Annotated in this window: 55 protein-coding genes (2 of these 55 only partly in view); 41 read left to right on the plus strand and 14 right to left on the minus strand. The window is 72.0% G+C overall.

From position 1 onward, the window contains the following. The 5 genes from AC3X7R_RS07190 to AC3X7R_RS07210 all read left to right on the plus strand — a co-directional run. Window positions 1-166, plus strand: partial view of a hemerythrin domain-containing protein gene (locus AC3X7R_RS07190; protein WP_489964892.1) — the end only. The gene continues 395 nt to the left of window position 1, outside the view; the window shows 166 of its 561 coding nt (coding positions 396-561); its start codon lies off the left edge, out of view; it ends in the stop codon at window positions 164-166. An 82-nt stretch (window positions 167-248) separates the two neighbouring features. After that, entirely contained in the window at window positions 249-1007 is a 759-nt protein-coding gene (locus tag AC3X7R_RS07195) for a hypothetical protein (RefSeq protein ID WP_489964893.1), read from the plus strand. A gap of 86 nt (window positions 1008-1093) precedes the next feature. Continuing rightward, on the plus strand, window positions 1094-1750 hold the full coding sequence (locus AC3X7R_RS07200; RefSeq protein WP_489964894.1) for a copper chaperone PCu(A)C: 657 nt from the start codon (window positions 1094-1096) through the stop codon (window positions 1748-1750). Continuing rightward, complete coding sequence (locus AC3X7R_RS07205; RefSeq protein WP_489964895.1) at window positions 1747-2958, plus strand: Dyp-type peroxidase; 1212 nt, start codon at window positions 1747-1749, stop codon at window positions 2956-2958. The genes AC3X7R_RS07200 and AC3X7R_RS07205 overlap by 4 nt, the downstream gene beginning before the upstream one ends. A 41-nt stretch (window positions 2959-2999) precedes the next feature. Next, on the plus strand, window positions 3000-3998 hold the full coding sequence (locus tag AC3X7R_RS07210; RefSeq protein WP_489964896.1) for an alpha/beta hydrolase: 999 nt from the start codon (window positions 3000-3002) through the stop codon (window positions 3996-3998). A gap of 42 nt (window positions 3999-4040) precedes the next feature. Here the strand turns inward: AC3X7R_RS07210 and AC3X7R_RS07215 are convergent, their stop codons facing one another. Continuing rightward, window positions 4041-4589, minus strand: a complete 549-nt coding sequence (locus tag AC3X7R_RS07215) for a GrpB family protein (RefSeq protein ID WP_489964897.1) — start codon at window positions 4587-4589, stop codon at window positions 4041-4043. Window positions 4590-5495: 906 nt separating this feature from the next. Between AC3X7R_RS07215 and AC3X7R_RS07220 the strand changes: the two genes are divergently transcribed. From AC3X7R_RS07220 to AC3X7R_RS07230, 3 genes are all read left to right on the plus strand, one after another. Then, entirely contained in the window at window positions 5496-7910 is a 2415-nt protein-coding gene (locus AC3X7R_RS07220) for a hypothetical protein (protein WP_489964898.1), read from the plus strand. 153 nt (window positions 7911-8063) lie between these two features. Next, window positions 8064-8726: a hypothetical protein gene (locus AC3X7R_RS07225; RefSeq protein WP_489964899.1), complete on the plus strand. Its 663-nt coding sequence runs from the start codon at window positions 8064-8066 to the stop codon at window positions 8724-8726. A 140-nt stretch (window positions 8727-8866) separates the two neighbouring features. After that, entirely contained in the window at window positions 8867-9202 is a 336-nt protein-coding gene (locus tag AC3X7R_RS07230) for a DUF6966 domain-containing protein (RefSeq protein ID WP_489964900.1), read from the plus strand. 143 nt (window positions 9203-9345) lie between these two features. Here AC3X7R_RS07230 and AC3X7R_RS07235 read toward each other — a convergent pair whose 3' ends face one another. Beyond that, window positions 9346-9696 (minus strand): ABC transporter ATP-binding protein, encoded by a 351-nt coding sequence (locus AC3X7R_RS07235; RefSeq protein ID WP_489964901.1) that lies wholly within the window; start codon window positions 9694-9696, stop codon window positions 9346-9348. Between the two features lie 139 nt (window positions 9697-9835). Here AC3X7R_RS07235 and AC3X7R_RS07240 point away from each other — a divergent pair, with 139 nt between their 5' ends. Continuing rightward, the gene (locus AC3X7R_RS07240) at window positions 9836-10297 is read left to right on the plus strand and encodes a GNAT family N-acetyltransferase (protein WP_489964902.1); all 462 of its coding nucleotides are present in this window, start codon (window positions 9836-9838) and stop codon (window positions 10295-10297) included. 452 nt (window positions 10298-10749) lie between these two features. Next, window positions 10750-12006: an HNH endonuclease signature motif containing protein gene (locus tag AC3X7R_RS07245; protein WP_489964903.1), complete on the plus strand. Its 1257-nt coding sequence runs from the start codon at window positions 10750-10752 to the stop codon at window positions 12004-12006. A gap of 77 nt (window positions 12007-12083) precedes the next feature. On the opposite strand, the gene AC3X7R_RS07250 is transcribed toward AC3X7R_RS07245, so the two are convergent. Further along, window positions 12084-12476, minus strand: a complete 393-nt coding sequence (locus tag AC3X7R_RS07250; RefSeq protein WP_489964904.1) for an SDR family NAD(P)-dependent oxidoreductase — start codon at window positions 12474-12476, stop codon at window positions 12084-12086. A gap of 26 nt (window positions 12477-12502) precedes the next feature. Here AC3X7R_RS07250 and AC3X7R_RS07255 point away from each other — a divergent pair, with 26 nt between their 5' ends. The 7 genes from AC3X7R_RS07255 to AC3X7R_RS07285 all read left to right on the plus strand — a co-directional run bounded on the left by AC3X7R_RS07255 (window position 12503) and on the right by AC3X7R_RS07285 (window position 16986). Next, a complete protein-coding gene (locus AC3X7R_RS07255; protein WP_489964905.1) occupies window positions 12503-12646 on the plus strand; it encodes a hypothetical protein in 144 nt (47 codons plus the stop codon). Between the two features lie 280 nt (window positions 12647-12926). Then, the gene (locus AC3X7R_RS07260) at window positions 12927-13484 is read left to right on the plus strand and encodes a hypothetical protein (protein ID WP_489964906.1); all 558 of its coding nucleotides are present in this window, start codon (window positions 12927-12929) and stop codon (window positions 13482-13484) included. A 166-nt stretch (window positions 13485-13650) separates the two neighbouring features. Next, window positions 13651-14076: a hypothetical protein gene (locus tag AC3X7R_RS07265; protein ID WP_489964907.1), complete on the plus strand. Its 426-nt coding sequence runs from the start codon at window positions 13651-13653 to the stop codon at window positions 14074-14076. Further along, complete coding sequence (locus AC3X7R_RS07270) at window positions 14070-14300, plus strand: helix-turn-helix transcriptional regulator (RefSeq protein ID WP_489964908.1); 231 nt, start codon at window positions 14070-14072, stop codon at window positions 14298-14300. The genes AC3X7R_RS07265 and AC3X7R_RS07270 overlap by 7 nt, the downstream gene beginning before the upstream one ends. Then, entirely contained in the window at window positions 14297-15271 is a 975-nt protein-coding gene (locus AC3X7R_RS07275) for an NAD(P)-dependent alcohol dehydrogenase (protein ID WP_489964909.1), read from the plus strand. Before AC3X7R_RS07270 ends, AC3X7R_RS07275 begins: the two co-directional genes overlap by 4 nt. Before the next feature lie 65 nt (window positions 15272-15336). Next, complete coding sequence (locus tag AC3X7R_RS07280) at window positions 15337-16551, plus strand: MFS transporter (RefSeq protein ID WP_489964910.1); 1215 nt, start codon at window positions 15337-15339, stop codon at window positions 16549-16551. 21 nt (window positions 16552-16572) lie between these two features. Continuing rightward, complete coding sequence (locus tag AC3X7R_RS07285; protein WP_489964911.1) at window positions 16573-16986, plus strand: YccF domain-containing protein; 414 nt, start codon at window positions 16573-16575, stop codon at window positions 16984-16986. Here the strand turns inward: AC3X7R_RS07285 and AC3X7R_RS07290 are convergent. The 6 genes from AC3X7R_RS07290 to AC3X7R_RS07315 all read right to left on the minus strand — a co-directional run bounded on the left by AC3X7R_RS07290 (window position 16980) and on the right by AC3X7R_RS07315 (window position 23148). Beyond that, on the minus strand, window positions 16980-17666 hold the full coding sequence (locus AC3X7R_RS07290) for an HAD family hydrolase (RefSeq protein ID WP_489964912.1): 687 nt from the start codon (window positions 17664-17666) through the stop codon (window positions 16980-16982). The genes AC3X7R_RS07285 and AC3X7R_RS07290 overlap by 7 nt on opposite strands. A gap of 41 nt (window positions 17667-17707) precedes the next feature. Further along, window positions 17708-18781 carry an NAD-dependent epimerase/dehydratase family protein gene (locus AC3X7R_RS07295; protein ID WP_489964913.1) on the minus strand — a complete coding sequence of 358 codons (1074 nt, stop codon included), beginning with the start codon at window positions 18779-18781 and terminating at the stop codon, window positions 17708-17710. Continuing rightward, window positions 18721-19701, minus strand: coding sequence for a TIGR03557 family F420-dependent LLM class oxidoreductase (locus AC3X7R_RS07300; protein ID WP_489964914.1), 981 nt, complete (start codon window positions 19699-19701; stop codon window positions 18721-18723). The genes AC3X7R_RS07295 and AC3X7R_RS07300 overlap by 61 nt, the downstream gene beginning before the upstream one ends. A 55-nt stretch (window positions 19702-19756) precedes the next feature. Next, on the minus strand, window positions 19757-20938 hold the full coding sequence (locus AC3X7R_RS07305; protein WP_489964915.1) for an alcohol dehydrogenase catalytic domain-containing protein: 1182 nt from the start codon (window positions 20936-20938) through the stop codon (window positions 19757-19759). A 96-nt stretch (window positions 20939-21034) separates the two neighbouring features. Then, entirely contained in the window at window positions 21035-21931 is an 897-nt protein-coding gene (locus AC3X7R_RS07310) for a crotonase/enoyl-CoA hydratase family protein (RefSeq protein ID WP_489964916.1), read from the minus strand. Next, window positions 21928-23148: an LCP family protein gene (locus AC3X7R_RS07315; RefSeq protein ID WP_489964917.1), complete on the minus strand. Its 1221-nt coding sequence runs from the start codon at window positions 23146-23148 to the stop codon at window positions 21928-21930. The genes AC3X7R_RS07310 and AC3X7R_RS07315 overlap by 4 nt, the downstream gene beginning before the upstream one ends. Window positions 23149-23298: 150 nt before the next feature. Here AC3X7R_RS07315 and AC3X7R_RS07320 point away from each other — a divergent pair, with 150 nt between their 5' ends. The 8 genes from AC3X7R_RS07320 to AC3X7R_RS07355 all read left to right on the plus strand — a co-directional run bounded on the left by AC3X7R_RS07320 (window position 23299) and on the right by AC3X7R_RS07355 (window position 34626). Further along, a complete protein-coding gene (locus AC3X7R_RS07320) occupies window positions 23299-24792 on the plus strand; it encodes an LCP family protein (protein ID WP_489964918.1) in 1494 nt (497 codons plus the stop codon). Window positions 24793-24840: 48 nt separating this feature from the next. Continuing rightward, a complete protein-coding gene (locus AC3X7R_RS07325; RefSeq protein ID WP_489964919.1) occupies window positions 24841-25791 on the plus strand; it encodes a glycosyltransferase in 951 nt (316 codons plus the stop codon). Then, the gene (locus AC3X7R_RS07330; protein WP_489964920.1) at window positions 25784-26710 is read left to right on the plus strand and encodes a glycosyltransferase family 2 protein; all 927 of its coding nucleotides are present in this window, start codon (window positions 25784-25786) and stop codon (window positions 26708-26710) included. The genes AC3X7R_RS07325 and AC3X7R_RS07330 overlap by 8 nt, the downstream gene beginning before the upstream one ends. A 37-nt stretch (window positions 26711-26747) precedes the next feature. Beyond that, the gene (glf, locus tag AC3X7R_RS07335; RefSeq protein WP_489964921.1) at window positions 26748-27968 is read left to right on the plus strand and encodes a UDP-galactopyranose mutase; all 1221 of its coding nucleotides are present in this window, start codon (window positions 26748-26750) and stop codon (window positions 27966-27968) included. Then, complete coding sequence (locus AC3X7R_RS07340; RefSeq protein WP_489964922.1) at window positions 27965-29983, plus strand: glycosyltransferase; 2019 nt, start codon at window positions 27965-27967, stop codon at window positions 29981-29983. Before glf ends, AC3X7R_RS07340 begins: the two co-directional genes overlap by 4 nt. Beyond that, on the plus strand, window positions 29980-30876 hold the full coding sequence (locus AC3X7R_RS07345; protein WP_489964923.1) for an ABC transporter permease: 897 nt from the start codon (window positions 29980-29982) through the stop codon (window positions 30874-30876). The genes AC3X7R_RS07340 and AC3X7R_RS07345 overlap by 4 nt, the downstream gene beginning before the upstream one ends. Further along, complete coding sequence (locus tag AC3X7R_RS07350) at window positions 30876-31655, plus strand: ABC transporter ATP-binding protein (RefSeq protein ID WP_489964924.1); 780 nt, start codon at window positions 30876-30878, stop codon at window positions 31653-31655. Before AC3X7R_RS07345 ends, AC3X7R_RS07350 begins: the two co-directional genes overlap by 1 nt. A gap of 199 nt (window positions 31656-31854) precedes the next feature. Next, entirely contained in the window at window positions 31855-34626 is a 2772-nt protein-coding gene (locus AC3X7R_RS07355; protein ID WP_489964925.1) for an FG-GAP-like repeat-containing protein, read from the plus strand. A 4-nt stretch (window positions 34627-34630) separates the two neighbouring features. Here the strand turns inward: AC3X7R_RS07355 and AC3X7R_RS07360 are convergent, their stop codons facing one another. Further along, window positions 34631-35347, minus strand: a complete 717-nt coding sequence (locus tag AC3X7R_RS07360; protein WP_489964926.1) for a TIGR03089 family protein — start codon at window positions 35345-35347, stop codon at window positions 34631-34633. Between the two features lie 39 nt (window positions 35348-35386). On the opposite strand from AC3X7R_RS07360, the gene AC3X7R_RS07365 reads away from it, so the two are divergent. Further along, complete coding sequence (locus tag AC3X7R_RS07365; protein ID WP_489964927.1) at window positions 35387-36511, plus strand: mannose-1-phosphate guanylyltransferase; 1125 nt, start codon at window positions 35387-35389, stop codon at window positions 36509-36511. Between the two features lie 29 nt (window positions 36512-36540). On the opposite strand, the gene AC3X7R_RS07370 is transcribed toward AC3X7R_RS07365, so the two are convergent. From AC3X7R_RS07370 to cofD, 3 genes are read right to left on the minus strand one after another with little or no spacing between them, the layout of a single operon-like run. Continuing rightward, window positions 36541-37275, minus strand: coding sequence for a DUF3105 domain-containing protein (locus AC3X7R_RS07370; RefSeq protein WP_489964928.1), 735 nt, complete (start codon window positions 37273-37275; stop codon window positions 36541-36543). Between the two features lie 59 nt (window positions 37276-37334). Continuing rightward, window positions 37335-38354 (minus strand): coenzyme F420-0:L-glutamate ligase, encoded by a 1020-nt coding sequence (gene cofE, locus AC3X7R_RS07375; RefSeq protein WP_489964929.1) that lies wholly within the window; start codon window positions 38352-38354, stop codon window positions 37335-37337. Continuing rightward, entirely contained in the window at window positions 38354-39349 is a 996-nt protein-coding gene (cofD, locus tag AC3X7R_RS07380) for a 2-phospho-L-lactate transferase (RefSeq protein WP_489964930.1), read from the minus strand. Before cofD ends, cofE begins: the two co-directional genes overlap by 1 nt. Before the next feature lie 231 nt (window positions 39350-39580). Between cofD and AC3X7R_RS07385 the strand changes: the two genes are divergently transcribed. Genes AC3X7R_RS07385 through AC3X7R_RS07395 form a run of 3 tightly spaced genes read left to right on the plus strand, consistent with a single transcriptional unit; the run spans window position 39581 to window position 44214 of the window. After that, window positions 39581-39835, plus strand: a complete 255-nt coding sequence (locus AC3X7R_RS07385) for a WhiB family transcriptional regulator (RefSeq protein ID WP_295662002.1) — start codon at window positions 39581-39583, stop codon at window positions 39833-39835. 42 nt (window positions 39836-39877) lie between these two features. After that, window positions 39878-42799: a glycosyltransferase family 2 protein gene (locus AC3X7R_RS07390; protein ID WP_489964931.1), complete on the plus strand. Its 2922-nt coding sequence runs from the start codon at window positions 39878-39880 to the stop codon at window positions 42797-42799. Next, complete coding sequence (locus AC3X7R_RS07395) at window positions 42796-44214, plus strand: DUF5719 family protein (RefSeq protein WP_489964932.1); 1419 nt, start codon at window positions 42796-42798, stop codon at window positions 44212-44214. Before AC3X7R_RS07390 ends, AC3X7R_RS07395 begins: the two co-directional genes overlap by 4 nt. Before the next feature lie 31 nt (window positions 44215-44245). On the opposite strand, the gene AC3X7R_RS07400 is transcribed toward AC3X7R_RS07395, so the two are convergent. Next, window positions 44246-44695, minus strand: a complete 450-nt coding sequence (locus AC3X7R_RS07400) for a metallopeptidase family protein (RefSeq protein ID WP_489964933.1) — start codon at window positions 44693-44695, stop codon at window positions 44246-44248. 49 nt (window positions 44696-44744) lie between these two features. Here AC3X7R_RS07400 and AC3X7R_RS07405 point away from each other — a divergent pair, with 49 nt between their 5' ends. From AC3X7R_RS07405 to AC3X7R_RS07460, 12 genes are all read left to right on the plus strand, one after another. After that, a complete protein-coding gene (locus tag AC3X7R_RS07405; protein WP_489964934.1) occupies window positions 44745-45104 on the plus strand; it encodes a DUF3499 domain-containing protein in 360 nt (119 codons plus the stop codon). A gap of 32 nt (window positions 45105-45136) precedes the next feature. After that, the gene (locus tag AC3X7R_RS07410; protein ID WP_489964935.1) at window positions 45137-46531 is read left to right on the plus strand and encodes a phosphomannomutase/phosphoglucomutase; all 1395 of its coding nucleotides are present in this window, start codon (window positions 45137-45139) and stop codon (window positions 46529-46531) included. After that, window positions 46531-46695, plus strand: a complete 165-nt coding sequence (locus tag AC3X7R_RS07415; RefSeq protein ID WP_489964936.1) for a Trm112 family protein — start codon at window positions 46531-46533, stop codon at window positions 46693-46695. Before AC3X7R_RS07410 ends, AC3X7R_RS07415 begins: the two co-directional genes overlap by 1 nt. A 15-nt stretch (window positions 46696-46710) precedes the next feature. Continuing rightward, on the plus strand, window positions 46711-47748 hold the full coding sequence (locus AC3X7R_RS07420) for an SIS domain-containing protein (RefSeq protein ID WP_489964937.1): 1038 nt from the start codon (window positions 46711-46713) through the stop codon (window positions 47746-47748). Window positions 47749-47868: 120 nt separating this feature from the next. Further along, window positions 47869-48819 (plus strand): DUF808 domain-containing protein, encoded by a 951-nt coding sequence (locus AC3X7R_RS07425; protein ID WP_489964938.1) that lies wholly within the window; start codon window positions 47869-47871, stop codon window positions 48817-48819. Between the two features lie 92 nt (window positions 48820-48911). Further along, entirely contained in the window at window positions 48912-50342 is a 1431-nt protein-coding gene (ahcY, locus tag AC3X7R_RS07430; RefSeq protein ID WP_489964939.1) for an adenosylhomocysteinase, read from the plus strand. Window positions 50343-50440: 98 nt separating this feature from the next. Further along, window positions 50441-51145 (plus strand): MtrAB system response regulator MtrA, encoded by a 705-nt coding sequence (gene mtrA / locus AC3X7R_RS07435; protein ID WP_489964940.1) that lies wholly within the window; start codon window positions 50441-50443, stop codon window positions 51143-51145. Window positions 51146-51155: 10 nt separating this feature from the next. Then, a complete protein-coding gene (gene mtrB / locus AC3X7R_RS07440; RefSeq protein ID WP_489964941.1) occupies window positions 51156-52766 on the plus strand; it encodes an MtrAB system histidine kinase MtrB in 1611 nt (536 codons plus the stop codon). After that, the gene (locus AC3X7R_RS07445) at window positions 52763-54520 is read left to right on the plus strand and encodes an LpqB family beta-propeller domain-containing protein (protein WP_489964942.1); all 1758 of its coding nucleotides are present in this window, start codon (window positions 52763-52765) and stop codon (window positions 54518-54520) included. Before mtrB ends, AC3X7R_RS07445 begins: the two co-directional genes overlap by 4 nt. 100 nt (window positions 54521-54620) lie before the next feature. Then, window positions 54621-55406 (plus strand): ComF family protein, encoded by a 786-nt coding sequence (locus tag AC3X7R_RS07450; RefSeq protein WP_489964943.1) that lies wholly within the window; start codon window positions 54621-54623, stop codon window positions 55404-55406. Window positions 55407-55765: 359 nt separating this feature from the next. Further along, window positions 55766-56383 carry a ribosome hibernation-promoting factor, HPF/YfiA family gene (gene hpf, locus AC3X7R_RS07455; RefSeq protein ID WP_489964944.1) on the plus strand — a complete coding sequence of 206 codons (618 nt, stop codon included), beginning with the start codon at window positions 55766-55768 and terminating at the stop codon, window positions 56381-56383. Window positions 56384-56461: 78 nt separating this feature from the next. Next, window positions 56462-56672, plus strand: partial view of a response regulator gene (locus AC3X7R_RS07460; protein WP_489964945.1) — the beginning only. Its footprint extends 467 nt past the window's final position; the window shows 211 of its 678 coding nt (coding positions 1-211); its start codon is at window positions 56462-56464; the stop codon falls past the right edge of the window.

Raw genomic sequence — 56672 nt, forward strand, 5'->3', positions numbered from 1 at the left:
GCAGCTGCAACGGATGGCCACGGCGGTGAAGGTCGCGTCGGCGCTCGCTCCGACCCACCCCCACCCGTCGGTCGGCAGCTCCATGACCACCAACCTGATGGCCGGGCCGATCGCGTCGCTGATCGACCGGACCCGGGACGCGGTCACCGAGGTGCTCAAGCGCTGACGCCGGCGGCCCCCGTGTGACCCTCGGCACGGGTCTCCCGGCGGGACCCTTCGAGGTCGACGGCGCCGCTACGCTGACCTCCGTGGAGGCCACCGCGCTCGTGCCGGCCCCGAGCCGCTCGGCGCTCTGGGGCAGGTCCGCGGTGCTCGGCGGCGCCGTCTTCGCGACCGGCACCGTCTCCCACCTCGCCGGGGGTGGTCGGCTGCCGCATCCGGCGGTGCTCGTGCTGCTGCTCACCGGCGCCGTGCTCGCCGCCTCCCGACTCCTGCGCGTCCGGCGTACCGCAGGGCCGCTGGTGCTGATGGTGGTCGCCGGGCAGACGCTGGCGCACGGGCTCCTCTCCGCGCTCGCCGGGCACCGAGGGGACGGCCCCGCCGCCGGCCCCGCCGAGGTCCTGGCCCCGGTCGTGGCCCCGGTCGTGGCTCCGGCCGGGACGGCCCGCACCGGCAACCTCTTCGACCACTACACCGCCACCTACGCCGCGCCGGCCGCGGACGCGCCAGGCCTCGGCGCGCCCACCGGCTGGCTGACCCACCAGCTCGACCACCTGGTCGCGCAGGGCCCGCTGATGCTCCTGGCCCACCTGGGCGGAGCGGTCGTGCTGGGCCTCTTCCTCGCGGTCGGGGAGGGCGCCCTGTGGCGCCTCCTGCTGGTGCTCGCGGCCGGGGCGCGGGTGACGGTCGCGGCGGCCGGCCTGGTGCTCGTCGCCGACGGCGTGCGTCGTGGCATCCGGCTGGCCCGGGCCGCGCTCCGCTCCGAGGCCCCCCAGGTCTGCGGACCGCAGGTCGTCCACCTGGAGTCCAGGCGCCGGCGCGGTCCACCGCTGCTCCTCGCCGCCTGACCCCCCACCGTGGTCGGGCACGCACGCCCCGACCCCTCTCGGTCGGGAGCCCCCGTCCGCCCGCAGTCGCGAGGAGAAGCACCCCGATGAAGCACCTGTCCACCCGCACCACCCGCCGTACCACGTCCCGTTCCCTCGTCCCGGCCGTCGCCCTGGCCCTGCTGCTCGGCACCGGGCTGGCGGCCTGCGGTGAGGACTCCGCAGACTCTGCGGACTCCGGGACCACCGCCGAGGCCGCGGAGGCGGCGGACTCCCTCGTCGTGGCCGACCCGTGGGTCCGGGCCACCACCGGCAGCAAGGACGCCACGATGACCGCGGCGTTCATGACGCTCGACAACGAGGGCGACGCCGCGATCACCGTCACCGGCGCCTCCGCGGGGTTCGCCGGCCGTGGCGAGCTCCACGAGATGGCCGCGGTCGACGGCGAGATGGGGATGCGCAAGATCGACGAGCTGACCCTCGAGCCCGGCCGCGGGCAGCTGCTCCAGCCCGGTGGCCACCACGTGATGCTGATGGAGCTGAGCGAGGAGCTCGCCCCCGGCGACGAGGTCGAGCTGGTGCTCGAGCTCTCCGACGGCTCGCAGGTGAGCGTGACCGCTCCGGTGAAGGCCTTCACCGAGGAGGACGGCAACTACCACGACCACGGCGACCACGAGCACGGCGACGAGCACGGCGATGACGACGGCGACGGGCACGGCGACGGGCACGGCGACGAGCACGACTCGGGGGAGGAGCAGTCGTGAGTCCGTCGCTCGGCCGGCGTCGCCTGCTGGGCTACGTCGGGACGGCCGTGGCCGGCGCGGCGGCCGGCGCAGGGGCCGGGGTCGTGGGCGCGCAGGCGCTGGAGGAGACCCCGGCCAAGCCCGCCCGCCCCGAGGGGCTGCCGCGGGTGGTCTCGCCGTACGGCGTGCACCAGCCGGGGGTCGCCGCGCACCCGACCGCGGTCACCGAGCTGGTCGCCCTCGACCTGCGCCCCGAGCTGCGGCGCAGCCGGGACCGGAGCGCGCTGGCCAGGCTGATGCGGGTCTGGACCGGAGACGTCGAGTCGCTGACGGCGGGCCGGGGCACCCCCGGCGACACCGCCCCCTGGTTGGCGGCGGTCGCCGACCTCACCATCACCGTCGGGCTGGGCCCGGGCGTGGTGGGTGAGGAGTGGGGGATCGCGGCGCCCGAGGGGTTCGCCCGGGTGCCCGCGATGAAGCACGACCGGCTCCAGGAGGAGTGGTCCGGCGGCGACCTGCTGCTGCTGGTGTCGGGCGCCGACGCGACCACCGTGGGTCACGCCGTACGCCGGCTGGTCGCCGACGCCGGCCCCTTCGCCACCCTGCGGTGGCGACAGCAGGGCGCCTGGCGCGGCCGGGACGAGCAGGGGCGCCCGATCACCGGCCGCAACCTCTTCGGCCAGGTCGACGGCTCGGCCAACCCCAAGCCGGGCAGCGACCTCTTCGACACCACCGTGTGGATCGACCGTGGTCCGTGGGCCGGTGGCACCACCCTGGTGGTCCGGCGGATCCGGATGGACCTGCCCACCTGGGACGAGCTGACCCGGGGCGAGCAGGAGGAGTCGGTGGGTCGGCGGCTCGACGACGGCGCTCCGCTGAGCGGGGGCGCCGAGCTCACCGACGTCGACCTCGTGGCGCGGCGGGACGGTCGCTGGGTGATCGCCGAGCAGGCGCACGCCCGGCGCGCCCACCCGTCGACCAACGGCGGGCGACGCCTCTTCCGCAAGGGGGCGAACTACGAGCTGGTGGGCGCCGGCGGCACGTCGGAGACCGGACTGATCTTCCAGAGCTTCCAGCGCGACCTGTCCGGCCAGTTCGTGCCGATCCAGCAGATGATGGACGCCGGTGACGCGCTCAACGAGTGGACGACGGCGGTCGGGTCGGCGGAGTTCGCGATCCCGCCCGGGTTCGCCGCGGGGGAGTGGCTGGGCCACCAGCTCCTCGCCTGAGCTCGCGCCTCGTCCTTGCCCGCCCCCGGCAGCATGGAGAGGTGACCGCCACCCTCCCGCGTTCCCCGCACCCGCCCCGGATGCCGCTCGGGGTCCGGCTGGTCGGGGCGGTGATGCGGCGGGGCCGGGCCTTCTCCGTCGCCCACATGGACGAGGCCACGCTGGCCCGGGTGCAGCAGGTGGTGCTCCCCGAGTACGGCCCCGCCGACCTCGTGCTGGGCCGACGGCCGCGCAGCGTCCAGGTGGAGAGCGCGTCCCTGCCCGGGCCGCAGGGCGACCTGCCGCTGCGGATCTACCGGCCGCGCGGCGCCACCGGGACGCTGCCGGTGGTGGTGGCCTTCCACGGCGGCGGGTTCTCCCTCGGCAGCGCCCGGCAGGGCGACTGGCTGCACGGCCGGGTCAGCGCCGGCGTGGGTGCCGTCGTGGTGGCCGTCGACTACCGGCTCGCGCCGACCCACCGGTTCCCGGCCGCGGTGGAGGACTGCTGGGCGGCGCTGGAGTGGACCCACGCGCAGGCCGGCGAGCTCGGCGCGGACCCCGGTCGGCTGGCCGTGATGGGCGACAGCGCCGGCGGCAACCTGACCGCGGTCACCACCCTGATGGCCCGGGACGCCGGGGGGCCGCCGATCAGGCACCAGACGCTGATCTACCCGGCCACCGACCTGACCGAGGCGCTGACGGAGGACCGCTCCTACCAGGAGAACACCCGTGCCGTGGTGCTGAGCAACGAGGACCTCGAAGTCTTCCACGGCCACTACGTCGACGACGGTGCCGACGCCGACGACTGGCGGCTCTCGCCGATCCTGGCGCCCGACCACTCCGGGCTGCCGCCCGCACTGGTGGTGCTGGCCGGGCGGGACCCGCTGCGCGACAGCGGCCTGCGGTACGCCGAGCGGCTGGCCGCCGCGGGCGTACCCGTGCGGGTCGAGGAGTTCCACCGGATGCCGCACGGCTTCCTCGGGATTCCGTATCTCGCGCGGGACTCCCGGGCGGCGGCGGCCGCGATCGTCGCTGCCCAGCGGGAGGCGCTGACGGACTGACCGGCGCGCGCCGCTCGTCCGCCCCCTGGTCGCGATCGCCGGCTAGCGCGCCCGGGACATGATCTCGGTGATCACCTGGGTCTTGGCGTCGGAGTAGGCGTTCATGTCGGGCCAGTCCTGAGCGGCCAGCGTTCGCTTGGTCTCCTCGTAGAGCGCCCGGTCGCCCTCGTCTCGGCGCATGCGGTCGCGGAGCATGAGGTAGTCGTCGATGGCGCCGTCGCCGACCTCCAGGACGTGCACGTGGACGTCCCGTCCGGGTGTCCGCACCAGCCGGTGGCCCGGCTCTCGGGTCCGCAGCTCGTAGCCGGTCGCGAGCAGCGGGTCGAGGTAGTCCTCCTCGGCGGTGATGTCGGGCACCACCAGGAGGATGTCGATGATCGGCTTGGCGGCCAGCCCCGGCACCGAGGTGGAGCCGATGTGCTCCACCTGCACGGCGTGGTCGCCGACGGCCGCTCGGATCCGGGCCCGATGCTCGTCGAAGGTCACCGGCCAGCTGTCGTCGTACGGCGTCAGCACGATCTCACGCTTCTCCACTCCGCCGACGAGCTCGAGCTGGGTGACGTCGGGACGTCGCTGCTGGGCGGGAGGCATCCGGCGAACCCTAGACGGATCGAAACGGGCGGTCAACGCGCGGCTCGTCCGCGCCCCCCGGCTGGGGAGGTAGCGGTATCGGGACTGTCCCGAGCCCCGACTCGCCACGGCAGGAGCGCGGTTGCCGCCTCGGAGCCCGACGTGGCGAAGCTGGCAGATGACCTGGAGAAGGGGACCGTCGAGCACTCGCTGGGGCGGCCCCGAAGCGGCGGAAGCTGTCGCCGCTGCCGGACAACGGGCGAGAGCCAAGGGGAGTCGGGATGCCGGAACTGTCATCAGCGCTCGCACCGGTCTGCACCATGCGCAACTGTGCCACCGTCACGAAGGTGCTCGATCAGCTGAACGCTGACCGTGCGGCCGTGCGATCATCGCGGCGCAGCGCGAGGTGTTGAGGCCCTGACCGACGGAACGCCGCTGTTTCGAGCCCGTGGGGGGTCGAAGTGGCCGCTTCTTTCCGCCCAGAATGCAGCGCCTCCATATGCGTCGAAGAACCGCTACGCCGCGAACTACACGAACCAACGCGCCTGCGCCTCGTGTCCATGCACACCGAGATCCCCAACGCCCTGTGGATGCCTCCAGACTTAGACCCGTCCGACGACGGGGTGAGAAGTGCGATATCGACGCACCTCGAGCCCTGTGCCTCGCGTGCGTTCCGTTGTCGGTGGTCCACCGCGCTCCATCCGTTGGAGGCACGTCCCTGGGCGCGATCGAACGGGATCCAAGCATGGTCGCGCCGTGAGGCCCTTCATCCGGACATGCGAGACGCCGTCGCCCCGATCGGGGGATTCCTGGCGCGAAGGGGCGATGTCGTTGGCGGAGGCGCGGATCCCTCAGTGCTCCTTCATTTTAACTGCCGAAGCTAGTTTGGCTCCGACGTCTGTCGGTGCTGGTGTCCACACTGGAGCCGTGGAAAGCGAACCGACCCGAATCATTGGCGCTGGCCTGCACAATCTCGCCCGCGCGCAGACCTACTACGCCAGCCTCGTTGACGGAGTCTCGGCGCATACCGACATCCTCACTCTTCTCAACAACCAGGTTGGCGACGCCATCAGCAGGTTGGAAGCCGTCCTCGAGGGTTACGACTCCTTCGACACGCTTTCATTCGTGCGCACCGCAGTGGGGCCGTTCGACTTCACCGGACTAAAGGAGAGTGAGACACAGATTGAGACCTCCCAAGCGGTACAAGACGTCATCGCCCTAGCGCTTCTCGGGATGGGACTCCCCCGTCAACCACTGACGGGAGTCAACTCCGGACAACCAGACATCGGTGCTGCAATAACTCATGCCACGACGATCATCCGAGCCGCGAACACGCTGGCAGTGATCCAGGGCAACCAGCTGGACGAAGCACTCGGCCCTCTGGCAGGCGAGTTCTTGGCCTACGAACAAACCGTCCGTGGACGCCAATACGACTCCATCGCCACGCAACTGAATACCGGGGCGCTCGGCAGCAAGGCCGTCGACGCCATCCTCAGTGCAACGCTCGGCTTCACGCTGGAGCAGGTTCGTTCAGTCCGAAAGGCGGCTCTCGACCTGCTCAACGAGCGCTTCTTCGGCGCACGAGACCGGGTCGGCGACGCTGCTCGGACCCCGGGCGGACTGGACCGTCTCGACCGCGACGCGTTCCTCGCCGACATGAATCTCATGCTCAACGAATGTCGCCTGTTCGGCAGCGCGACACCTGACGACATCGCCAGCCGGACCGACGTGGATCTCCGCACCACCAAGAGCATCTTGGATTTCTTCAGCGTCAGGCGACCAAGCGATGTCGCACCGAACCCGGTCCGCGCGTTCGTAGACGGACAGATCCCGGCCCCTTGGGGCTCGATAGCGGACGACGACGGCTACCTGATGCTCAACGGCTTCCTCGGTGAAGACGAGATGCGGCGCAACATCGAACGGGGCCTCAACCTCGCTGGTCAACGAGGCGGGCCAGCCGCCAAAGCGTGGGCGAAGTATGTGCGCCATCGCGCGTCGTTCTCCGAGACGAGCGCGGCGGCCGCGCTCACGGGACTTCTCGGCGACACAGCGCCAAAGTGGGAGGGCCAGAAGTACTTGGGACCGGAAGACCTCAGCAAGGTCTCCGAGTTCACGTGCGACAGCGATCCAACGAAGCTGCCAGGTCGCACGTACGAGTCGGACGTTCTCCTACTCGTCGACGACGTCGCCTTCTGCGTCGAGGTCAAAGCCGGAACAGTCACGGATAAGGCGCGCGGAGGTCATGCCAAGAGGCTCGCCGCCGACCTTGAGAAGACCCTCACCGAAGGAAACGATCAAGCACGGCGCTTAGCCCAACTGATACGAGCAAACGGCGGAGTCTGGAGCGCCGACGGCGATTGGATCGACCTTTCCAGCGCCGCAGAGATCCACTCCATCATCGTGATGCTCGACGACATGGGGCCGCTGTCACTGTCCATGAACGAGCTCGCCGAGAAGAACATCATCGCCGGCGCGGAGATACCTTGGATCGTCAGCCTCCACGACCTTCTTATAACTGCGAAGGTGCTTAACCACCCCGCGCAGTTTTTGGACTTCGTCAGGCGCCGTCGCGGTCGGAAACTCGCCACCATGCTGAGCGGAGCCGACGAACTCGACGTCCTTATGTGGTTCATCACCGGTGGTATGTACTTCGATCCCGATCCAGCCGAGGTAGCCGAACAGCTCCCATTCGACCGCGCAGTAAAACCTGCAGACCAACGACGCTTCGACGAACAGAAGCGAGTTCACCTCGGGACCCTCACCGACGACCTCGACGCTTGGATATACGGGGAGGAGGGCCATTCCCAGATCGCCTCTCCGAAGCCAGTTCGGCGAGAAGAGAGTTGGGTCGAGCAGTACCTGAACGCGAGTGAAGCGTCGATGACACCCGGATGGCTCCGATTCGGGGCAGACCTAGTAGGGCTGAGCGGGCGCGCACAGCAGAAGATCGGACGAGACTTGAAGGCGCAGTGTCGCGCGGCTCGGAAAGGCACCAGAGAGCGCAGCCTGACAACACACGGAACGACGTCATACGGCTCGTGGTTGCTCACCGCCGCCGCCGTGCCTAAGGGAGCGGAGGCCGACCACTTGACGCACTACGTCGACGACAAGCAGTACCAAACGCACTCGAGCAGATCGATGCTTCTTCTGTACCGCCCGGACGGGAGCCTGTTCGGTTCGCGGTTCCGGGGCACGCCAGAGCCACGATCCGCGCAGCGCGATGCGGCTGTCGAGATCAGCCCTTTGCGCAGCCTCGCCTCCACCTTCACCAGTCCTCCGCCGAGCGCCAGTCGCGCGACAAAACAGCTCCGCGGCAAGCGAATCAAGAGGAAGCGCCGCTGACGACGGCCCGGCGTCATCCTCCTACATTCACTTGGCGTCCAACGCGCGTCATTGCGCCGCGTGAGTTGCTGGTTGGCCGAATCGAACGAGTTTTCGCTCGTTGGGGCGCCAAGTGTGCCGCCCGCGTGGATCGGGTTGAGACATGATGGCGGGGTGACGACACCGAATGGCTGGGGACCCCGCAAGATTCTCTTGAGCGCCTTTGCGGGAGTGCTGCTGACTAGTGCGCTGTCCTGGGCGAGCTGGCGCTTGACCGGCCGGTCGGCATCAGAATTCCCGTCTTGGCTGGAAGCCTGGGCGACGCTAGTCGGTGTGGGTGCTGCCATTGTTGCAGGCTTTTATGCGGCTCGAGCCTTCGGACTCGAATCGCAGCGAGAGCAGCGGTGGGAGGAAGGTCAACGAGCGTCGCACGCGGCGCTGATCGCAGCATGGCCAGCCGGGTTGTCGCTAGGGACGAGACCACCCAACGAAGACGGTTATATGGAGGATGACCCTGAAGCGATCGTCGGTGCGCACGCGTTGCTACGGAACGCCTCACCGTTGCCGGCGACCGAAGTTGAGGTCGACTTCTGGCTCGTCCTCATGGATGAGACTTCTGTCGGTCGAGATCGGCGTCTGATAGGGACCGAGCGGCTCGCGTACCTGCCTCCGAGTCAGGACAGCTTGCCCGTGGATCTCAATCTCGGTGCAAGGCCCCACCACCGGACACAGGGCGAGGTGGACCATTCGGAGTTGCGGGTCGAAGTCCACTTTCGTGATGCGGCGGGCCAGGTTTGGTCGCGCGACGCCATCGGGCAACTCGTGGCCGCGCGCTAGGAAACAGGTGTTGGCCCCTAAGTTTCGAGTGCTGATCAAGATGGACGGCGCTCGCTCCTTGGTTGCCAGAGCGGTGCCGTCATTCCGCCGCCTTGGACGCACGGATCCGCCTGTCGGTTTCCGCGATTAGGCTGCCGAGCGTGACGGACCCGGACTTCGATGCTCGTCTGGCGCGGCTCATCAATAACTTGGATGAGACCGTGAACCTGCTGCTTAACCACGGCGAAAGTCACTGGTTCAAGTGGGCTACTTCGTGCCGCGCTGCGCTGCATAACAACGACGCTGCCGCTTTCGATCGTGTGCTTGGTGCATTCGGCGGCATGGGAACTTTCAACGACCTCTGGATCCTGAGCGTCAACGGTCACGCCGTCGAACCGGACCAGGAATCGACGGTCAATGACCGGCTGACCGAGCTGCGCTCATTGATCTGGGATGACGCGATGGCCTTGAGGCACGAGCTACGAGCGTCTTCGTAGGCCCGCTACGAACGTCCGCTATGCGCCGCCAGGGTCGAGCGCCGGTGCGTCTTTCCGCCGCGAATGGCGCGAGGAGACCCGCCCACCGCATCAAGACTCTGCCGAGTAGCGAGGATCTTGCACGTCAGGAATGACAGCGGTCATCAGGCATGGGGGACCTCGACATGGTGTCGGCCGATGGGCAGCATCAGGGGGCGTCCTGAGAGCGGGTCGGTGATCACGCCGCAGTCGAGGCCGAAGACCTCTCGGACCATCTGCTCGGTGAGCACCTCGCGCGGATCGCCCGCCGTGTAGAGACGTCCGTCGGCGAGGGCGATGAGGTGGTCGGCGTACCGGGCAGCGAGGTTGAGGTCGTGGAGCACCATCACGATGGTGGTGCCGCGGCTGCGGTTGAGGTCGGTGAGGAGGTCGAGCACCTCGATCTGGTGGCTGACGTCGAGGAACGTGGTCGGCTCGTCGAGCAGCAGCACGTCGGTGTGCTGGGCCAGTGCCATGGCGATCCAGACTCCTGCCAACGAAGCAGATGCCGAGGACCTGCAGGCGCTCTTCGGGACGCGAGGCGTGGCATCCCGGTGCCAGTGCCAGCGGTACAAGCTCGCGCGGGGCGAGTCGTTCAGTTCGGTACCGGCCGAAGTGCGCGCGGATCGTCTGCGTCAGCAGACCAGCTGCGGCAACCCGGGGTCCGACGCGACCAGCGGTCTGGTGGCCTACCTCGACGCCGAGCCCGTCGGCTGGTGCGCGGTCGAGCCGCGCTCCCGCTACGACGGCCTGATCCGCGCCTACAAGGTGCCTTGGGCGGGTCGCTCCGAGGACCCCGACGACGAGCATGTCTGGGCGGTGACCTGTCTCTTCGCTCGGGCCGGGTTCCGGCGACGTGGGGTGAGCCGCGCTCTGGCCCGAGCCGCCGTGAGCTTCGCCCGAGCGAACGGTGCTCGGGCCCTCGAGGGCTACCCGGGGCGCACCACCACGGGCGCGATCGCGGAAGAGCTCCACGTCGGCACCTACGACACGCTCGCCGCCGCGGGGTTCCGCGAGGTCAGCCGACCCACACCCCGCCGCGTCGTCATGCGCCTCGACTTCCAGCCGGATGCCTGAGATGGCCCACCCACATGCGGTCGGGTCCAGGAGGGCGACGGTCAGCCGCGCTCGCAGCGCCGGGTGACCTCCGCGTCGCAGTAGTCCAGGTTGCCGGTCTTCCCGTCCGTGCGGTCCCGGCCACCGCCGCCGGCCAGCCGGTCCCGGGCGCGCGCTCCCGGTCGTGCCTTGACTCGGCTTGTCGACCGAGCGCCTGAGTCCGCCGGGCGGGACCGGGACGGCGTCGCGCTTGTTTTCGAACAGGTGCCCACTCTTTGAGATTGGGCGCTCTGCCAGTCCAGAAGTGTCGGTGGGGGTCGGTTGACTGAGGGCTTCGGGAGGGCATCGGGGTCCTCCGGTACGACGTGGACGGGGGTCCGGGGATGTGGCAGCAGGCGAGTGGTGACCACCCGATCACGCGTGCGGTGGGGTTGATCGACGCGGCTCTGGACCTGGCCAGGGATGTGGACCCGATGTACCTGTCCGCTGCCGCGCAGCGAGAGGCGTTGCTGGACCTGACCCGCCTGGTCGACGGGGTCGAGGCGCTGCGGATGCGGGTCATCGGCACCGTCGGCACCTCGGGTGGGGTGGCCGAGACCGACGGGGCGAGGTCAGTCGCCGGCTGGTTGGACGCCCGGGCGAGGACGGGGTACGCCGCAGGACGGGCCGCGGAGAAGCTCGCCGACGCGGTCTCGTCCCGGTGGCACCTGGTCGGTGCCGGCCTCACGTCGGGGGCAGTGAACCTGCCGCAGGCCAGAGTGATCGTGAAGGCCCTCGACGACCTGCTGGTCGACCCACTGCCCGGCGAAGAAGTACCCGCCGACGTGCTCGCCCGCGCCGAGGCACACCTCGTGGACGCCTGCACCCGGTTCAACCCCCGCGAGCTCGAAGCCCTCGGGGCGAAGATCCTCCAGACCGTCGCCCCGGAGACGTGTGAGGACCACGAACGCAAGCTGCTGGAACGAGCCGAGCAACGCGCCCAGGCGGCGACCAGGCTGACGATCCGCCGCCGCGGCGACGGCGCGTCGACTTTGTCGGGGGTGATCCCCGACCATGCGGCGGCGCGGTTGAAGACCTACCTGGAGGCGTGGACCTCACCCATCCAGGACGACGGCAAGACCACCGGCGCCGCCACCGGATTGCACCCCTTCTCCCACGTCGATCCGGCCACCGGGGTCCGGCTCCCACAGGAGCGGTTGCACGGGATGGCGTTCTGCGCGTTCCTCGAAGCCGCCGACCCCACACGGATCCCCGCCCACGGTGGTGCCGCGACGAAGGTCCTGGTCACTATCGACTACGAGACGCTCCGCGGCCAGCTCGGCACGGGCACAGGCACTGGCACAGGCCGGATCCTGACAAACGGTGAGGACCTCTCCGAGGTCACCCCTGACAACGTGCGGCGGCTGGCTTGCCAGGCCGAGATCGTCCCCGTCGTCCTCGACAGCGAGGGTGTGCCGTTGGCGATGGGCAGGGCGACCCGGTTCTTCAAGCCCTGGCAACGCGACGCCCACATGCTCACCCACCACACCTGCCAGACCACCGGCTGCACGGTCCCGGCGACCTGGTCCGAGGCCCACCACGGCGGGGACAACCCCTGGGCCGGCGGCGGGAGGAGCGACCTCGACGAGCTCGTCCTCCTCTGCCCCTGGCACCACCACCGCGCCCACGACCCCGGCTACACCACCCACCGCCACGCAGGCGGCGACATCAGGTTCCACCGACGGACCTAGGAGGCGAACCAGGTGCGGGTATCTCGCCGCGGCTCACCGCGCTCGACAGCAGATCACGCGTCCGACGCGGGGCCAGGTCACCAGGGGACCACCCCGCCGTCGTCGAAGAAGCCCCTGCGAGGGCCGTCGTCCGGGAGCGTGGCGAGACGGACGGCGACGGCCGCGCCCTGCTCGGGCGTGCGGTCCGGGAGGTGCCCGGTGAAGTCGGTCGCGACGTAGCCGGGACAGCAGGCGTTGATGAGGATGGGATTGCCCTCGAACCGTCGGGCGTACTGCACGGTGAGGCTGTTGAGCATGGTCTTGGAAGCCGCGTACGCCGCCATGACCGGGCCGGTGCACAGCGCGAGCGAGGCCATGTTGCCCGACACGTTGACGATGCGCGGGGACGGCGCCCGGGTGAGCAGGGAGAGGGCGGCGTTCGTCACGCGCACCGCTCCGAGGGCGTTGGTGTCCACGACGGTGCGCAGCACGTGACCTCGTCACCCACGTCGAGGCGTTGCAGGTCGCCGAGGGCGAGAGCTGGCTCTACGCGTACGCCGTCGAGCCCGGCTCGCCGTCGGCCGATGCGCTCGACCTCCTCGGCACCTGGGCGGCGACGGACCAGACCGAGACCGTGGTGCGGTCCGGCGTGCCGGGCTGAAGGTCCCACGCCTTCGTCGCTCGCCGGAATCCCCGGATTCGAGCACCTACGAGCGCGTGGTGGGCAGCGGATCGAACCGGACTGCCGGCACCGATAGGCCGCTCCTCGGCCGCCCAGTGATCGTGGTCCCGTGACTGGCGCAGGAACGCGTGCAGGCGCGGACATCGAGGAGGGCGGCTCTCCCGCGCGAGCCCGTCAGAGTGGACGCGGTCCCCAGGCAGGCCGTCCCATCGTCACCGGGACAGAAGCCGGTCGGGCGTGGGCATGGAATGCTCCCGTCGTGGGGGAGACCGAGACAGGCGCCGACCAGAACCGCTCGTGGAGGTCACGGGAGCTCGTCCTCGCCTGCTGCGGGGTCGGGTGCCTCCTGCTACCCCGGCTCGGACTCCTCCTGGTCGTGCGGGGCGTCGTGGTCCCGCTCTCTGCGCTGGCGGTGCTGCTGGCCGTCGCCGCCCTGGTGACCCGCCGCCTCGCTCGTCGCAGGGAGACGCCGCGCGCACCGCGGGGCCCCCTGCTCGTCACCGTGCTGGTGCTGGTCGCGGGACTGCTCAGCACCGCCTCGGCGGCCGTGCTCACCACCTACTCCCTGCCGCCCGCCGCTTCGCCGCAGGGCTGTCGGGTCGTGGTGGCGGAGTACGCCTTCTTCATGTACGGCGACGGTGCCGTCTACCTGCTCCGCGGGACGACGGGTCTCGCCCGCCGGGTGGGGGAGTTCGTGACCGACGACGGGGAGAAGCCGTTCGCCTACGGCACCGCCGACCTGAGATGGGACGGCGAGTCGGCGATCCTGCGGGGACCCATGTGGAGCGTCGACGGCGAGTTGGGCTACGCCTGCTGAGCGGTGCTTCGAGTCCCAGCATGGTCAGCACGCTGGCAGGCCCAGGTCGCCTTGGCGACGCCTTCATCCTCTGGCGTACGTAAAGAATGTTTGACATCTCCCGCCGTCGTCCCTACGTTTCTCGTGTCAAACATCTTTGACACGATGCTGGGGACCGGAGGGACGCGTGGCGTACGAGGAGAAGCGGGCCTGGATCATGGCGACGGTGGCGCTCACCGCCTACGCCGTCTACCTCGGCCGGGTGGGTCCGGCGCTGGCCGAGGCGTCGGCGGCGACCGTCCCCTACGCCGCAGCCCTGCTCTGGAGCGTGGGCGGCGCGATCGTGACGAGCATCGTCCTCGAGATCGTGGCGGGCTTCGGGCTTGACGCCGACGACCGCAAGGACCGGCGGGACGTGGAGATCCACCGGGCCGGTCACCACGTCGGTCAGGCCTTCGTGGTCCTCGGGGGCGTCGTCGCGCTGGCGATGTCCTTGGCGGACTGGGACACGTTCTGGATCGCGAACGTCCTCTACCTCGGGTTCACGCTCTCCGCAGTGGTGGCCTCGGCGGCGAGGATCGTCGCCTACCGCCGGGGGTTCCACGCATGGTGAGGCCCACCCGGGTCACCAACTCGATCCGGGCCTTGCGGGCCGCCCACGGGGACGTGACCCAGGCGGAGCTCGCTCGTCGGCTCGGCGTCACGCGCCAGACCGTGATCGCCATCGAGCAGGGCCGCTACTCGCCGTCCCTGGAGATGGCCTTCCAGATCGCGGCCGTCTTCGGGGTGCCGCTCACCGACGTCTTCGACTACCCCGGCACCGAGGAGGACGCATGATGAAGGCGATCGTCCAGGACGGCTACGGCCCGCCCGACGTCCTGCGGGTGGGGTCCGCCCCCGTCCCGGCACCGCGCGACGACGAGGTGCTGGTCCAGGTCATGGCCGCCGGGGTCGATCCCGGCGTCTGGCACGTGGTGACCGGCCTCCCGTACGCCATCCGGCTCGGCTTCGGCCTGCGCCGACCGAGACAGCCCGTCCCCGGCCTGGACCTGGCCGGCGTCGTGACGGCCGTCGGATCCCGGGTGCGAGACCTGGCCGTCGGCGACGAGGTCTTCGGCACCGGTCGGGGCAGCTACGCCGAGTACGCGGTGGCCAAGGCTGGCAAGGTGGCGCGGATGCCCACGTCGCTCACCTTCCAGGAGGCGGCCGCGGTGCCCATCTCCGGGCAGACGGCCCTCGCAGCCGTGCGCAAGGCCGGCGACCTCGACGGGCGGCGGGTGATGGTGCTCGGGGCCGGTGGCGGCGTCGGCACCTTCGCCGTGCAGATCGCCAAGGCCCACGGGGCCCACGTCACCGCGGTCTGCAGCACCGGCAAGACCGACTTCGTGCGCTCGCTCGGAGCCGACGAGGTCATCGACTACACCCGCACGGACCCCACCGCCCCGGAGACGGCGTACGACGTCGTCATCGACACCGCCGGCAACCGGAGGCTCACCCGGCTCCGGGGTGCCCTGACACCCCGCGGTGTGCTGGTGCTGGTCGGTGGCGAGGCGGGCGAGGGGCGGCTCCTCCAGGGCTTCGACCGACAGTTGCGCGCGATGCTCTGGTCGTCCGTGCTCCGCCAGCGCCTCGTGCCGCTGGTGAGCACGCAGCACACCCGGGACCTTCAGGCGCTTGCGCGGCTCATCGACGCCGGCGACCTCAGAGTGGTGGTCGACCGGGTGTACCCGTTCGAGGACGCCGCGGCAGCCGTCGCGCACGTCGGCAGCGGTCACGCCCGTGCCAAGACGGTCCTCTCCCTCGACTGAGCCAGCTCGCGCCGACTGTCGGGCACCTACCGGCTACGCGGACTGCCGAGCCGTAGGGTCGATGAGTGACTCCACCCGCGCCGCCACGCTTCGCGGTGCGCGGCAGCGTCGCGCTGCTCGCGGTCGTCCTCGTGTCGATCAACCTCCGTCCAGGAGCGTCGGCGATCGGTCCGGTCCTCGAGGAGGTCGGGACCAGCCTGGGAATGGGCGGCGGTCTCATCGGCCTGCTGACCGGTCTGCCCGGCCTGTGCTTCGCGCTCGCCGGCGCCACGGCGGTCCGCTTCGCCCGCCGGGTCGGCGCCACGGGCGGCATCGCCCTCGGTCTGGTGGCTGCTGCCGCGGGCCTGCTCCTGCGCGCCACCACCGACTCGGCGGCGCTCTTCCTGGTGCTCAGCACCGTGGCACTGGCCGGGATGGCGCTGGGCAACGTGCTGGTCCCTGCGTGGATCAAGCGCTACGGCGGCAGCAGCCAGGTCCGGCTGGCCACCGTCTACGGCACCGGCCTCGTCGTCGGCGGCTCCCTCGGCTCACTCCTCACGGCCCCCTTGACCACCACGCTGGGCGGGTTCGACCGAGCGCTGGGCATGTGGGGCCTGTTGCCCCTCCCGGCTCTGGTGCTGTGGGGCTGGCTGGCGTTCCACGAGCGAAGCAGACCCGCCGAAGAGCTCGAAGCGGGGGAGGCCCCTCGCGGCCGGATCGCCAGGTCGCCGACTGCGGTCGCGATGGCCGCCCTCTTCGGCATCCAGTCGATGCACGCCTATGTCCAGCTGGGCTGGCTGCCGCAGATCTACCGCGACGCCGGGCTTACGCCGACCTACGCCGGGACGCTCCAAGCACTGCTCGCGGCGATCGGCATCGTCGGCGCACTCGCGATGCCGACGCTGATCATCCGGGCGCGCTCGCTCTCGCCGTACGTCGTCTCCTTCGGCGTCCTGCTGGTCGCCGGCTACGTGGGCCTCCTGCTCGCGCCGGCGACCGTGCCGTGGCTGTGGGCGCTGATGCTGGGCGTGGCGGGCTTCACCTTCCCTCTGGCCATCGCGCTGCTGCCGGCCAGGACACGGCACCCCGAGGTCACGGCGCAGCTCTCCGGCTTCGTGCAGCCCGTCGGCTACCTCGCTGCCGCGGCGGGGCCGGTCCTCGTCGGCCTGCTCCACGAGGCGACCGGAGGCTGGACCCTGGTCCTCGTGCTCCTCGCGGCGACCGCGGTGCCGTTCACCTGGGCAGGGCTGCGTGCCTGCCGGCCCGTCATCGTGGACGACGAGCTCGCCGGCAAGGCGTGACGACCGTGCCAGACTGAGATCATGCGCACGATCGGCAACGTCCTGTGGCTTCTCCTCGCCGGCTGGTGGCTGGCGCTCGGCTACGTGGTGGCCGGCGTGATCTCCTTCGTGCTGATCATCACCATCCCGTTCGGCATCGCGTCCTTCCGGATCGCCGGCTTCGTGCTCTGGCCGTTCGGCCGCACGGTGATCTGGAAGCCCCAGGCCGGGGCGGGCTCGGTGATCGGGAACGTGCTCTGGATCATCTTCTTCGGCTGGGAGCTGGCGCTGGGTCACCTGCTCGCCGGACTGCTGCTCTGCGTCACGATCATCGGCATCCCGTTCGGCCTCGCCTGCTGGAAGATGGTGCCGATCTCGCTGCTGCCGCTGGGGCGCGAGGTCGTGCCGGTGGGTGCGGTCTCCCGCGACCCGTACGGCGTCCCGGTCCGCTACTGACCCCGGGCCGTCAGCAGCTCGTCGAGCCGCTCGACCAGCTCGGCCACGTCCTCGACGACCACCCGGGCCCCCGCGGCCTCCAGCTCCGCGCGGGCGAAGCCGCCGGTGAGCACGCCGATGGTGGGCAGGTCGCGGGCGTTGGCCGCCTCCACGTCCCACACCGAGTCACCGACCATGACGGCGCGGCTGCCGTCGACCTTGGCGATCGCCACGTCCAGCAGCTCGGGGTCGGGCTTGGTCTCCTCGGCGTCCTCGGCGGTGGTGGTGGCGTCGACGAGGTCCTCGGCGTCCAGCAGCTCGGTGGCGTGCTTGGCGTGGCGGGGGATCGCCGAGCTGGCTAGCACCACCCGGAAGCCGCGCTCGTGCAGTGCCGCCAGCAGGTCGCGGGCGCCCGGCAGCAAGGTGGTCTGCTCGATGATGGCGTCGAACTCCTCCTCCCACGCCTCACGGACGGCGTCGCCGTCGCGCTCCTCGACCTCCTGACCGGCCGCGGCCGCCACCAGCCGGTCACCGCCCTGGCCGATCTGCCGGTGGATCCGCCACGCCGGCACGTCGTGGCCGAGGCGGGCGAAGGCCCGCACCCAGGCGACGGTGTGGTGGTAGGTGGAGTCGAGCAGGGTGCCGTCGATGTCGAGCACCACGGTGTCGACGTGGAGCGGTGCCTCGCCGGAGCGGGTCATCGTCTCTCCTCGGGTCGTCGGGGCAGGCTGGGCGCGGCCGGTCAGTCGGGGTGGAGGGGAGCGGTCCCGTGGCCGTCCCCCTGGCGGATCCCGACCAGCAGCTCGGCGAGAGCCTCCTGGGCGGTGTGCCGGGGGGTCCAGCCCAGCTCGCGCACGGCCCGGTCCGGGGACATCACCGGCAACCGGGTCAGGGCGTCCCACAGACGGGGGTCCGCGCCGACCAGGTGCGCGTGCCACCCCGCCGCGATGGCGCCGCGGAGCAGGAGCCTCGGCACCGGGACGTGCTTGGCGGCGAACAGGTCGGCCAGGTCACCGGGCTCCACGATCCCCGGTGCGCAGAGGTTGAAGGGCCCCGCCGCGCGGCGCACCACGATGCGAGCCACCGCGTCGGCGAGGTCGGTGGCGTGGATCGCCTGGAGGAAGACGTCGCGCGGGAACGGCAGCACAGGGATCAGACCGGGGCGGACCAGCCCCTGAGGGACCCAGGCGCCACCGAAGATCCGCACCTGCTCGGAGGAGGCGCGCCGCTGGAAGACGAACGCCGGCCGGAGCCGACTGACGAGGGTGCTGCCGCTGCCCGCCGCGGCGTCCAGGAGGCGCTCGACGTACGCCTTCTCCCGGGCGTAGCTCGAGGCGGAGGCGCCGTCGGTCGGGTAGGACTCGTCGACCGGCGAGTCGTCGACCCGCGGGGAGTACGCCGCGATGGAGGAGGCTGCCACGACGTGCGGGACCCCGGCCTCGGCGACGGCGTCGAGCACCCGGCGGGTGCCCACCGCGTTGGTCGCCCAGGTGGTCTCGGGCCGGTGCGTGGGCTGGAACATCCAGGCCAGGTGGACGACGCAGTCCGCGCCCCGGAAGAGGGGGGTCAGGTCGTCGGTGCGGACGTCGGCCGAGTGCCAGGTGACCGGGTGCCCGTCCGGGCTCTCGGCGTCGGGGGTGGTGGGACGCCGCCGGGCGATGCCGACCACCTCGTCCACCCCGGGGTCGGCGACCAGGCGCTCGACGACGGCGGTGCCCATGTTGCCGGTGGCACCGACCACCACGACCCGCACCGTCAGCTCCCCTCGGCCAGGCCGGCGGTCCGCAGCGCCGGCAGCAGCTCGCTGGTCGACCACTCCAGGAACTCCTCCTGCTGGTCGCCCCCGATCTGGATGAACGCCAGGTCGGTGAAGCCGGCCTCCTGCCACTCCTTCGCCGCCGCCACCACCGCGTCCACGTCGCTCCCGCACGGGATCGACTCCGCGACGTCCTCCGGCCGGACGAACTGGCTGGCTCCGGCGAAGCCGGCGGTCCCGGGGAGCTCGGAGTTGACCTTCCACCCGCCGCCGAACCAGCGGAACTGCTCGTGCGCCCGCTTCACCGCGGCGTCCGCGTCCCGGTCGAAGGAGATCGGCATCTGCCCGATCTTCCGCGTCCCCCGGGCGCCCGCGCCGTCCCACTGCTGCAGCAGCTCGCCGGTCGGCTCGGTGGTGATCAGGTGGTCGACCAGCGGGGCCAGCATCTTGATCGACTGCTTCCCGGAGACCGCGGCGCCGATCGGCACCCGGGTCTCCGGGAGGTCCCACAGCTTGGCGGACTCGACGTCGAAGTGGACCCCGTGGTGGGTGACGTAGCCCCCGTCGAAGAGGGCGTTGATGATCTCCAGCGCCTCGACGAGCATCTCGTGCCGGACGTCGACCGAGGGCCAGGCCTGACCCACCACGTGCTCGTTGAGGTTCTCCCCGGAGCCGACGCCGAGGGTGAACCGCCCGCCGGAGAGCAGCTGCACCGTCGCGGCCTTCTGCGCCACCACCGCGGGGTGGTAGCGGAAGGTCGGGCAGGTCACGTAGGTCATCAGCTCGACCCGGCTGGTCACCTGGGTGACCGCGCCGAGCATCGCCCAGGCGTAGCCCGAGTGACCCTGCTCGTCGAGCCAGGGGAAGTAGTGGTCGCTCATCACCTCGAAGTCGAAACCGGCCTCCTCGGCCAGGCCCGCGTGGCGGACCAGGTCGGGGGGCGAGGTCTGCTCGGTCATCAACGTGTATCCGATGCGCATGGCCGACCCGTACCCCCGCCCCGGGCCACCATGCGGCCCAGTGCGGGGTGCGCGCTCAGGGCTGGAAGACCACCTTGAACGTGCCGTCGGCCTTGGTCTGGAAGTCCTTGTAGGCCTGGGGTGCGTCGGAGAGCGGCAGGTGGTGGCTGGCGAAGTGCTCCAGCCCCAGCGGGTCGGCGTCGTCGAGCGCGAGCGGCATCAGGTCGTCGAGCCAGCGGCGCACGTTGGCCTGGCCCATCCGCATCTGGAGCTGCTTGTCGAACATGTCCATCAGCGGCAGCGGCTGGGTCTGGCCGCCGTAGACCCCGCTGAGCGAGACCGTGCCGCCGCGGCGGACGGCGTCCAGCGCGGTGGTGATCGCCGCGGCCCGGTCGACCCCGACCCGCTGCATCAGGCTCGCCGCCAGCTTGCGCGGGAGCAGGCCCAGCGCCTTCTGGCTCATCTCGGCGACCGGGGAGCCGTGCGCCTCCATCCCGACCGCGTCGACGACCGAGTCGGCCCCGCGGCCCGAGGTCCGCGAGCGGACCTCCTCCGCGACGTCGTCGACGGCGTCCATGTCGATCGTCTCGGCGCCGGCCGCGGCGGCCCGCGCCAAGCGCTCGGGCACGCGGTCGACGCCGATCACCCGCAGGCCGAGGTGGATGCCGATCCGGGCCGACATCAGGCCGATCGGCCCCAGCCCCAGGACCAGCAGGGTGCCCTCGTCGGGCACGTCGGCGTACGCGACCGCCTGCCAGGCGGTGGGAGCGACGTCGGAGAGGAAGAGGAACCGGTCGTCGGTGGGGCCGTGGGGCACCTTGATCGGGGAGAACTGCGCCTGGGCCACCCGGAGCAGCTCGGCCTGGCCGCCGGGGACCGAGCCGTAGAGCTTGCTGTAGCCGTAGAGCGCGGCGCCCGAGCCGAACTCGCGGACCTGGGTGGTCTCGCACTGCGTGAAGAGCTGCCGGTCGCACATCCAGCAGTGCCCGCAGGCGATCTGGAACGGGATCACCACCCGGTCGCCGACCTGGAGGTTGCCGACCTCGCTGCCCACCTCCTCCACGATGCCCATCGGCTCGTGACCGACCACGTCGCCGGGGGTCATGAAGGGGGAGAGCGGCTGGTAGAGGTGGAGGTCGGAGCCGCAGAGGCCGGAGGAGGTGACCCGGATGATCGCGTCGGTGGGCTCCTGGATCTGCGGGTCCGGGACTTCCTCGACGCGGATGTCCTCGGTGCCCTGCCAGGTGACTGCCTTCATCGATCTGCTCCTCGGTCCGTGGGGTACGTCGTCTGGGCAGGAGACGTACCCGCGGTACGGGACAGGATGCGTGGGGGTGCCGGATGCGCCGGGTGGCTACCCCCCGAAGATGCGCGGCAGCTCAGAGGCCTGGCCGGTGAAGCGGGGCTCGCGCTTCTCCCGGAACGCGGCCACGCCCTCCTTGCCGTCACCCACGCTGGTGTGGAACATCGCCAGCGAGTCGGCCAGGTGCGCCTCGAGCGGGTGCGGGGCGGCGCTGCCGGCGTAGAGGAGCTGCTTGGCGAGACCCAGCGCGACCGGTGAGCGGCCCACCACGAAGGAGCGGGCCAGCTCGAGCGCGGCGGGCACCAAGGCGTCGGGCTCGTGCAGCGAGCGGACCAGCCGGCCGGCGTGCGCCTGCTCGGCGGTGAGGATCTCGGCCGAGTAGATCCACTCCAGCGCCTGCTGGACCCCGACGATGCGGGGCAGGAACCAGGTGGAGCAGGCCTCCGGGACGATGCCCAGCCGGCCGAAGACGAAGCCGATGCGCGCGCGGGTGGAGGCCAGCCGCAGGTCGGCGGCCAGCGTCATGGTGGCGCCGATGCCGACGGCCGCGCCGTTGATCGCGGCGAGCACGGGCTTGGGGCAGGCGTGCATCGCCAGGGTCACCTTGCCCCCGGTGTCGCGCACGCCCTGCGCCCACTCCTCGTCGTCGAACCGCTCCCGCAGCTCCTCCGGGCTGGGCTCCAGGGACTCGTCGAGCCCGAAGACGTTGCCCTCGGCGGAGAGGTCCATGCCGGCGCAGAACGCGCGCCCGGCCCCGGTGAGCACCACCGCGCGGACCTGGTCGTCGAGGGCGGCGGCGGTGAAGAAGTGCTCCAGCTCCGCGGCCATGGTGACGGTGAAGGAGTTGAGCGACTCGGGCCGGTCGAGGGTGAGCAGCGCCACGCCGTGCTCGTCCAGCTCGACCGCGAGGGTCTCGAAGGAGACGGCAGCCACCGAGCCGGCGTTCACCGCAGCAGTCCCGAGGGGGTGCAGAGCTCGGCGGGGACCGAGTCGGTGTCGTCCTCGATGATGTGGGTGAAGAGCCGTTGCGAGCGCTCGGGGTCCCAGGTGACGGCCAGGTCGCGGATCGGGATGCCGCAGGTCAGGCCGCTCTCGCCGTCGACCTTGGTCATGGCCAGGCCGAACTGGGCGATCGCCAGCGGGCTGCTGCCCTCGCCGACCCGGAAGGACTCCGCGGTGGCCGTGGAGAGCCGGTAGTAGCGCAACGGGTTGAGGACGCTCCACGGGGAGAGGGCCTTGCTGCCCACCGCCGCGACCACCTCGCGCTGGTGCTCGGCCCGCTTGATGTCGCCGAGGTCGGCGGAGGTCTTGCGCGAGCGAGCGTAGCCGAGGGCGGTCTTGCCGTCGGCCTCCTGGCAGCCGGCCTCGATGTCGAGGTTGGCGTCCTTGTCCTCCATGGCGCTCTCCGGGCAGATCTCCACGCCTCCGACCGCGTTGACCATGTCGACGAAGCCGCCGAAGCCCACCTCGACGTAGTGGTCGATCCGGATCCCGGTGTTCTCCTCGATGGTGCGGGTCAGCAGCTTCGGCCCTCCCCACGCGTAGGCGGCGTTGATCTTGGAGGTGCCGCGCCCGGGGATCTCGACGTTGGAGTCCCGGGGGATCGACATCAGCAGGTTGGGCCCGTCGCCGGTGTGCAGCAGCATGATGGTGTCGGCCAGGCGGCTGCTCGCCCCGCCGGTGCCGAGCTCGCGGCGCTGCTCCTCGGTGAGGTCGCCGCGGGAGTCGCTGCCCACCAGCAGGTACGTCGTCCCGGGCTGCTCCGCCGGGCGGTCGCCTCCCGGGTCGGCGTCGACCTTGGTCACCTTCGACCACGCCCAGAACGGCACCGCCACCAGGAAGACCAGCCACAGCAGCAGCACCCAGCGGGCGATCCGGAAGGCCCCGAGCCGGGGGCGCCGGGGCCCGCGACCGCGCCGCCGCTCGCGCGCGGGCGGCGCCGTCGGAGGGGGCGGGGGAGGGGCTGCCTTCTCACGGCCCCGAGGGGGCGCCGGCATCATCCGGGTGCGGTCGTCGGGGGGCGGCGCCGGGCGCCCCCGGTCCGCGGGACGGGGGACCGCGCGGGTCGCGTCGTCGGAGGACAGGGGGCCCTTGGAGCCGTAGAGCCATTGGTACTCGGGAGTGCCCTCCTCGGGGCTCCCCTTTCCCCGGGGTCGCTCAGCCATGGGGCCGAAACTACCCGGTCGCCGGGGAGCACCGTGGGGACCGGTGTGTCGGGACACGCCGGGCCCCCGGTCTTGACGCCTGTGACCGGTGTGACTGGTGATACTGAGACCGGATCTGCCCCCTTCCCCAGCAATGAGGTCCGCCCCCCCATGTCCTCGCCTGTTCCACCTCCCTCCAGCGTCCGCACCCCCGGGGTCCCGGACCGGGCCGCTCGCGTGCGGTTCCGCCGCGCGGTGTCGCTGATGGTGATGACCCTGCTGCTGCCCGGCTCCGCCCAGCTGGTCGCCGGCAACCGCCGGGTCGGCAAGGTCGCGGTGCGGCTCTGGGTCTCCCTCCTCGCCCTCGCCGCGCTCACCCTGCTCCTCTCGGTGCTGTGGCACCCCTTCGCCTTCTGGGCGGTCTCCAACCCGCTGCTGCTGGGCGTGCTGCGCCTGGGGCTGATGGTCCTCGCCGTCGGGTGGGCCGTGCTCTTCGTCGACGCCTGGCGGTTGGGGCAGCCCCTGACCCTGCTCCAGAACCACCGGCTCGCGGTCGTCGGCGTCAACGGCGTGCTCTGCTTCTCCGTCGCCGGCACGCTCCTCTTCGGCGCCCACCTGGTCGGCGTCCAGCGCGACTTCCTCGTCACGATGTTCGGCGACGGCGAGGTCGTCGACGCCCACGACGGGCGGTACAACGTGCTGCTGCTCGGCGGGGACTCCGGGGAGGGCCGCTGGGGCCTGCGCCCCGACTCGCTCACCGTGGCCAGCATCGACGAGGAGACCGGGCGGACCGTGCTGGTCGGCCTGCCCCGCAACATGGCCAACTTCCCCTTCAAGGAGGGGTCGCCGATGGCGAAGCAGTTCCCGCAGGGGTTCGACTGCGACGGCTGCTACCTCAACGGCGTCAGCACCTGGGCCCAGGACCACCCCGAGCTCTTCGGCGACTCCGAGACCCCCGGGATCGACGCCACGGTCTCCGCCGTCGAGGGCATCACCGGGCTGGACGTCAACTACTGGGCGATGGTCAACCTGCAGGGGTTCAAGAACCTCGTCGACGCCACCGGGGGAGTGACCCTCAACGTGCGCTCCCGGATCCCGGTCGGGCTGCCGCACGAGTCCTACTTCCACTACATCGAGCCGGGTGTGAAGAAGCTCGACGGCCAGGACACGCTCTGGTTCGCCCGCGCCCGGCACGGCTCCGACGACTACTCGCGGATGGCCCGGCAGAAGTGCGTGATGAACGCGATGCTCCAGCAGATCAGCCCGGACCAGGCGCTGCGCAACTTCGAGGACATCGCCAAGGCCGGCAGCGACATGGTCTCGACCAACGTGCCGACGAGCGAGGTCGACCGCTTCCTGGCCCTCGCCCTCAAGGCGCGCTCGGAGAAGATGTCCACCGTCTCGCTGGTGCCGCCGCTGATCAACACCGCGGAGCCGGACATCGCCCTGGTGCGCGCCACCGTGACCGAGGCCCTGGAGAAGGCGGAGGGGCGCAAGCCCGCGCCGGAGCCCGCGCCGGAGCCCGAGGTGGTGGTCGAGGCCGCGCCCGAGGAGGCCGCTGCACCGGCCGCGCCGACGCCTCCGCCCGTGACCGGTGGCTCGGTCGGCTCGCTGAGCACCGGCTACGCCGCCAACCAGGCGGAGGACCTCGGCTCTGCCTGCTGAGCGGTCCCGGCGCGGCCCGACCACCGGCACCCGCCTAGGGTGTGGGCCGTGACCCAGGAGATGGCCTCAGGTCGGCACGGCGTGGTGGCGGTCGTGGTGACCTTCAACCGCCTGCACCTGCTGCGCCGGCTGGTGGCGCGGCTGCGTGAGATCGACGGGATCGACCAGGTCCTCGTGCTGGACAACGCCTCCACCGACGGCACCGCCGAGTGGCTGGCCGGGGAGGCGTCCGGCGCGGCCGGGCCGGCCCCGGTGCTCCGGTACCGGAGCAGCCCGACCAACCGCGGCGGAGCCGGGGGCTTCCACGACGGACTGGAGTGGGCGGTCGCCGAGGGGGCCCGGCTGGTCTGGTTGATGGACGACGACGGGCTGCCCGACCCCGACTGCCTGGAACGGCTCCTGGTCAGGGACGGCGAGCTGGACTTCTGGGGTCCCCTGGTGGTGGACGAGGCGGACCCGCAACGGCTGGTCTTCCCGATCCGGCTGCCCGGGAGCACGCGCGTCGTGCGGCGGCTCGACGACGTGCGCGCGGCCGCCCGGGAGGGCCTGATCCGCGACGTGGTCATCCCCTTCAACGGGGTCCTGGTGACTCGTGAGCTGGTGACGCAGATCGGCCTGCCCCGCGAGGAGTTCTTCATCTGGGGCGACGACCACGAGTACCGGCTGCGGGCCGAGCGGCACGGCGCCCGGGTGGCCACGGTGGTGGACGCGGTGGTGCGGCACCCGGCGGTGGGGGAGCTGGGCACGCCGATGATGCGGGGGCGGACCACCTACAACCACAGCCCCAGCGACCTCAAGCACTACTGCATGGCGCGCAACAACCTGGTCAACCTGCGCGACTACCGCGGGTGGCCCCACGCCGCGGCCTTCGTGGTCAAGACCCTCTGGTTCTACTCGTTCACCCGTCGCGACGCGGGGCGCCTGAGGCTCAGCCTCGGGGCCATGCGCGACGGCCTGCGCGGCGACTTCACCGGGCACCGGAGGTTCCTCGATGACTGAGCCCCACGGCGGCCCGCGGCCCAGCGTCGCCGTGGTCGTGGTCACCTACAACCGCGCCGACCTGCTCGCGCGGATGCTCGACGGCCTGGCGGCCCAGACCGTGCGCCCCGCCGAGGTGGTGGTGGTCGACAACGCCAGCACCGACCACACCGGCCGGGTGCTCGCCGAGCGCACCGACCTGCCGTTGACCGTGCTCACGATGACGGAGAACCTCGGGGGCGCAGGGGGGTTCCACGCCGGGACCCGTGCCGCGCACGAGGCGGGCCACGACCGGATCTGGCTGATGGACGACGACGTGGTCCCGGCCCCGGACTGCCTGGCCGTCCTGCTGGCGCGGCCCGAGCCCTGCCTGATGGCGGTCCGCGAGGACCTCTCCGGCGCCCTGGTGGAGAAGGCGGCCACCCGTTTCGACCTGGACAACCCGCTGGCGGTGCGGCCCAAGACGGCGAGCGTGGACTCGACGTACCGCACGCGGGCGGAGATGCCGCCGGTGGTGCCGCTGGAGAACGTCGCCTTCGAGGGGTTCATGGTCAGCCGCGCGGTGGTGGACGCCATCGGCCTCCCCGACCCGTCCTTCTTCATCTTCTACGACGACGTCGACTTCGCCGTGCGCGCCCGGCGCGCGGGCTTTCCCATCGTGGCGGTGCGCGACGCGGTGCTGGTGCGCCAGCTCGACTTCAACCAGCAGCACGACCTCGCGGGCTGGAAGGGGTACTACATGTACCGCAACCTCTTCGCGGTGCACTTCAGGTACGGCTCCAACGCCGCGGTCCGGGCCAAGCCCTACCTGGTCGCCCTGGCCGTCGCGCTGCTGAGCCCGGTGCGGGGCGGGCGGGCGGAGGCCCGCAACGTGATTCGCGCCATCCGCGATGCCCGGGGCATGCGCGCGGTGCCGGGCGCCACCCAGACCCGTGGCTAGACTCATGGCCGCTTGCCGAGATGCTGAGGAGCACCCTTTGACCGAGTTCGACCCGTCGACCGAGCACCGTGACAGCCCCGACCTGGTGGTCGTCGGCTCCGGGTTCTTCGGCCTCACCATCGCCGAGCGGTGCGCCAGCGAGCTGGGGCTGAAGGTGCTCGTGGTGGAGCGCCGCAGCCACCTGGGCGGCAACGCCTACAGCGAGTTCGACGAGGAGACCGGGATCGAGGTGCACAAGTACGGCACGCACCTCTTCCACACCTCCAACCGCCGGGTCTGGGAGTACGTCAACCGGTTCACCTCGTTCACCAACTACCAGCACCGGGTCTTCGCCAAGTTCCAGGGGCAGGTCTACTCGTTCCCGATGAACCTGGGGCTGATCAACCAGTTCTTCGGCAAGTCCCACACCCCCGACGAGGCCCGCGCCCTGATCGCGGAGCAGGCCAGCGAGATCGCCACCGACGAGGCCACCAACCTCGAGGAGAAGGCGATCTCCCTGATCGGTCGCCCGCTCTACGAGGCGTTCGTCAAGGGCTACACCGCCAAGCAGTGGCAGACCGACCCCAAGGAGCTGAGCGCGGACATCATCACCCGCCTCCCGGTCCGCTACACCTTCGACAACCGCTACTTCAACGACACCTACGAGGGCCTGCCGGTCGACGGCTACACCGCGTGGCTGACCCGGATGGCCGAGCACCCCAACATCGAGGTCCGGCTCAACACCGACTTCTTCGTGGCGTCCGAGGAGTTCGACGCGGCCGACTACAAGGGCAAGGTGCCGATCGTCTACACCGGTCCCGTCGACGAGTACTTCGGCAACTCCGAGGGCCGGCTCTCGTGGCGCACCATCGACCTCGAGCAGGAGACCCTGGACGTCGACGACTACCAGGGCACCGGCGTGGTCAACGCCAACGACGCCGACGTGCCCTGGACCCGGGTGCTGGAGTTCAAGCACCTGCACCCCGAGCGCAAGCACCTGGCCGGCAAGACCATCGTGGTCCACGAGTACAGCCGCTTCGCCGAGGAGGGCGACGAGCCCTACTACCCGGTCAACACCGCCGAGGACCGCGCGACCCTGCTGCGGTACCGGGAGCTGGCCAAGGCGGAGCCGATGGTGCTCTTCGGCGGCCGCCTCGGCACCTACAAGTACCTCGACATGCACATGGCCATCGGCGCGGCGCTCTCCATGTACGACAACAAGCTCAAGCCCCACTTCGCCGAGGGTGCGGAGCTCAAGAGCGGAGGAGTGGACGAATGACCACCACCAGGCTGCTCCAGCGGCAGATCTTCCCGCTGGACCGGGACCCGGGGGTCTTCCCCCTCTACGTGGACCTGGAGGAGGCCCGCCTCGACACCGACCGGCACGAGGTCGGTGGCAACAAGGCCGCCAAGGACCTCAACAACGCGGTGATCCGCCAGTCGACGTCCACCGGGCGCGCGCTCCACCCCGACCAGATCCTCTCCCGCACCTCGGTCCGGGTGCCCCAGGGTCAGTCGATGTCGTTCGGCACCTACTTCAACGCCTTCCCGGCCTCCTACTGGCGGCGTTGGACGGTCGTGGAGAAGGTCACCCTCACCGTCCGGCTCAGCGGCCGCGGCGCGATGCTCACCATCTACAAGTCCATGGCGCGTGGCCACTCCCAGCGCGTCGAGGCCGTCACGGTGGACCAGTCCGGCGAGAGCGCCACCTTCACCTTCGACCTCACCCTGGCCCCGTTCGTGGACGGCGGCTGGTACTGGTACGACGTGGTGGCCGGCGACGAGCAGGCGGTCGTCGAGTCCGCCGAGTGGAGCGCGGAGGTCCCCGACGACCGTGCCGAGCACGGCACCACCGACATCTGCATCACCACCATGAACCGGCCCGACTTCTGCGCCAAGCTGATCGGCCAGCTCGCCGACGACGAGGTGCTGCGTCCCTACCTCGACACCGTGCTGGTGATGGAGCAGGGGACCAAGCCCGTGACGGAGTCGGAGTACTTCCCGCCGGCCCAGGAGGCGCTCGGCGACGCGCTGCGCGTCATCGTCCAGGGCAACCTCGGCGGGTCCGGCGGCTACGCCCGCGGCCAGCTGGAGTCCATCCGCAAGGGGACCGCGACCTACTCGCTGATGATGGACGACGACGTCGTCTGCGAGCCCGAGGGCATCATCCGGGCGGTGACCTTCGCCGACCTCGCCAAGCGTCCGACCATCGTCGGCGGGCACATGTTCAACATCTACAGCCGCTCCCGCCTCCACTCGTTCGGGGAGATCATCCAGCCCTGGCGCTTCTGGTGGCAGACCCGGCTCGACGGCTACAGCGACTGGGACTTCGCCGCCCGCAACCTGCGCTCCTCACGCTGGCTCCACAAGCGGGCCGACGTGGACTTCAACGGCTGGTTCATGTGCCTCATCCCGCGACAGGTGATGGAGGAGATCGGTCTCTCCCTCCCGCTCTTCATCAAGTGGGACGACTCCGAGTACGGACTGCGCGCCAAGGCGGCCGGCTACCCGACCGTGACCTTCCCCGGTGCCGCGGTCTGGCACGTGCCGTGGTCCGACAAGAACGACGGCGTCGACTGGCAGGCCTACTTCCACCAGCGCAACCGCTTCGTGGCGGCGCTGCTGCACTCGCCGTACGACCGTGGCGGCCGGATGATCCGCGAGAGCTTCAACCACCAGGTCAAGCACCTGGCGTCGTTGCAGTACTCCACCGCCGAGCTGCGCCACCTTGCGCTGGAGGACGTCCTCGCCGGACCCCACCAGCTGCACGCCGACCTGCCGACCAAGCTCGCGGAGGTCAACGCCTTCCGCAAGCGGTTCAGCGACGCCCAGCTCCACGCCGACCGTGACGAGCTGCCCCCGGTGCGGCGCAAGAAGCCGCCGAAGAAGGGCAAGAGCGACATCGAGATCCCGGGGCGCCTCAGCGCCCTGATCCAGGCGGGGCTGGCGCCCATCCGCCAGCTGCGGCCGGTGCGGGAGCTGTCGCGGCAGAACCCGGAGGCCGAGCTGACGGCGCTGGACGCCGCCTGGTTCAACCTGGTCAAGTACGACTCGGCCGTGGTGTCGATGAACGACGGCACCTCGGTGGCGCTCTACCAGCGTGACCCGGAGCTCTACCGCGACCTGCTGCGGCGGACCGTGGAGATCCACCTGCGGCTGCACCGCGAGTGGCCGCGACTGGCCGCGCAGTACCAGGCCGCCCTGGACGAGGTGACCTCCCCCGAGCAGTGGGCGAAGACCTTCGAGCCGTGGATCAGCGAGGAGGGGCACACGTCCGCCCCGGCACCCCGATGACGGAGAGCGCAGTCGGCTCCGAGCGTCCCGACCTGCCGCCGCTGGCTCCGCCGGCGGCGCGCTCGGGGCTCCTGGAGGTCTTCCGCCAGCGCTACCTGCTGGGGATGCTGGTGCGCAACACCATGCAGGCGCGCTACCAGGGCACGGTCCTGGGCTGGGCGTGGAGCTACCTGCAGCCGCTGGTGCGGTTCCTGATGTTCTACTTCATCTTCCAGGTGATGATCGGGCGCGGCAGCGGGATGGAGAACTTCGCCATCCACCTCTTCGCCGGGATGGTGCTGGTCCACTTCTTCACCGAGACCTTCGCCGGCGGCACCCAGTCCCTGGTGATGAACCGGAGCCTGATCACCAAGCTGGCCATGCCCAAGGAGCTCTTCCCGGTGGCGCGGATGCTGGTCTCCCTCTGGCACACCGGGCCGATGCTCCTCATCCTGGTTGTCGCCTGCTTCGTCACCGGCTGGCGCCCCGACGCCCTGGGGCTGCTGGCGGGCCTGCTGGGCTTCGCTCTCATCGTGCTGCTCGGCCTGGCACTCGCGCTCTTCTTCAGCGTCTCCAACGTCTTCTTCCGCGACTTCAGCAAGGTCGTCCAGACGCTCACCCAGTTCGTGACCTTCAGCGTCCCGATGCTCTACCCCTTCACCCTGGTGCAGGACCGCTTCGGCGAGACCGGGGCCAAGATCTACCTCTACAACCCGGTCGCGGAGGCGGTGCTGCTGATCCAGCGGTGCTTCTGGACCGGCACGACCGAGGACCCGAAAGCCACCGCCGCCCTGCACATGCCCGACGACCTGTGGACCCGGGGCGTGGTCATGGTGATGATCTCGGTGGTGCTGCTCGCGCTGGCGCAGATGTGGTTCAGCAAGTTCGAGAAGCGCGTCCCGGAGCGGCTGTGATGACCAACTACATCGAGGTCCACCACGCGACCAAGTCCTTCACCATGCAGTACCACCGCTCCCTGAAGCAGATCATGCTGGCCAGGGCCCGGGGCCAGCGCACCCACGACGTCTTCAACGCCGTCGAGGACGTCAGCTTCACCGTCGCCGAGGGTGAGTCGATCGGCCTGATGGGGCTCAACGGCTCCGGCAAGTCGACGCTGCTGAAGATGATCAGCGGCGTGATGCGTCCCGACGAGGGCACCGTCCTGACCCGGGGCCGGATCGCCGGGCTGATCGCCACCGGGGCCGGCTTCGACATGCAGCTGACCGGCCGGGAGAACCTGCTGCTCAACGCCGCCATCCTGGGCATGAGCCGGGCGGAGACCCAGCGCAAGTTCGACGAGATCGTCGAGTTCGCCGAGCTCGGCAGCTTCCTCGACACCGCGGTCGCCTACTACAGCTCGGGCATGAAGGCCCGGCTGGGCTTCGCGGTCGCCATCCACGTCGACTCCGACATCTTCATCGCCGACGAGGCCCTCGCCGTCGGGGACCGGCCCTTCAAGCGCAAGTGCAAGAACAAGATGGACGAGATCCGCAAGGCGGGGACGACGATCTTCTACGTCAGCCACGCCCCCGGCTCGGTCCGCAAGCTCTGCAGCCGCGTCCTGGTGCTCGACAAGGGCCGCCTGACCTTCGACGGGGACGTCGACGAGGGCATCAAGTTCCTGCACTACGACGACGACGAGGACGGCGACGGGGCCGGCGGCGAGGACGACGGGCTGGGAGCCGACATCTAGACCAGCGGTACCCGCTGTGACTGGTGTGACTGGTGTTTCTGGTGGTTTTGCCTTCGACGAATTGACAAACTTGAAGAACGTCGGCGCGGCGACTGGAAATTACAACGTTGTAGTTACTCGGATTCGCTTGCCGAGACCCCTGTGACTGATGTGAAACTTGCTACTCGTGTGACCTTCCCCCGCACTGGAGTGGCCAAGAATGCATCTGATTCACGCCCGTTTCATCACCGCCTGCCAGCAGCTGCTGGCTCTCGGCGTGGTGCTCGCCGTCCTGACACCCGCCGCCAGCGTGATGAACCTGGAGGTCGTGTCGCAGCCTCCCGCGACGGGAGGCCCGTCCCGGGCCGTCCTCGCCTCCGCGGAGGTGCCCACCGAGGTGGTGGACCCCGAGGTGACCGAGTACGCGCTGGAGCCCGCGGCCCCCGAGGTGGCTCCGGCTGAGCCGGAGGAGAGCGGCGAGACCCCCGGGCAGGAGGTCCCGGGCGGGATCGCCGGCGACGGCTCGGCGCAGGAGCCGACGGAGACCGCGGTGGTGGCGGCCCCGGTCGCGGGGTACGGCGCGGTCGGCGTCACCTGGTCCCCCGAGAGCGCGGTCTCCGACCACGACCTCACCGTCGAGGTGCGCACCCGCGAGGGCGAGGGCTGGAGCGACTGGACCGAGCTGGAGTTCCACGACGACCACGCGCCCGAGCCGGGGAGCCCCGACGCGCTCTCGGCGCGTCCCGGCACCGACCCGCTCATCGTCGGCGACGTCGAGGAGGTCCAGGTCCGCGCCGGAGCCGAGCACGAGCTGCCGGCCGACCTCTCCCTGTCGGTGATCGACCCGGGCGAGGCCGAGGAGGTCCGCGAGGAGGGTCCCGAGCTGGGTGCCGACCCGGCCGCCGCTCCCGCGGCCGACGGCGCTGCCGCGGGCGGCGAGGGGGCCGTCGCGCTCCAGGCCGCCCGTCGTACCGGCGCCGCGATGCCCACCATCTTCTCGCGTGCCCAGTGGGGCGCCGACGAGAAGATCCGGAGCAAGTCCTCGCTGCGCTACGGCACCATCAGCGCCGGGTTCGTGCACCACACGGTCAACGCCAACGACTACACCGCCGAGCAGGTGCCCGGCATCCTGCGCAGCATCTACGCCTACCACGTGAAGTCCCGGGGCTGGAGCGACATCGGCTACAACTTCCTGGTCGACCGGTTCGGCCGGATCTGGGAGGGCCGCTTCGGCGGCGTCGACAAGGCGGTGGTCGGCGCGCACACCCTGGGCTACAACGACTACGCGTTCGCGATGTCGGCGATCGGCAACTTCGAGCTGGTGCAGCCCCCCGCCGAGATGATCGCGGCCTACGGCCAGCTCTTCGCCTGGAAGCTGGGCCTGCACGGCGTCAACCCCGCCTCGACCTCGCAGAAGGTCGGCAAGAAGGTCTTCCCGGCGATCAACGGGCACCGCGACGCGGGCAGCACCGCCTGCCCCGGTCGTTACCTCTACGCGCAGCTCCCGGCGATCCGCACGGCGGCCGCCTCGGCGGCCCCGGCGCCGCCCACCACCGCCCCGCCCGCACCTCCCGAGCAGTTCGAGGAGGCCGCGCTCAGCTCCAACCTGGCCGGCACCCCGCACCCCGACCTGGTGGTGCGCCGCGCCGGCGACGGCCGCGGCTTCATCCTGCCGACCGGAGGCCTGGCGGCGTTCAACCGCACCGTCACCGTCTTCAAGAAGGGCTGGCGCGGCCCGACCGACGCCGTGGCGTCGCCCGACCTCACCGGTGACGGCGTGGCCGACCTGGTCGTGACCACCCGCAAGGGCGGGAAGATCCGCCCCGGGAACGGCAAGGGCGGTTTCAAGAAGTCCGTCCGCACCGTCCGGACCATGCGCGACGTGCGCCTGCTCACCGCGGTCGGCGACATCAACGGGGACGGGCGCAACGACCTGGTGGCCCGGGTGCGGGGCAGCAGGGAGGCCGTCGGCTTCCTGGGGACGGCGAAGTCGGGGTTCAGCCGGGTCAGCCTGGGGCGTTCATGGGGGCGCTACACCAGGCTGGTCGGGGTCGGTGACATCAACACCGACGGACGCCCCGACCTCCTCGGGAGGGACAAGAAGGGCCTGGTCTGGACCCGGCTCGGGACCGGTCCGGCCTCCTTCGGCAGGGCCCGCCGGACCCCCGGCGAGTGGGCGGGGTACAACCAGCTGGTCGGCGGTGCGGACTTCACCGGTGACGGGCGTCCCGACCTGGTGGCCCGCAAGCGGGCCGGCGGCGTCTTCGTGCTCCCCGGGCTGGGGAACGGCTCGTTCGGGCAGCCGCAGGGCCCGCTGGCCAACCTGCCCCGGCTCAGCGGCATCAGCGCCGTGCAGGTCGTGGACGGTCCGGCGCCCGACCTGGTCGCCCGCAAGGGGCCGGCGCTGGTGGTGGTGCCTCACCGTGGCAGCTTCGACCTCGGGGCCCCGATCGACACCGGGGCGGACCTGTCGGGCTCCAACCTGCTCATCAACGCGGGGGACTGGGACCGCGACGGCTACGGCGACGTGGTCACCCGGGAGGCCGACGGACGACTCCTGCTGCGGAGCGGCAACGGCCAGGGCCAGCTCGCGGCGCCCGTGCTGCTGGGATCCGGCTGGCCCGCCGGTGAGGCGGTCGAGGCGGTGGGCGACGTCACGGGCGACGGCTTCCCCGACCTGATGCGGACCCCGCCCGGCGGCCAGGCTCTCCTCTACCGGGGTCAGGGGGCGGCGGGCTACCTCGAGCCGGTGGCCGCCACCGGGCTGAGCCGGGCCGCGCTGCGGCTGGCGAGTCGCTCGAACCCGTCCTACGACCTGAGCGCCTACGACTGGCAGGTCCCGATCGCCGACGCCCAGCTGGGGCCGCGGACCGACCTGGTGGTCCGCGAGGCCGCCACGGGCAGGCTCTACCTGGTCAACGGCAGCGCCAAGGGCCTGAAGGGCCGCCGGCTGCTGGGCGAGGGCCTGGGCGCCTACGACCTGGCCGGCTGAGGCGTCACGACCCGGCGTCGTGCACGTCGGTGACCCGCTCGTCGCGGGCGGTCGCCGACAGGCGGGCGGGATCCGGGTCGGCCACGAGGACCACCGAGCCGCCGCGAGCGAGCGGCTCGGTGAAGGTGGCGACACCCGAAGGGGAAGTCGGGTTCGCCACCGTGAGGAGGCGGCCGCCGTCGGTGAGGAGACTCCCGGCGGCGGCCGCCGTCATCAGCCCGTGCTGGCTCACCCCCGGCAGCGCCTCGTCCTCGCCCTGCGGCGGGTCGTAGGCGGTGAACCCGTCGGGCTGGCTCCAGACCTCGACGCCGACGTCGAGGACCCCGTCGGGCAGCGGCTCGGAGAACCGGACCCCGAGCGGGCGGAGGCTGCAGGCGAGCACCGGCCGCTCGGCGGCCGTCGCCGCGTGCGCCGCGACGCTCCCGGGGCCGCAGACCACCGCGTCCGCCGGCTCGTCCGCGACCACGACCAGGCCCACCGTCCAGGCCGCGCCCAGGAAGACCGGGCCCAGCCAGTGGGTGGGGAGGTCGACACGGAGCCGCTGACCACGTGCGAGGTCGCACTCGTCGGCCAGCAGCCCGGCCACCTTCGCGACCCAGTTGGCGTAGGTCGTCACCGAGAGCTCGACCCGCTCGCCGGTCCCGTGGTCGTAGAAGGTGAGGAGCGGGCGGCCGGGGTCGCGTCGCAGCTGCTGGGTGAGCACGTCGTGGAAGGTGGGCACCGGGCAAGCCTAGGTCCCGGGTCGTCTAGCCTCGCCGCCATGACACAGACACCGGAGGGCCTCCCGGACCACGCCGTGCCGACCGAGCCGTCCCTCGACGGGTTCTGGGCGGTGGTCCCGGCCGGGGGTGCCGGCACGCGGCTGTGGCCGCTGTCGCGGCGCCACGCGCCGAAGTTCCTCCTGGACCTGACCGGGACGGGCCGGACGCTGCTGCAGGACACGCTGGACCGGCTGACGCCGCTGACCGGAGGGCGCGCACTGGTGGTGACCGGCGAGACGCACCGGGACGCGGTGCTCGCCCAGCTGCCGGAGCTGGGCCCCGACGAGGTGGTCGCGGAGCCCTCGGCACGCGACTCGATGGCCGCCATCGGGCTCGCGGCGGCGCTCCTGGAACGTCGTGACGCCGACGCCGTCATGGGCTCCTTCGCCGCCGACCACGTGATCACCGAGCCGGAGGCCTTCGGGGCCGCGGTGGCCGAGGCCCATGCCGCGGCTCGCGAGGGCTGGCTGGTGACGATCGGGATCGAGCCGACCCACCCCGCCACGGGCTTCGGCTACGTGCGGGCCGGGGAGACCCTGCCGGGGCTGGCCGCCCGGCGGGTCGCGGAGTTCGTGGAGAAGCCCTCGCTCGAGGTGGCGACCCGCTACGTCGCCGACGGCTACCGCTGGAACGCCGGGATGTTCGTGGTGCGCCCCGGCGTCCTGCTCGACCTGCTCGCCGAGCAGGACCCGGAGTTCGCGGCCGCCCTGCGCGCGATCGCGGCCGAGCCGGAGAGGCTGCCGGAGGTGTGGCCCACGCTCCCGCGGATCGCCATCGACCACGCGGTGGCCGAGCCCGCCGCGGCCGCGGGCCGGGTGGCCGTCGTGGCCGGGCGCTTCGGCTGGGACGACGTGGGTGACTTCGCGTCCCTGGGCGACCTGCTCGGTGCGGGGCGGCCCGGTGCGGGAGTCGTCGTCCTCGGGGACGACGCCCTGGTGCGGGCCCTCGACAGCTCGGGCCTGGTGGTGCCGGCGGGCGGGCGGATCGTCGCGGTCATCGGCCTGGACGACGTCGTCGTGGTCGACACCCCGGACGCGCTGCTGGTCACCTCGCGGGCGCGGGCCCAGCAGGTGAAGAGCATCGTGGCCGCCCTCCAGGAGGACGGCCACGACCAGCTGACCTGAGCCACGCCGGTGGCTCGTGCGCGCTCCGCTCAGATGGCGTCGGGCTCGGGGGAGTCCATGTAGGGGTAGTCGCTCATGAACTGCTCGAGCGCCTCGCCGCTGGGCTCGGAGCAGTACTGCCAGACGCCGACCTGCTTGGACTGGTCCTGGTTGCCGGCCCCGCCGATCGACCAGTGGGTCAGCGCGATGCGCTGGCCCTCGGGGAACTCGCCGCCGTCGTCGTCACGCCACGGCACGGCCTTGAACTTGTTGCGCCAGTTGTCGTCGTTGTCGAACTTGCTGGCGATGCCGCGCAGCGTCCGCATCTGCTCGTCGTCGTCGGCGACGGTCTCGTCGTACCAGAGCACCGTGTAGCCGTGCTCGAGGTTGTGCACGAGCTCGCCGATGTCCGGGCGGTCGTCGGTGTAGAACTTCCGGTCGATCGTGTCCCAGATGTCGTAGTGCTGGCCGAAGGCGGGAGGGGCGTCCTCGTACTCCAGGGGGGTCCCCTCGGGCACGTGGTCCTGGCTCCCGCTGGCCTCCTTGGTCTCGACCTTCTGGCAGCTCGACGCCGGGGCGCCGATCTCGCTGAGCGCCTGGTCCTTGAACTGGCTGAGCTCGCGGGAGTCGCCGGTGGCCGCCCAGACCGCGGAGCCGACGATCAGCAGACCCGCCAGCACGGCGACGGCGATGATGGCGCTGCCCTTGCGACGGTCGGCTGACTTCTGCTTCTTGCGGATGTCGTCGATGACGGCCTGTCGGCTCGTCTTGTCCTTGTTGGCCACGTCGGGGGCGTCCTCGTCTCGTCTCCAGCGGTCCGCCGGGGGGCGGGTCGGCGTGCAGTCTACGGAACCGCAGGTGAGATGCGAGCGAAGGCTCGATCCGCGTCCGAGGACCATCCCGCGAGGCGCCAGCCGTGGCTGAAGCAGAGGGCCGCCACCGCGGTCCGGGACGTGCCGGCGGCCACCTGGGCGAGGTGGGGACCCGGTGCGCCGGCCGGGTCCAGCTCCCCCACGGGGACGACCTCGGCCGAGGGGTCGAGGCGGCGCAGCACCCCGGCCAGCTCCGCCGCCGCGACCGGCGCCCCGAAGACGGCCCGGTCCTCCGCGTCGCCCAGCAGCGCCGCGACGACCGCCTCGCGGGTCCCCAGGCCGAACATGTCCCCGTGCGCCGGACGCTGCAGCGCCCGCGCGCCCGGCCCGTCGACCCCGGCCGCGAGGACCAGGTCGGGCCGGCCCCGCACGAGCGCCACCGGGCGCCCGCCGAGCTTGCCCTGCGCCAGCTCGACGGCGCCGGCGAGCTCGTCGGCCACCGCGGGAGCGGTGACCGCCAGCTCGTGCCCGTGCGCGTCCACCCGTCCCACGTGGCTCTCCAGCGGCTCGAGCCCGGCGACGCCGATCGCGATGTCCGTCTGGCCCTCGCGCCACGCCCGCCCGGCGGTGTCGGTGACCACCACGGCGACGTTGACGCCGAGCGCGGTCCGCAGCCGCTCGCGCAGGCGCGCCGCGGAGGCGTCCGGGTCCAGGGGGAGCAGGGCGATGCTGCCGCCCGGCACGTTGGACCGGTCGATGCCGGCCGCCGCCATCACCAGGCCGAGCCGGCTGCGCACGATCCTGGTCTGTCCCCGGCTCGCCACCGTGCGCACCGTCTCGGCCTCCAGGGCCGCCGCGTGCTCGCCGACGTCGACGAGCCGGCCCTCGGCCTTGCTGACGATCTTGCTGGTCACCACCACCACGTCCCCGTCGCGCACCGGCGAGTCGAGCCCGGCCAGGACGTCGACCAGCAGGGCGCCCAGGTCGTCGCCGGGAGCGACCTCGCCGACACCGTCGGGAGCGACCACCTCGAGACGGCCGGAGGCCGCCATCAGCGCACCAGCTCCACCGCGGCGGCGACCATGGCGGCGGTGGCCTCGGGGGAGGTCATCATCAGCGGCACGGCCCGCGTCGGCAGGCCCGCCTGCTCCGTCGCCGCGACCTGGTCGGCGTCCCGCTCGTCGACCAGCCACCCGTCCAGGACGCCACCCGCGCTCCGGGCGCCGTAGTGCCGCCCCACCGCGCCGGCGCTGACCTCGACGCCCACCGCACGGAGCATCTGCTCCGCCATCCCGCGCACGTGGCTGGCGCCGACCACGGGGGAGAGCCCCACGACGGGGGCCGGGGTGGCGGTCAGGGCCTCACGGACTCCCGGCACGCCGAGGATGGTGCCGAGGGAGACGACCGGGTTGGAGGGCGGCAGCAGGACCAGGTCGGCCTCGGCGAGGGAGTCCAGCACTCCCGGCGCGGGGGTCGCCGAGTCGAGTCCCACGAAGAGGACGGCCTCGGCCGGCACCTCGGCGCGCAGCCGCACCCAGTACTCCTGGAAGTGGACGACGCGGCGCCCGCTCGGCGCCTCGGGGTCCGCGATCGCCACGTGGGTCTCGACCCGGTCGTCGGTCATCGGCAGGAGCCGGACCCCCGGCTGCCACCGCCGGCACAGCGCCTCGGTGACGGTGGAGAGCGGGTAGCCGGCCTCCAGCATCTGGGTGCGGACCAGGTGGGTGGCGACGTCCCGGTCGCCGAGCCCGAACCAGGTGGGCTCGACCCCGTAGGCGGCCAGCTCCTCCTTGACGCTCCAGGTCTCCTCCCGGCGTCCCCACCCGCGGGCGGGGTCGATACCGTCGCCCAGGGTGTACATCACGGTGTCCAGGTCGGGACAGACCTTGAGTCCGTGGAGCCAGAGGTCGTCGGCGGTGTTCCCGATCACCGTGACCGTCGCGTCCGGGGCGAGGCCCGGGATGCTCCGGGCCGCGATGCCCTGCGTCAGGCCCTGGAGGAAACGGGCACCGCCCATACCACCGGAGAGGACCGTGATGTTGTGCATGGGACATATCTTCGCCCGAGCCGTGCGCAAGCCGGACAGGTGGTCTGGTCAGGCTCGGGGGAAGCGGTGGATATAACACGTCCGGGCTTGACTTCCGCGGTACGACAGGCATGTAATTCCCACAGTGTTCTTCACAGTTTCACGCCGTGAGACTTCGGGCACACAGCCCGGGACGACGGGGACAGCAACACGAGGTCCGGCAGGACCTGCAGGGTCGAGAGGCGAGGGCATATGCGAGAACTGTTTCTCCTTGATTCCGACGCCGAGGAGATGGGCTGGCAGGATCGCGCGCTCTGCGCGCAGACCGATCCGGAGGCGTTCTTCCCCGAGAAGGGCGGGTCCACCCGGGAGGCGAAGAAGGTCTGTCTGACCTGCGACGTCCGGGACGACTGCCTCGAGTACGCACTGATGAACGACGAGCGCTTCGGCATCTGGGGAGGACTCTCCGAGCGTGAGCGCCGCAAGCTGAAGAAACGCGCCGTCTGAGCCCCGCTCCGACGGCCATCGGGCGGTGGTTAGGCTGCCCCGGTGATCGTCTCCGCCGTCCTTGTCAGCCATGACGGGGAGAGGTGGCTTCCCGGGGTGCTGCGCGGCGTGCGTCGCCAGCGCCGCCCCGTGGACCGCGGGATCGCGGTCGACACCGGCAGCAAGGACCAGTCGGCCCAGCTGGTCCGCGACGCCTTCTCCGAGACCGCCGTCCTCGCGGCGCCCGGCTCCACCTCCTTCCCCGCAGCCGTCCGGCTCGCCCTCGAGCACCTGCCCCCGGTGGAGGGCGACGACCAGGACGAGTGGATCTGGCTGCTGCACGACGACTCCGCTCCCGACCCGGACGCGCTCGCGGCGCTGGTCGCGGCGGCCGAGGAGCACCCCGACGCCCAGGTCCTGGGTCCGAAGCTGCGCGAGTGGCCCTCGTTGCGCCGGCTCCTCGAGCTCGGGGTCACCATCTCCGGCACCGGCCGCCGAGAGACCGGCCTCGAGCGCGGTGAGTACGACCAGGGACAGCACGACCAGGTGCGCGACGTGCTCGCGGTCAACACCGCGGGCATGCTGGTCCGGCGCTCGGCACTCGAGCGGCTGGGCGGCCTCGACGAGGCCCTCCCGATGTTCGGCAACGACCTGGACTTCGGCTGGCGGGCGGCCCGCGCGGGCCTGCGGACGCTCGTGGTGCCCCAGGCGGTGGTCTTCCACGCCGAGGCGGCGCACCGCGGGATCCGTCGCACCCCGCTGACCGGACGGCACACGCACTACCAGGAGCGGCGGGCCGCGCTCTTCACGCTGCTGGCCAACGTGGAGTCGCGGCGCCTGCCGTGGCAGGTCGTGCGGCTGCTCTTCGGCACCCTGCTGCGGGTCCTCGGCTTCCTCCTGGTGCGCTCGGTCGGCGAGGCGCTGGACGAGCTGGCCGCCCTGGTCAACGTCTACGGCCGCCCCGGCCAGGTGCGCGAGGCCCGGCGCCGCCGCGCGAAGGAGCACGGGGTCCGGCCGCGTGAGGTTCGCGGCCTGCTCGCCCCGTGGTGGGTGCCGTACCGGCACGGCCTCGACTTCCTCTCAGACCTCTTCCAGGCCCTGGTGGGGCAGGCCCAGGACGTCGCCGAGCGGCGCCGTGCCGCCCGCGCCGCCGCGGAGCCGGGGACCCCCGGTGCGGTGGGGCGCGACCAGCCCCGAGCCTCCGGACAGTCGGGCCAGACCGGCCCGACGGGGGACGAGGAGGAGGAACTCTTCGAGGACACCGGTCTGGTCGTCCGGTTCCTCACCAACCCCCTGGCCGTCTCCGTCACCCTCTTCGTGCTGCTGGCCCTGGTCGCGGCCCGGGCCGCCCTCGGCGAGATCCAGGGCGGTGCGCTCTCGCCGGTGCCCGCCTCGGTGGGGGACTGGTGGCGTCTCTACGTCGAGACGCGGCACCCGCTGGGCACCGGCACCGACGTCCCGGCGCCGGCCTACGTCGCGGTCTTCGCGCTGCTGGGGACCGTGCTGGGCGGCAGCCCCGGGGCCGTGGTCAGCGTGGTGATGCTCCTGGCGGTCCCGCTGACGCTCTGGGGTGCCTGGCGGTTCCTGCGTGTGGTGGGCCGCCTGGTCGACCCCGCCGGGCTGCCGCAGTGGGTCCTCTTCTGGGGCGCGGCCACCTACGCGCTGGTGCCGGCCACCTCGGGGGCGTGGGGTGAGGGGCGCTTCGGCACCGTGGTGCTGGCGGGGCTGCTTCCCTGGATCGCGCACGCCGCGCTCGGCTTCGCCGACCCCGAGCCCGACCGGCGTTGGCGCGCCGCCTGGCGCACCGGTCTGCTCCTCGCCCTCGCCGCCTCCTTCGTGCCCGGCGTCTGGCTCTTCGGTCTGCTCGCCGCGGGCATCGTGGTGGCCGCGGGCTTCGTGATCAGTCCCCGTCTCCTGCGGGACAGGTCCGCCTGGGGCCCCCCGGCTCTCGCCCTCGGGGTGGTGCCCGTGCTGCTGCTGCCGTGGTTGCTGCCCCTGCTGGCGACCGGGTCCGGCACCGGGCTGCTGCTCGAGGCGGGGCGGCTGCCGCTCGCCGAGGCGGGGTTCACCGACCTGGTGACCGGACGGCTGGGCGAGCTCGGTGCCCCGTGGTGGCTCGGCGCGCTGATCGGTCTCTTCGCGATCCTGGCCATCGCCCCCCGCCTCACCCGGGTGCCGGTGACCATCTGCTGGGTGATCGCGCTGGCGGCCGCGGTGGTGGTCGCGGCTCTCGGCTTCGTGACCCTGCGCCTGCCCGCCACCTCCACCCCTCCCAGCCTCGGCTTCTTCGTGGTGGTCCTCCAGGGGGTGGCCGTGGTGGCCACCGTGCTGGGTGCCGAGGCGTGGACCCGCCGGCTCGTCTCGCGGCACCCCTGGTGGCAGCGGGTGCTGGCCGGCGTCGTGGCAGCCGCGGCCGCCGTGGTGCCCCTGGGCGGGCTCGCGTGGTGGGTGCTGGACGCGCAGGACTCCTTCGGCGAGGACGTCGTCGAGGCCGTCCCCGCCTACATGGCCCAGAGCTCCCTGACCGGCGACGAGCACGGGGTCCTGGTGCTCCGCGGCTCGGTCGACACCGGTCTCAGCTACCGGGTCCGCCGGGGCGACGGCGTCACGGTGGGGGAGGACGAGGTGCTCAGCCTGGCCGACGAGGACGAGGAGATGACGCGCACCGTGACCGCGCTGGCCTCCAGCCCCGCCCCCGCGGACGTCGCGGCGCTGGCCGCCCACGGGATCGAGTACGTCGTCCTCGCCGCGCCCGCCGACGGGCGGGTGGCCGCCGAGCTGGACGCCGTCTCGGGACTGGTCCAGGCGAGCACGGAGGACCGCAGCACCCGCGCCTGGCGGGTCGACCGTCCGCTGGACGACTCCGCGGTGGAGAGCCGGGTCACCGCCGGCCGGGTCGTCCTCCTGGTCGTCCAGGCAGCGGCCCTCGTGGTCGCGCTGGTCCTCGCCGCCCCCACGATCGCCGGGCGGAGGGAGCGCTCGTGAGCGACGAGACCCCCACCCCCCGCCCCACCGGCGCCCGGCGCCGGGTCGCCGAGCCGCGCGAGCGCTCCATCAGCTCGACCACCCTGCTGGCGATGGTCGTCCCCCTGCTCACGCTGGGCGCATTGGCCCTGGTCAACCCCGCTCCCACCGAGGATCCCGGCCAGGACCCGACCGTCGCGCCCCTGACCCGGGTCTCGCTCGTCTGTCCGCCCGCCCTGCCCGGCACCGAGGTGGTCGCCGCGATGGTCGCCGGCGCCGCGGCGGGGGAGGCGGAGACGTCGGCCGACGGCACGCTGCGGGTGCCTGGACGGGACGAGGAGCTCGACGCCACCCCCGGGCGGGTGGTCGAGCTGAGCGACCGCGGCGTGGTGGTGCTGCGTGGGGACGGTGCCGCCGCCCCCGGCCTGGTCGCCACGCGCAACGGCGCCGGAGCCGGGGTGGAGTGTCTCGCCCCCGAGGCCGAGCGCTGGTTCACCGGGGTGGGGGCCGGTGCCGAGAGCCGCTCGGAGCTCGTGCTGGTGAACCCCGACGGCGGGCCTGCGGTCGCCGACGTCACGGTGCTGGGGGAGGACGGTCCGGTCGAGGTGCCCGCCCTGCGCGGTCTCACGGTGCGCGGGGGCAGGTCGACCACCGTGGACCTGGCCGCGGTGGTGCCCCGGCGCGACGCGCTGACCCTGCAGGTCAAGGTCTCGCGTGGTCGGCTGGCGGCCACCGTGGTCGACCGCTTCGAGGAGCTGGGGGGCGGCGCCAGCACCGCCGACTGGCTTCCGGGGTCCTCCGCGCCGAGGACCACCGACTACCTCCTGGGGCTCGGCGGCGGCACCGGCTCCCGACGGCTGGTGCTGGCCAACCCGGGGGCGGACGAGGCCCGGGTGTCGATCCGGATCGTCACCCCGCGCAGCGAGTTCGCCCCCGCCGGCGTCGAGGAGGTGGTCGTCCCGCCCGGCTCGACCGCCGTCACCGACGTGGGTGGCCTGCTGCGGGGCCGCACGGGCCGCGGCGCCGTGGGGCTGAGGCTCGACAGCGACGTCCCGGTCTCCGCCACGTTGCGCTCGGTCACCGGGGACGACCTCTCCTACGCCGTCGGGTCCGAGCCGGTGGTCTCCCGTGCCGCGACGCCCCTGCCGCGCGGGCCCAAGCGGCTGGTGCTGGCCGGGGCCTCGCAGGTCACCGACGTGACGGTGGTGCTCAGCGACGCCGAGGGACGCCAGGTCTCCACCGACAACGTCAGTCTCCAGCCCGGTCAGGCCGCCCGGGTCCCGCTGGCCTCCCAGGCGCGCTCCCTGGAGCTGCTGCTCGACGGCGTCCCGGTCCACGCGGCGCTGGAGACGGGCCCGCCCGGTCTGGGCGTCCGCCCCCTGCGCGAGCTGCCGGTGAGTCGCGAGGTCCCCGCGGTCCGCCCCGGGCTCTACTGACCCCGGGCTCCACCGGTCCGGGGCGCCGGGCCTACTGGCGCGGGTCCACCTCGTCCGGCGACCGTCCCAGCAGCTCGGCGACCTGCTCCACCACCACGGTGAGCACGAGCGCACGGGTCTCCTCCGGGCCCTGGCACCGGTGCTCGATGGGCCGGCGGAAGAGGACGAGCCGGGTGGGGTCGGCGCCCGCGCCCCTGACCAGGGAGGAGAGGGGGACGGCGTCGTCCCAGTCGTCGGGGACCAGCGGGGTGTCCTCCACCGCGTACTCCACCAGCCCCAGATCGTCGTGCCAGCGGTCCTCGACCGCCTTGACCACGTCGAGGACGAGCTCGTCGAACCGGTGCCGGGCGGTGCGTCGAACCGGATCCGCCGCGGAGCTGCGCAGCACGCCCGGACCGCGGGGTCCGCGGCCGCGGCGGTCCCTGGTCCGGCGCCGCGGTGCCGGGTCGCCCGGCGGGGGTGACGGCACGACCGGGTCCATCCCGCGAGCCTAGACCGTGCGGCCGGGCGCGGCCGGTAACGTGCGGCCCGTGAGTCATACCCGTCGTTGTTCGCGCACCGCGTGCGGTCGTGCCGCCACGGCGACCTTGACCTATGTGTACGCCGACCAGACGGCCGTCCTGGGCCCACTGGCGACCTACGCCGAGCCGCACGCCTACGACCTGTGCGACCAGCACAGTGAGCGTCTCTCCGCCCCGCGCGGGTGGGAGGTGCTGCGCCTCGCCCCGGACCCGTCGGCGCAGGGGCCCTCGGGCGACGACCTCCTCGCGCTGGCCGACGCCGTGCGCGAGGCCGCCCGTCCTCCCGAGCCGGCCCCGCCGATGCATCCCGCGGACGACCCGACCCGGGGTGTACGCCGTGGTCACCTGCGCGTGCTGACCACGGACTGAGCGGCCCCGGCCCTGCCGCTAGGCTGCGCCCCATGTCCTCCGACACCCTCGACCCCGCCAACCTGGACGCCATCTTCAAGGCCTACGACGTCCGGGGCACGGTCCCGGACCAGCTGGACGACGACCTGGCCCGCGCCACCGGTGCCGCCTTCGTCCTGGTGACGGAGGCCCCGACGGTGGTCGTCGGCCACGACATGCGGCCGAGCTCGCCCGGGATGGCCGAGGCCTTCGCCCAGGGCGCCGCCGGCGCGGGCGCCGACGTGGTGATGATCGGCCTGGCCTCCACCGACCAGCTCTACTTCGCCTCCGGGCACCTGGGGCACGCCGGCGTGATGTTCACCGCCAGCCACAACCCCGCGCAGTACAACGGCATGAAGATGTGCCGGGCCGGCGCCCAGCCGATCGGCATGGAGAGCGGCCTCGCCGAGATCCGCGACCTGGTGGCGCTGCGGGCCACCACCGGCGCCCACCTGGTGCCCGACGGGACCACGCCCGGGACGACCACCGAGCAGGACGTGCTCGGCGCCTACGCCGACCACCTGCTCTCCCTGTCGCCGGTGCGGGGGCGCCGGCTCAAGGTGGTCGTCGACGCCGGCAACGGCATGGCCGGCCTGACCGCGCCGGAGGTCTTCGCACGCCTCGGTGCCGACCAGGTCGAGATGATCCCGATGTACTTCGAGCTCGACGGCACCTTCCCGAACCACGAGGCCAACCCCATCGAGCCCGAGAACCTGGTGGACCTGCAGGGCCGCGTGGTGGAGACCGGGGCCGACCTCGGCCTGGCCTTCGACGGGGACGCCGATCGCTGCTTCCTGGTCGACGAGCGGGGGCGCGCGGTCCCGCCGTCGACCCTGACCGCGCTGATCGCGGCGCGCGAGCTCGCCAAGCACCCGGGCGCCACCATCATCCACAACCTGATCACCTCCCGGGCGGTGCCCGAGCTGGTGCGTGAGCTCGGCGGCAAGCCGGTCCGCACCCGGGTGGGGCACTCCTTCATCAAGGCGACGATGGCCGAGACCGACGCCGTCTTCGGCGGCGAGCACAGCGGCCACTTCTACTTCCGTGACTTCTGGCGCGCCGACTCCGGGATGCTGGCCGCCCTGCACGTCCTGGCCGCGCTGGCGGAGTCCTCCGGGACCCTCTCGGAGCTGCTCGCCGAGTATGAGCGCTACCCCTCCAGCGGCGAGATCAACTCCACCGTCGACGACCAGGCCGCCGTCCTCGCGACCCTGCGGGAGCAGTACTCCGCACGCGACGGCGTCGAGGTCGACGAGCTCGACGGGTTCACCGCCACCCACGCCGACTGGTGGTTCAACGTCCGCGCCTCCAACACCGAGCCCCTGCTGCGGCTCAACGCCGAGGGTCGCGACGACGCCACGATGACCCAGATCCGCGACACCGTCCTCGCCACCATCAGGAGCTCATGATGAACATCGACCCCGCCCTGCTCGAGATCATCGCCTGCCCGGGGTGCCGGAGCGCGCTGGCCGTGCAGGGCGACGAGCTGGTCTGCTCGGGATGCGGCAACGCCTACCCTGTGCGCGACGACATCCCGGTGCTGCTGCTCGACGAGGCCCGCCGACCCGCCTGACGCCGGAGGGCACGCATGAGCACCTGGTTCGACGAGTCCCGTCTCGACGACGCCCGAGTCCTGGAGGCCCGCGACGGGCTGCTGCGTCCGCTGGCCGAGTCCGGTGCCCGGGTCCGCCGGGAGATGTCGGGGGTGGGTGACGTCCTGCCCGCAGCGGTGGCACGCGCGCTCGAGGGGAGCCGCCCCCGGGCGGTGGTGGCCGCCGGACCGGACTCGCGGCTGCTGCGCGCCGTGCTCGAGCCGTGGTGCCCGGTGCCGTTCGTGGCCTGGCCGGGGCCTGGCCTCCCGGGCTGGGTGGGCAGTCTCGACCTGGTCGTCGTGCTGGCGCCGGAGGGCTCCGACCAGGGGTCGGCCTCCGCGGTCAGCGAGGCCGCACGCCGCGGTGCCCAGGCGGTGGTGGCCTGTCCTCCCGCGTCCCTGGTCGCCGAGCACGCCACGGGGCGCTGGAGCACCGTCCTCCCGGTGACCACCGGTGACCAGCTGGCGGCCGCCGTGGTGACCCTGGAGTACCTCGACCGCACCCAGCTCGGGCCGCGGGCGGATGCCGAGGAGGTCGCGGGGGCGCTGGACGCGGTGGCGACCGCCTGCTCGCCGCACCGCGACCTGGCGGTCAACCCGGCCAAGATGCTGGCCATCGCGCTGGCCGACACCTCCCCGGTCGTCTGGGGCGGCTCGGTGCTGGCGGCCCGTGCCGCGCGGCGGGTGGCGGAGTCGCTGCGGCGTGCCTCGGGCGCCTCGGCCCTGGCCGGGGACGCCGAGCACCTGCTGCCCGTGCTGGAGGCGACCCGGCCCCGCGACGTCTTCGTCGACCCCTTCGCCGACGAGACCACCGAGCGGCGCCCGTTGCTGCTGGTGCTCGACGACGGCACGCAGGAGGCGTACGCCCGGCAGGACCGGACCCGCCTGCAGGCGGCCGCGAGCAGCCGCGGGGTCCGGATCGAGACGGTCAGCTGCGACGACACCGCGACGACCGAGGTCGCCCGCTACGCCTCCCTGGTCCTGCACGGCCGGTACGCCGCCACCTACCTCGGCACGGGTCTCGTCGAGGAGTGAGAGTGGCACCGGGCCGGTGGACCCGGCACTGGGTACTCTTCGGGACGTGCGCACTTCTCCTGAGCCGGCGACGCCGGACGAGCTGACCGGCAGGCGTCTCCTCGGCTCGCGGAGGGGCGCATGAGCGGCGGCCTCTTCGCCCTGCTCGACGACGTCGCCGTCCTGGCCCGGCTGGCCGCGGCGTCGATCGACGACGTGGGCGCGGCAGCCGGGCGCGCCAGCGCCAAGGCCGCCGGCGTGGTGATCGACGACACGGCGGTGACGCCGCAGTACGTGCACGGCCTGGCAGCGGAGCGGGAGCTGCCGATCATCAAGAAGATCGCGATCGGCTCGGTGCGCAACAAGCTGCTGCTGATCCTCCCGGTCATCCTGCTGCTGAGCCAGTTCCTGCCCTGGGTGCTCACGCCGATCCTGATGCTCGGCGGCACCTACCTCTGTTTCGAGGGCGCGGAGAAGATCTGGCAGAAGGTCTCCGGCCACGACGACCACACCGAGGCGCTGGCCACCGAGATCGGGCCGGAGCAGGAGAAGCAGATGATCTCCGGTGCCGTCCGCACCGACCTGATCCTCTCGGCCGAGATCATGGTGATCTCCCTCAACGAGGTCGCGGACGAGTCCTTCTGGGCCCGTGCGGTCATCCTGGTCGTGGTCGCGCTCGGCATCACCGCGCTCGTCTACGGCGTGGTCGCCCTCATCGTCAAGATGGACGACGTCGGGCTCGCGCTGACCCGCCGCGCCTCCTCCCTCTCGCGGCGCCTGGGCCACGGTCTGGTCCGCGGCATGCCCCGCCTGCTCACCGCCATCGGGATCGTGGGCACGGTGGCGATGCTCTGGGTCGGCGGCCACATCCTGCTCGTCGGCGTGGACGAGCTCGGCTGGCACGCGCCGTACGAGCTGGTCCACCATCTCGAGGAGGATGTGGCCGGCGCCATCGGCGTGCTCGAGGGAGCCGTCAGCTGGGTGACCAACACCGCCGCGTCGGCCGTCGTCGGTCTCGTGGTGGGGGCCCTGGTGGTGGGCGTGATGCACGTCCTGCCGCTGGGTCACGGCAAGGCGAAGCAGGCGCACTGAGGGTCCCCTCGAGGATTGCGCGATCCCGGGGAATCGGTCCTACGCTCGTCGGCACGTGCGGACCACGCACGACGCACTACGGAGGGGTACCCATGGACTTCAAGGTCGCCGACCTGAGCCTGGCTGAGTATGGCCGCACAGAGATCCAGCTCGCCGAGCACGAGATGCCCGGGCTGATGGCGATGCGCGAGCGCTACGGGGACTCCAAGCCCCTGGCCGGCGCGCGGATCGCGGGATCGCTCCACATGACCATCCAGACCGCGGTCCTGATCGAGACCCTGGTCGCGCTCGGCGCCGAGGTCCGGTGGGCCTCCTGCAACATCTTCTCCACCCAGGACCACGCGGCCGCGGCCATCGTGGTGGGACCCGACGGCACCGCCGACGAGCCCGCCGGCGTGCCGGTCTTCGCCTGGAAGGGCGAGTCCCTCGAGGAGTACTGGTGGTGCACCCAGCAGATCCTGGACTGGCCCGGTGACACGTTCGCCAACATGATCCTCGACGACGGCGGCGACGCCACCCTGCTGGTCCACCTCGGTGTCGAGGCGGAGAAGACCGGGGTGGCCCCGGACCCCGCCTCGGCCCAGTCGGGCGAGCAGCGGATCATCTTCGAGGTCCTGCAGGAGTCGCTGCGCCACAGCAAGGACCGCTGGACCCGCATCGCGGGCGAGATCAAGGGCGTGACGGAGGAGACCACCACCGGCGTGCTCCGCCTCTACGACATGATGAAGGAGGGGTCGCTCCTCTTCCCCGCCATCAACGTCAACGACTCGGTCACCAAGTCCAAGTTCGACAACAAGTACGGCTGCCGGCACTCCCTGATCGACGGCATCAACCGCGCCACCGACGTCCTCATCGGCGGCAAGGTCGCCGTGGTCTGCGGCTACGGCGACGTGGGCAAGGGCTGTGCGGAGTCGCTGCGCGGCCAGGGCGCCCGGGTCATCGTGACCGAGATCGACCCCATCTGCGCGTTGCAGGCCGCGATGGACGGCTACCAGGTCGACACCCTCGACAACGTCGTGGACGTCGCGGACATCATCATCACCGCGACGGGCAACAAGGACGTCGTCACCGTCGACCAGATGCGCAAGATGAAGCACAACGCGATCCTGGGCAACATCGGCCACTTCGACAACGAGATCGACATGGCCGGCCTCGAGGCCGACGGCGTCGCGGTGCGCAAGAACGTCAAGCCGCAGGTCGACATCTGGACCTTCCCGGCGGGCAACTCGATCATCGTGCTCTCCGAGGGTCGCCTGCTCAACCTGGGCAACGCCACCGGTCACCCCTCGTTCGTGATGTCGAACTCCTTCACCAACCAGGTGCTGGGGCAGATCGAGATCTTCAGCAAGCCCGAGGAGTACCCGGTCGGCGTCTACGTGCTGCCCAAGCACCTCGACGAGGAGGTCGCCCGCCTGCACCTCGCCTCGCTGGGCGTCCGGCTCACCGAGCTGACCTCGTCCCAGGCCGACTACCTCGGCATCTCGGTCGAGGGCCCCTACAAGTCCGACCAGTACCGCTACTGAGCCGGTCGCAGTCCCCAGTCGCCGAGGGCGTCCCGTCAGGGGCGCCCTCCGCGACGTCCCGGAACGGTCGCACTGGCCCGGCTGGCACAATGGCCCCCATGAGCCTGCACGTCGTCGACCCGCCCACCCGTGGACGGGTCCTGGTCGTCGACGACGACGCATCCCTCGCCGAGATGCTCACCATCGTGCTGCGCCAAGAGGGCTTCGACAGCCAGATGGTCACCCGGGGTGACGAGGCCCTGGCGGCCTTCCGCAGCTACCGCCCCGACCTGGTGCTGCTGGACCTGATGCTCCCCGGCCGCGACGGGATCGACGTCTGCAAGGAGATCCGCTCCGAGTCGGGCGTCCCCATCGTCATGCTGACGGCCAAGGGCGACACCATCGACGTGGTGCTGGGCCTGGAGTCGGGTGCCGACGACTACGTGGTGAAGCCGTTCAAGCCCAAGGAGCTGGTCGCCCGGATCCGCGCCCGGGTGCGCCGCTTCGACGACGCGCCCTCGGAGTCGCTCACGGTGGGCGACCTGGAGATCGACGTCGCCGGGCACTCGGTGACCCGGGACGGGCAGGCGGTCAACCTGACCCCGTTGGAGTTCGACCTGCTGGTCTGCCTGGCGCGCAAGCCCTGGCAGGTCTTCACCCGGGAGGTGCTGCTCGAGCAGGTCTGGGGATACCGCCACGCCGCGGACACCCGGCTGGTCAACGTCCACGTGCAGCGGCTGCGGTCCAAGGTGGAGCACGACCCGGAGAACCCCGAGATCGTGCTGACGGTCCGCGGCGTGGGCTACAAGGCCGGCAAGTCCTGATGATGCGGTGATGGCGCTCGACCGTCCCCTCAGCAGGGTTCCGGCGGCGCTGGGTCGTGGCCTCACCATCTGGCGCAGGTCCATCCAGGCCCGCGTGGTGGCCAGCACGCTGGTGCTCACCACGCTCGTGGTGGGGGTGGTGGGGTGGTTCCTGCTCCAGCAGGTGCATGACGGCCTGCTCGAGCGGCGGGTGGAGCGGGTGGTCACGGAGGCGACCAACGGCACCGCCGAGGCCCGCACCCGCCTGACGTCGGCCACCGGCACCGACGTCGACGCGGCCGGCCAGCGGCAGGACCTGATCGAGCCGATCATCGCGCGGGGCGCCAGCCGGGGGTTCGCCGTGATCCTCTCCGCCCCGCTCGCCTCCGGCAGCACCCTGGCCGGGGGTGGGGCGCAGTTCACCCAGAACCTCGACAAGTCCAGTGTGCCGCGCTCGCTGGAGGCGCGCTTCTCCGAGCGCAGCGCACCCGCGTGGACCTACACCACCATCCGCACCACCGGTCCGGTGGTGGGGGTGGAGCCGGGCCCGGGGATCGCCGTCGGGTCCCAGGTGACCCTGCCGGCCGACGGGGAGACCTACACCCTCTACTACCTCTTCCCGCTCTCGGAGCAGGCCGACACCCTGGCCCTGGTCACCCGTGCGCTGGTCACGGCCGCCGCCCTGCTGGTCGTGCTCGTGGCCGGCGTCGCCTGGCTCGTCACCCGTCAGGTCGTGACCCCGGTGCGGCTGGCGCGGGAGGTGGCCGAGAGGCTGGCGGCGGGGCACCTCCAGGAGCGCCTGCGGGTCACCGGCGAGGACGACCTCGCGCGGCTGGCCACCTCGTTCAACCAGATGGCCTCCAACCTGCAGCGGCAGATCCGGCAGCTCGAGGAGCTGAGCCGGCTGCAGCGTCGTTTCGTCAGCGACGTCTCGCACGAGCTGCGGACGCCGCTGACGACCGTCCGGATGGCCGGTGACGTGCTCCACGACGGTCGCCAGCACTTCGACCCGGTCACCGCCCGGGCGGCCGAGCTGCTGCAGACCGAGCTCGACCGCTTCGAGGTCCTGCTGGCCGACCTGCTGGAGATCAGCCGGTTCGACGCCGGTGCCGCCGTCCTCGAGGTGGACGACGTCAACCTCGTCGACGTCGCCCACCGGGTCGCCGAGGCGACCGAGGCGCTGGCGGCACAGCGGAGCACCCGCGTCCTGGTCGTCGACCCGGGCCATCCGTGCCTGGCGGAGGCCGACGTGCGACGCGTGGAGCGGATCGTGCGCAACCTCATCACCAACGCCATCGACCACGCGGAGGGGAAGGAGATCGTGGTGCACGTCGGAGCCGACGCGGAGGCGGCGGCCATCACGGTGCGTGACTACGGGGTGGGCCTGGGGCCGGGGGAGGCCGCCATGGTCTTCAACCGCTTCTGGCGCTCCGACCCGGCGCGCGCCCGGACCAGCGGCGGCACCGGCCTGGGGCTCTCGATCTCGCTGGAGGACACGCACCTGCACGGGGGCTGGCTCCAGGCGTGGGGGCGGCTCGGCGAGGGTGCCCAGTTCCGCCTGACCCTGCCGCGGCGCTGCGGCGACTCGCTGCGCCACAGCCCGCTCCCGCTGGTGCCGACCGACGACGAGGTGCCGGCATGACCTCGCCCGCGCGCTGGCGGGCCGCCGTCGGCCTCACCCTGCTGGCTCTGGTCGTGCTCCTCTCCGGGTGCGTGGCGATGCCGGTCTCCGGCCCGATCGCCGAGGTGGAGAACCCGGACTCCGGGGACACCGAGCCCGGGACCTTCTACGACCCCCGCCCGCCGGAGCCGGGTGCGTCGTCGCGCGAGGTGGTGGCCGGCTTCCTCGAGGCCATGAAGGCCACCCCCATCAAGACGACCGTGGCCGCGCAGTACCTGACCAGTCAGGCGCAGGAGCGCTGGAAGCCCGAGGGCGGCACCATCACCTACTCCGACCTCGGCAGTCCGCGAGGCGACCGGGTCGTCACCATCCCGTTGGTGGACGGCGAGTCCTACGACTCATGGGGAGCCTGGTCCCGCTCGCTGGTGGCGGAGGAGGCGCGCCTGCAGTTCCCGCTGACCCTCGAGGGAGGGGAGTGGCGCATCGACGCCGCGCCCGACGCGATGGTGGTCCCCGACTCCTGGTTCGAGGACCGGTTCGAGCGGGCCTCCCTGCACTTCCTCGATCCGACCGGGCGGATCCTGGTGCCGGAGCCGGTCTACGTGCCCAAGGGTGACCAGTTCGCCACCACCTTGGTCCGCGGCCTCCTGGCCGGGCCTCCCCCGGGGCTGGACAAGGTCGTGCGCAGCGCCGTCCCGCCGGGCCTGAGCCTCGCGCCCTCGGTGCCGATCGACGGCGGCGGGCTCGCGGAGGTCGCGCTGGACGGGCCGCCCGGGGTCCGCGCCGCGGACCTCGTCTCCGAGGAGATGCTGGCGCAGCTGGCCTGGACGCTGCGCCAGGAGCCGCGGATCAGGGCCTTCCGGATCACCCTCAACGGTCGCCCCGTGCCGCTGCCAGGCGGGGAGCCGGAGGTCGACCCCTCCGCGGGGACGCGCTTCGACCCGGCCGGTCACGGCTCCAGCTCCGATCTCTTCGCGCTGCGTGACGGACTCCTGGTGCGAGGCCGGCTGGACGACCTGGAGGCCGCCTCCGGTCCCTTCGGCACCCGCCGGCTCCAGCTGCGCTCGCTCGGGATCAGCCTCTCCAGCCAGCAGGCCGCTGCGGTCACCGCCTCCGGGAGCTCCCTCCTGCTGGGCCCGGTGGAGGACGTGGAGGAAGAGCCTCTCGAGATCGTCTCCGGTGCCTCCGACCTCCTTCCCCCTGCCTGGGACTTCGCCGACCGGCTCTGGTGGGTGGACCGGACCCCCGCCGGCGCCCGGGTGGGGATGCGTTTCGAGGGCGAGCGGCGCGTCCTGCAGGTGCCGGGGATGTCGGGCCGCGACGTCCGCTCGTTCCTGGTCTCGCGCGACGGCTCCCGGCTGGTGGCCGTGGTGCGCGAGCCGGCCGGCGACCGGCTCGTCGTGAGCCGGGTGCTCCACGACGAGAGCGGGCGGGTCCTGCGGGTCGCCCGGGCCCGGGAGATCGACCTCGGCCGGGACCCCGGTCCCCGGATCAAGGACGTCGGCTGGCGGTCACCGTCCTCGGTGACCCTGATCAGCGGCATCACCGGGGAGCTCGCCCAGGTGCGCACGGTGCCGGTCGAGGGGGCGCCGGGCGACCTCGACACCGGGGGCACCTCGCGGATCCGGGGCCGCTCGGGCACCCTGGTGAGCTCCCCGGAGCGGGGCCTCGGCCTCTACGCGGTCGGAGCCGACGGCGTCACGGACCTGGTGGACCCGGTGCGCCGGGTCCCGCCGCTCGACGAGCAGATCGGCTGGCTGGGCTACGTCGGCTGAGCCGGCCGCTCGTGGTGCACAGGCCCGGTGCTCGGGTCGTCGTCCCCAGCCCGGCGGGTAGCGCCGGGGCGCTGCCGCGTCATGGTGCTGCACTGGCCCGGTGACTACGCGGGGAACGCTGCTGGACCACGGTCTGGACCTGGTCGTCGGCAGCTCGTGCCTGGGGTGCGGCCGTCCTGGGCGGCTGCTGTGCCCCGCCTGCCGGGTGCTGCTGCCGGTGGAAGCGGTGCCGGCCCGGCCGGTGCCAGCCCCGCCCGGCCTCGCTCCGCCCTGGGCGGCCGGCGAGTACGCCGGACTGGTGCGCAGGCTGGTGATCGACCACAAGGAGGAGTCCCGCTTCGGTCTGGGCGCGCCGCTCGGCCGGCTGCTCTCCCTGGCGGTGGCGGCCGCGGTGGACCGGTCGCCGGTGGACCGGTCGCCGGGAGCCGGGGGCGGGGTCGCGGACCTGCTGCTGGTGCCGGTGCCCTCCCGCCCGGGCGTGGCCCGCGGCCGGGGGGACGACCCGACGGGACGGATCGTGCGGGTCGCGGCCCGCACGCTCGCCCCTCGCCGGGTCCTGGTCGCCGATGTGCTCCGGTCCCACCGCGGGGTGCGGGACCAGGCCGGGCTCGACGCCGCCGCGAGGTCGCGCAACCTGGCCGGGTCGATGTGGGTCTCGGGCCGTGCCCTGCGGCGGGTCGCGAGCCGCGCACCCGGCGGTCTGGTCGTGGTCTGCGACGACGTGCTCACCACCGGGGCGACCGCCCGGGAGGCGCAGCGCGCGCTGGAGGCGGTGGGCGTGGAGGTGGCGGGGATCGCCACCGTCGCGGCTGTCCGGCGCCTGGTGGCAGGGAGCGTGCGGCACGGATCGGAGGGGGCCCGTGCACGCTCACCACGGACGGGATAGCGTCTGGTCATGGAGTCCGTCCGGGTCCGTGGTTGCGTCGTCGGGACGCTGCATGCGCCCTGGCGGCAAGCCGATGCCAGTCGCAGGCGAAACGGTCCACGTAAGGCTCTCCCGGCTCGTCCGGGAAGCCGATCACGGTGCGGCTTAGAAGTAAGTCCTGCCTCGGCGCCGCCGCCAGATGCGGCGTCCGCCGGGAGAAGGCCAGTAGTGGCGGAGAAGCTGCGAACGCTTCAGCAGGCGATTGTGGGGACGAAGACCAGGTCGGCCGGACGGACTTCATGCCAGACGCCGGGAGCCACGGTCGCCGTGGCGCACTCCCGGTTGTTCACGAGGTAGCAACTGACGAATCGGAGGTTCTCATGGACGTAGTGGTGACGGGGCGGCACGTGGAGGTATCGGACAGGTACCGAGAGCACGTGCAGGAGAAGCTGTCCCGACTCGAGAAGCACGACCAGAGAATCATCCGCGTGCAGGTGGAGGTCTCGGCAGAGCGCAACCCGCGTCAGCAGGACCGCGCGGTCCGGGTCGAGCTCACCGCCTTCACCAAGGGGCCGGTGATCCGTGCGGAGGCGGCCGCCGACGACAAGATGGCCGCGCTCGACCTGGCGGTGGACAAGATGATGGCCCAGATGCGCAAGGCGGCCGACCGGAGGAGGATCCACCGCGGCCGGCGTACGCCGGTGTCGGTCGGCGAGGCGCTGGCGGGCGCCGAGCCGCCGGTCGAGGAGGAGGTGGAGTCCGACGAGGTGGCCGAGCGCCAGGTCGGCCCGATCACGGTGACCGGCGACGGACCGCTCGTGGTCCGGGAGAAGACGCACGACGCGCTGCCGATGACCCTCGACCAGGCTCTCTACGAGATGGAGCTGGTCGGTCACGACTTCTACCTCTTCGTCGACAAGGAGAGCGAGAGGCCGTCGGTGGTCTACCGGCGCCACGGCTACGACTACGGGGTCATCGCCCTCAACGTCGCGTCCTGACCCATCCGCACGGATGCCCCGTGCCGCAACGAGCGCATCAGCGCCCGTGCGGCGTGGGGCATCTGTCATGATGCCGCTGTGACGCAGCCAACAGAGACAGCCGAGCCGCTCCGGGTGATCGTCGCCGACGACCAGGAGCTCTTCCGCCGGGGGCTCACGATGCTCCTGACCCAGGAGCCGGACATCGAGGTGGTCGCCGAGGCGGGGGACGGTGTCGCCGCCACGGAGCTCGCGGCCTCGATGGCCCCCGACGTGGTGCTGCTGGACGTCAGGATGCCGCGGCGCAGCG

This window comes from Nocardioides sp. Z22_16, from assembly GCF_058134365.1.

Bases quoted from the DNA above. Each gene is read 5' to 3' on its own strand.
- AC3X7R_RS07315 (WP_489964917.1), bottom strand. From the start codon at position 23,148: ATGGCTGAGCGACCCCGGGGAAAGGGGAGCCCCGAGGAGGGCACTCCC.
- AC3X7R_RS07385 (WP_295662002.1), top strand. From the start codon at position 39,581: ATGCGAGAACTGTTTCTCCTTGATTCCGACGCCGAGGAGATGGGCTGG.
- mtrA (WP_489964940.1), top strand. From the start codon at position 50,441: ATGAGCCTGCACGTCGTCGACCCGCCCACCCGTGGACGGGTCCTGGTC.
- AC3X7R_RS07300 (WP_489964914.1), bottom strand. From the start codon at position 19,701: ATGCGCATCGGATACACGTTGATGACCGAGCAGACCTCGCCCCCCGAC.
- AC3X7R_RS07365 (WP_489964927.1), top strand. From the start codon at position 35,387: ATGACACAGACACCGGAGGGCCTCCCGGACCACGCCGTGCCGACCGAG.
- cofD (WP_489964930.1), bottom strand. From the start codon at position 39,349: ATGCACAACATCACGGTCCTCTCCGGTGGTATGGGCGGTGCCCGTTTC.
- AC3X7R_RS07415 (WP_489964936.1), top strand. From the start codon at position 46,531: ATGAACATCGACCCCGCCCTGCTCGAGATCATCGCCTGCCCGGGGTGC.
- AC3X7R_RS07400 (WP_489964933.1), bottom strand. From the start codon at position 44,695: ATGGACCCGGTCGTGCCGTCACCCCCGCCGGGCGACCCGGCACCGCGG.
- AC3X7R_RS07290 (WP_489964912.1), bottom strand. From the start codon at position 17,666: ATGACCCGCTCCGGCGAGGCACCGCTCCACGTCGACACCGTGGTGCTC.
- hpf (WP_489964944.1), top strand. From the start codon at position 55,766: ATGGACGTAGTGGTGACGGGGCGGCACGTGGAGGTATCGGACAGGTAC.
- AC3X7R_RS07410 (WP_489964935.1), top strand. From the start codon at position 45,137: ATGTCCTCCGACACCCTCGACCCCGCCAACCTGGACGCCATCTTCAAG.
- AC3X7R_RS07355 (WP_489964925.1), top strand. From the start codon at position 31,855: ATGCATCTGATTCACGCCCGTTTCATCACCGCCTGCCAGCAGCTGCTG.
- ahcY (WP_489964939.1), top strand. From the start codon at position 48,912: ATGGACTTCAAGGTCGCCGACCTGAGCCTGGCTGAGTATGGCCGCACA.
- AC3X7R_RS07215 (WP_489964897.1), bottom strand. From the start codon at position 4,589: ATGCCTCCCGCCCAGCAGCGACGTCCCGACGTCACCCAGCTCGAGCTC.
- AC3X7R_RS07420 (WP_489964937.1), top strand. From the start codon at position 46,711: ATGAGCACCTGGTTCGACGAGTCCCGTCTCGACGACGCCCGAGTCCTG.
- cofE (WP_489964929.1), bottom strand. From the start codon at position 38,354: ATGGCGGCCTCCGGCCGTCTCGAGGTGGTCGCTCCCGACGGTGTCGGC.
- AC3X7R_RS07200 (WP_489964894.1), top strand. From the start codon at position 1,094: ATGAAGCACCTGTCCACCCGCACCACCCGCCGTACCACGTCCCGTTCC.
- AC3X7R_RS07320 (WP_489964918.1), top strand. From the start codon at position 23,299: ATGTCCTCGCCTGTTCCACCTCCCTCCAGCGTCCGCACCCCCGGGGTC.
- AC3X7R_RS07330 (WP_489964920.1), top strand. From the start codon at position 25,784: ATGACTGAGCCCCACGGCGGCCCGCGGCCCAGCGTCGCCGTGGTCGTG.
- AC3X7R_RS07345 (WP_489964923.1), top strand. From the start codon at position 29,980: ATGACGGAGAGCGCAGTCGGCTCCGAGCGTCCCGACCTGCCGCCGCTG.
- AC3X7R_RS07305 (WP_489964915.1), bottom strand. From the start codon at position 20,938: ATGAAGGCAGTCACCTGGCAGGGCACCGAGGACATCCGCGTCGAGGAA.
- AC3X7R_RS07245 (WP_489964903.1), top strand. From the start codon at position 10,750: ATGTACCTGTCCGCTGCCGCGCAGCGAGAGGCGTTGCTGGACCTGACC.
- AC3X7R_RS07235 (WP_489964901.1), bottom strand. From the start codon at position 9,696: ATGGCACTGGCCCAGCACACCGACGTGCTGCTGCTCGACGAGCCGACC.
- AC3X7R_RS07350 (WP_489964924.1), top strand. From the start codon at position 30,876: ATGACCAACTACATCGAGGTCCACCACGCGACCAAGTCCTTCACCATG.
- AC3X7R_RS07285 (WP_489964911.1), top strand. From the start codon at position 16,573: ATGCGCACGATCGGCAACGTCCTGTGGCTTCTCCTCGCCGGCTGGTGG.
- AC3X7R_RS07340 (WP_489964922.1), top strand. From the start codon at position 27,965: ATGACCACCACCAGGCTGCTCCAGCGGCAGATCTTCCCGCTGGACCGG.
- AC3X7R_RS07445 (WP_489964942.1), top strand. From the start codon at position 52,763: ATGACCTCGCCCGCGCGCTGGCGGGCCGCCGTCGGCCTCACCCTGCTG.
- AC3X7R_RS07270 (WP_489964908.1), top strand. From the start codon at position 14,070: ATGGTGAGGCCCACCCGGGTCACCAACTCGATCCGGGCCTTGCGGGCC.
- mtrB (WP_489964941.1), top strand. From the start codon at position 51,156: ATGGCGCTCGACCGTCCCCTCAGCAGGGTTCCGGCGGCGCTGGGTCGT.
- AC3X7R_RS07275 (WP_489964909.1), top strand. From the start codon at position 14,297: ATGATGAAGGCGATCGTCCAGGACGGCTACGGCCCGCCCGACGTCCTG.
- AC3X7R_RS07425 (WP_489964938.1), top strand. From the start codon at position 47,869: ATGAGCGGCGGCCTCTTCGCCCTGCTCGACGACGTCGCCGTCCTGGCC.